General features: G+C 66.5%; 61 protein-coding genes and 13 pseudogenes (2 of these 74 only partly in view). 23 read left to right on the forward strand and 51 right to left on the reverse strand.

Features of this window, described 5'->3' with window-relative positions; all coding sequences use genetic code 11:
• Positions 1 to 79: pseudogene (locus tag GNX96_RS20925) on the forward strand (4-hydroxy-3-methylbut-2-enyl diphosphate reductase) (it extends 908 nt beyond the left edge of the window).
• Here the strand turns inward: GNX96_RS20925 and GNX96_RS20930 are convergent.
• From GNX96_RS20930 to GNX96_RS20940, 4 genes are all read right to left on the reverse strand, one after another.
• Entirely contained in the window at positions 63 to 1070 is a 1008-nt protein-coding gene (locus GNX96_RS20930; RefSeq protein ID WP_163569372.1) for a sugar phosphate isomerase/epimerase family protein, read from the reverse strand. The pseudogene GNX96_RS20925 and the gene GNX96_RS20930 sit on opposite strands and share 17 nt — an antisense overlap.
• A gap of 23 nt (positions 1071 to 1093) precedes the next feature.
• Positions 1094 to 1321: a hypothetical protein gene (locus GNX96_RS53760; RefSeq protein ID WP_279581004.1), complete on the reverse strand. Its 228-nt coding sequence runs from the start codon at positions 1319 to 1321 to the stop codon at positions 1094 to 1096.
• Entirely contained in the window at positions 1318 to 2280 is a 963-nt protein-coding gene (locus GNX96_RS20935; protein ID WP_279581005.1) for a Gfo/Idh/MocA family protein, read from the reverse strand. The genes GNX96_RS53760 and GNX96_RS20935 overlap by 4 nt, the downstream gene beginning before the upstream one ends.
• 132 nt (positions 2281 to 2412) lie before the next feature.
• Positions 2413 to 4278: a glycoside hydrolase family 127 protein gene (locus GNX96_RS20940; protein WP_163569373.1), complete on the reverse strand. Its 1866-nt coding sequence runs from the start codon at positions 4276 to 4278 to the stop codon at positions 2413 to 2415.
• 71 nt (positions 4279 to 4349) lie between these two features.
• Between GNX96_RS20940 and GNX96_RS53765 the strand changes: the two genes are divergently transcribed.
• Complete coding sequence (locus tag GNX96_RS53765; RefSeq protein WP_279581006.1) at positions 4350 to 4877, forward strand: LacI family DNA-binding transcriptional regulator; 528 nt, start codon at positions 4350 to 4352, stop codon at positions 4875 to 4877.
• Positions 4878 to 4897: 20 nt separating this feature from the next.
• The gene (locus GNX96_RS53770) at positions 4898 to 5401 is read left to right on the forward strand and encodes a substrate-binding domain-containing protein (protein WP_279581043.1); all 504 of its coding nucleotides are present in this window, start codon (positions 4898 to 4900) and stop codon (positions 5399 to 5401) included.
• Here GNX96_RS53770 and GNX96_RS53775 read toward each other — a convergent pair.
• Both GNX96_RS53775 and GNX96_RS20950 read right to left on the reverse strand, forming a co-directional pair.
• On the reverse strand, positions 5375 to 5587 hold the full coding sequence (locus GNX96_RS53775) for an SAM-dependent methyltransferase (protein WP_279581007.1): 213 nt from the start codon (positions 5585 to 5587) through the stop codon (positions 5375 to 5377). The two genes, GNX96_RS53770 and GNX96_RS53775, sit on opposite strands and share 27 nt — an antisense overlap.
• Positions 5491 to 6231 (reverse strand): SAM-dependent methyltransferase, encoded by a 741-nt coding sequence (locus tag GNX96_RS20950; RefSeq protein WP_279581008.1) that lies wholly within the window; start codon positions 6229 to 6231, stop codon positions 5491 to 5493. Before GNX96_RS20950 ends, GNX96_RS53775 begins: the two co-directional genes overlap by 97 nt.
• A 308-nt stretch (positions 6232 to 6539) precedes the next feature.
• On the opposite strand from GNX96_RS20950, the pseudogene GNX96_RS64330 reads away from it, so the two are divergent.
• The 8 genes and pseudogenes from GNX96_RS64330 to GNX96_RS20985 all read left to right on the forward strand — a co-directional run.
• Positions 6540 to 6611 (forward strand): annotated as a pseudogene (locus tag GNX96_RS64330) (hypothetical protein); the annotation flags it as partial.
• Between the two features lie 127 nt (positions 6612 to 6738).
• Complete coding sequence (locus GNX96_RS20955) at positions 6739 to 7362, forward strand: DUF5753 domain-containing protein (RefSeq protein WP_279581009.1); 624 nt, start codon at positions 6739 to 6741, stop codon at positions 7360 to 7362.
• A gap of 229 nt (positions 7363 to 7591) precedes the next feature.
• Positions 7592 to 7831: a DUF397 domain-containing protein gene (locus tag GNX96_RS20960; RefSeq protein WP_163569374.1), complete on the forward strand. Its 240-nt coding sequence runs from the start codon at positions 7592 to 7594 to the stop codon at positions 7829 to 7831.
• A gap of 494 nt (positions 7832 to 8325) precedes the next feature.
• Positions 8326 to 8628, forward strand: coding sequence for a hypothetical protein (locus GNX96_RS20965; RefSeq protein ID WP_163569375.1), 303 nt, complete (start codon positions 8326 to 8328; stop codon positions 8626 to 8628).
• Positions 8629 to 8736: 108 nt separating this feature from the next.
• Positions 8737 to 9081 carry a YciI family protein gene (locus GNX96_RS20970; protein WP_163569376.1) on the forward strand — a complete coding sequence of 115 codons (345 nt, stop codon included), beginning with the start codon at positions 8737 to 8739 and terminating at the stop codon, positions 9079 to 9081.
• Positions 9078 to 10321 (forward strand): annotated as a pseudogene (locus tag GNX96_RS20975) (RNA polymerase sigma factor). Before GNX96_RS20970 ends, GNX96_RS20975 begins: the two are co-directional and overlap by 4 nt.
• Positions 10318 to 10632, forward strand: coding sequence for a TfoX/Sxy family protein (locus GNX96_RS20980; RefSeq protein ID WP_163569377.1), 315 nt, complete (start codon positions 10318 to 10320; stop codon positions 10630 to 10632). The pseudogene GNX96_RS20975 and the gene GNX96_RS20980 overlap by 4 nt, the downstream one beginning before the upstream one ends.
• Before the next feature lie 203 nt (positions 10633 to 10835).
• On the forward strand, positions 10836 to 11840 hold the full coding sequence (locus GNX96_RS20985) for a hypothetical protein (RefSeq protein WP_163569378.1): 1005 nt from the start codon (positions 10836 to 10838) through the stop codon (positions 11838 to 11840).
• Here GNX96_RS20985 and GNX96_RS20990 read toward each other — a convergent pair.
• Genes GNX96_RS20990 through GNX96_RS21010 form a run of 5 tightly spaced genes read right to left on the reverse strand, consistent with a single transcriptional unit; the run spans position 11815 to position 14657 of the window.
• On the reverse strand, positions 11815 to 12804 hold the full coding sequence (locus GNX96_RS20990; protein ID WP_163569379.1) for a tetratricopeptide repeat protein: 990 nt from the start codon (positions 12802 to 12804) through the stop codon (positions 11815 to 11817). The genes GNX96_RS20985 and GNX96_RS20990 overlap by 26 nt on opposite strands.
• Positions 12753 to 13283, reverse strand: coding sequence for a hypothetical protein (locus GNX96_RS20995; protein ID WP_163569380.1), 531 nt, complete (start codon positions 13281 to 13283; stop codon positions 12753 to 12755). Before GNX96_RS20995 ends, GNX96_RS20990 begins: the two co-directional genes overlap by 52 nt.
• The gene (locus tag GNX96_RS21000; protein ID WP_163569381.1) at positions 13235 to 13693 is read right to left on the reverse strand and encodes a hypothetical protein; all 459 of its coding nucleotides are present in this window, start codon (positions 13691 to 13693) and stop codon (positions 13235 to 13237) included. Before GNX96_RS21000 ends, GNX96_RS20995 begins: the two co-directional genes overlap by 49 nt.
• The gene (locus GNX96_RS21005; protein ID WP_279581010.1) at positions 13582 to 14025 is read right to left on the reverse strand and encodes a BTAD domain-containing putative transcriptional regulator; all 444 of its coding nucleotides are present in this window, start codon (positions 14023 to 14025) and stop codon (positions 13582 to 13584) included. The genes GNX96_RS21000 and GNX96_RS21005 overlap by 112 nt, the downstream gene beginning before the upstream one ends.
• Positions 14025 to 14657: an AfsR/SARP family transcriptional regulator gene (locus GNX96_RS21010; protein ID WP_279581011.1), complete on the reverse strand. Its 633-nt coding sequence runs from the start codon at positions 14655 to 14657 to the stop codon at positions 14025 to 14027. Before GNX96_RS21010 ends, GNX96_RS21005 begins: the two co-directional genes overlap by 1 nt.
• 275 nt (positions 14658 to 14932) lie before the next feature.
• Here GNX96_RS21010 and GNX96_RS21015 point away from each other — a divergent pair, with 275 nt between their 5' ends.
• Positions 14933 to 15997, forward strand: a complete 1065-nt coding sequence (locus tag GNX96_RS21015; RefSeq protein WP_279581012.1) for a hypothetical protein — start codon at positions 14933 to 14935, stop codon at positions 15995 to 15997.
• Positions 15998 to 16034: 37 nt separating this feature from the next.
• Here the strand turns inward: GNX96_RS21015 and GNX96_RS21020 are convergent, their stop codons facing one another.
• The 4 genes and pseudogenes from GNX96_RS21020 to GNX96_RS21035 form a co-directional block, all read right to left on the reverse strand.
• Positions 16035 to 17288: an aminotransferase family protein gene (locus tag GNX96_RS21020; RefSeq protein WP_279581013.1), complete on the reverse strand. Its 1254-nt coding sequence runs from the start codon at positions 17286 to 17288 to the stop codon at positions 16035 to 16037.
• A 61-nt stretch (positions 17289 to 17349) separates the two neighbouring features.
• Complete coding sequence (dmpI, locus tag GNX96_RS21025; protein WP_163569384.1) at positions 17350 to 17532, reverse strand: 4-oxalocrotonate tautomerase DmpI; 183 nt, start codon at positions 17530 to 17532, stop codon at positions 17350 to 17352.
• A 91-nt stretch (positions 17533 to 17623) separates the two neighbouring features.
• Entirely contained in the window at positions 17624 to 18505 is an 882-nt protein-coding gene (locus GNX96_RS21030; RefSeq protein WP_163569385.1) for a LysR family transcriptional regulator, read from the reverse strand.
• 128 nt (positions 18506 to 18633) lie between these two features.
• A pseudogene (locus tag GNX96_RS21035) lies at positions 18634 to 19811 on the reverse strand (cytochrome P450).
• A 98-nt stretch (positions 19812 to 19909) separates the two neighbouring features.
• Here GNX96_RS21035 and GNX96_RS21040 point away from each other — a divergent pair.
• Complete coding sequence (locus GNX96_RS21040) at positions 19910 to 20572, forward strand: TetR/AcrR family transcriptional regulator (RefSeq protein WP_279581014.1); 663 nt, start codon at positions 19910 to 19912, stop codon at positions 20570 to 20572.
• Positions 20573 to 20708: 136 nt separating this feature from the next.
• On the opposite strand, the gene GNX96_RS21045 is transcribed toward GNX96_RS21040, so the two are convergent.
• Both GNX96_RS21045 and GNX96_RS21050 read right to left on the reverse strand, forming a co-directional pair.
• Positions 20709 to 21485 (reverse strand): NAD(+)/NADH kinase, encoded by a 777-nt coding sequence (locus GNX96_RS21045; RefSeq protein WP_279581015.1) that lies wholly within the window; start codon positions 21483 to 21485, stop codon positions 20709 to 20711.
• A gap of 46 nt (positions 21486 to 21531) precedes the next feature.
• Positions 21532 to 22488 (reverse strand): SPFH domain-containing protein, encoded by a 957-nt coding sequence (locus GNX96_RS21050; RefSeq protein WP_279581016.1) that lies wholly within the window; start codon positions 22486 to 22488, stop codon positions 21532 to 21534.
• An 85-nt stretch (positions 22489 to 22573) separates the two neighbouring features.
• Here GNX96_RS21050 and GNX96_RS53780 point away from each other — a divergent pair, with 85 nt between their 5' ends.
• Together GNX96_RS53780 and GNX96_RS53785 are read left to right on the forward strand one after the other, a co-directional pair.
• The gene (locus GNX96_RS53780; protein ID WP_279581017.1) at positions 22574 to 22927 is read left to right on the forward strand and encodes an NUDIX hydrolase; all 354 of its coding nucleotides are present in this window, start codon (positions 22574 to 22576) and stop codon (positions 22925 to 22927) included.
• Positions 22911 to 23243, forward strand: coding sequence for an NrtR DNA-binding winged helix domain-containing protein (locus GNX96_RS53785; protein ID WP_279581018.1), 333 nt, complete (start codon positions 22911 to 22913; stop codon positions 23241 to 23243). The genes GNX96_RS53780 and GNX96_RS53785 overlap by 17 nt, the downstream gene beginning before the upstream one ends.
• On the opposite strand, the gene GNX96_RS53790 is transcribed toward GNX96_RS53785, so the two are convergent.
• Positions 23240 to 23818, reverse strand: coding sequence for an MFS transporter (locus tag GNX96_RS53790; RefSeq protein ID WP_279581019.1), 579 nt, complete (start codon positions 23816 to 23818; stop codon positions 23240 to 23242). The genes GNX96_RS53785 and GNX96_RS53790 overlap by 4 nt on opposite strands.
• Positions 23815 to 24417: an MFS transporter gene (locus GNX96_RS53795; protein WP_279581020.1), complete on the reverse strand. Its 603-nt coding sequence runs from the start codon at positions 24415 to 24417 to the stop codon at positions 23815 to 23817. The genes GNX96_RS53790 and GNX96_RS53795 overlap by 4 nt, the downstream gene beginning before the upstream one ends.
• Positions 24418 to 24468: 51 nt before the next feature.
• On the opposite strand from GNX96_RS53795, the gene GNX96_RS21065 reads away from it, so the two are divergent.
• Positions 24469 to 24936 (forward strand): winged helix-turn-helix transcriptional regulator, encoded by a 468-nt coding sequence (locus tag GNX96_RS21065; RefSeq protein ID WP_163569387.1) that lies wholly within the window; start codon positions 24469 to 24471, stop codon positions 24934 to 24936.
• 23 nt (positions 24937 to 24959) lie between these two features.
• Here GNX96_RS21065 and GNX96_RS21070 read toward each other — a convergent pair whose 3' ends face one another.
• The 9 genes from GNX96_RS21070 to GNX96_RS21105 form a co-directional block, all read right to left on the reverse strand.
• Positions 24960 to 25397 (reverse strand): OsmC family peroxiredoxin, encoded by a 438-nt coding sequence (locus GNX96_RS21070; protein WP_163569388.1) that lies wholly within the window; start codon positions 25395 to 25397, stop codon positions 24960 to 24962.
• 44 nt (positions 25398 to 25441) lie between these two features.
• Positions 25442 to 25888, reverse strand: coding sequence for a MarR family winged helix-turn-helix transcriptional regulator (locus tag GNX96_RS21075; protein WP_279581021.1), 447 nt, complete (start codon positions 25886 to 25888; stop codon positions 25442 to 25444).
• 41 nt (positions 25889 to 25929) lie between these two features.
• A complete protein-coding gene (locus GNX96_RS53800) occupies positions 25930 to 26292 on the reverse strand; it encodes a nitric oxide synthase oxygenase (RefSeq protein ID WP_279581022.1) in 363 nt (120 codons plus the stop codon).
• Positions 26232 to 27200: a nitric oxide synthase oxygenase gene (locus GNX96_RS21080; protein ID WP_279581023.1), complete on the reverse strand. Its 969-nt coding sequence runs from the start codon at positions 27198 to 27200 to the stop codon at positions 26232 to 26234. The genes GNX96_RS53800 and GNX96_RS21080 overlap by 61 nt, the downstream gene beginning before the upstream one ends.
• Before the next feature lie 326 nt (positions 27201 to 27526).
• Positions 27527 to 28351, reverse strand: a complete 825-nt coding sequence (locus GNX96_RS21085; protein WP_163569389.1) for a discoidin domain-containing protein — start codon at positions 28349 to 28351, stop codon at positions 27527 to 27529.
• Entirely contained in the window at positions 28348 to 30018 is a 1671-nt protein-coding gene (locus GNX96_RS21090) for a DUF4091 domain-containing protein (RefSeq protein ID WP_163569390.1), read from the reverse strand. Before GNX96_RS21090 ends, GNX96_RS21085 begins: the two co-directional genes overlap by 4 nt.
• Positions 29964 to 30566: a glycoside hydrolase domain-containing protein gene (locus GNX96_RS21095; RefSeq protein WP_163569347.1), complete on the reverse strand. Its 603-nt coding sequence runs from the start codon at positions 30564 to 30566 to the stop codon at positions 29964 to 29966. The genes GNX96_RS21090 and GNX96_RS21095 overlap by 55 nt, the downstream gene beginning before the upstream one ends.
• Positions 30461 to 30766, reverse strand: a complete 306-nt coding sequence (locus GNX96_RS64335; RefSeq protein ID WP_390624094.1) for a twin-arginine translocation signal domain-containing protein — start codon at positions 30764 to 30766, stop codon at positions 30461 to 30463. The genes GNX96_RS21095 and GNX96_RS64335 overlap by 106 nt, the downstream gene beginning before the upstream one ends.
• 96 nt (positions 30767 to 30862) lie before the next feature.
• Complete coding sequence (locus GNX96_RS21105) at positions 30863 to 31720, reverse strand: LysR family transcriptional regulator (RefSeq protein WP_163569392.1); 858 nt, start codon at positions 31718 to 31720, stop codon at positions 30863 to 30865.
• 68 nt (positions 31721 to 31788) lie between these two features.
• Here GNX96_RS21105 and GNX96_RS21110 point away from each other — a divergent pair, with 68 nt between their 5' ends.
• Positions 31789 to 32724, forward strand: coding sequence for an EamA family transporter (locus GNX96_RS21110; protein ID WP_163569393.1), 936 nt, complete (start codon positions 31789 to 31791; stop codon positions 32722 to 32724).
• Here the strand turns inward: GNX96_RS21110 and GNX96_RS21115 are convergent.
• From GNX96_RS21115 to GNX96_RS67295, 5 genes and pseudogenes are all read right to left on the reverse strand, one after another.
• Complete coding sequence (locus GNX96_RS21115) at positions 32615 to 33163, reverse strand: discoidin domain-containing protein (protein WP_163569394.1); 549 nt, start codon at positions 33161 to 33163, stop codon at positions 32615 to 32617. The genes GNX96_RS21110 and GNX96_RS21115 overlap by 110 nt on opposite strands.
• Positions 33164 to 33208: 45 nt before the next feature.
• Positions 33209 to 33385, reverse strand: a pseudogene (locus GNX96_RS64340) (discoidin domain-containing protein); the annotation flags it as partial.
• A gap of 838 nt (positions 33386 to 34223) precedes the next feature.
• Positions 34224 to 35270 (reverse strand): annotated as a pseudogene (locus tag GNX96_RS64345) (glycoside hydrolase domain-containing protein); the annotation flags it as partial.
• Positions 35243 to 35980 (reverse strand): hypothetical protein, encoded by a 738-nt coding sequence (locus GNX96_RS21125; RefSeq protein WP_163569396.1) that lies wholly within the window; start codon positions 35978 to 35980, stop codon positions 35243 to 35245. The pseudogene GNX96_RS64345 and the gene GNX96_RS21125, both read right to left, overlap by 28 nt.
• A 52-nt stretch (positions 35981 to 36032) precedes the next feature.
• Positions 36033 to 37682, reverse strand: a pseudogene (locus GNX96_RS67295) (IS1634 family transposase).
• A gap of 189 nt (positions 37683 to 37871) precedes the next feature.
• On the opposite strand from GNX96_RS67295, the pseudogene GNX96_RS21135 reads away from it, so the two are divergent.
• From GNX96_RS21135 to GNX96_RS21145, 4 genes and pseudogenes are all read left to right on the forward strand, one after another.
• Positions 37872 to 40432 (forward strand): annotated as a pseudogene (locus GNX96_RS21135) (bifunctional FO biosynthesis protein CofGH).
• Positions 40433 to 40600: 168 nt separating this feature from the next.
• On the forward strand, positions 40601 to 41437 hold the full coding sequence (locus GNX96_RS21140; RefSeq protein ID WP_313885731.1) for an oxidoreductase: 837 nt from the start codon (positions 40601 to 40603) through the stop codon (positions 41435 to 41437).
• Positions 41438 to 41507: 70 nt separating this feature from the next.
• Positions 41508 to 41783, forward strand: a pseudogene (locus GNX96_RS53815) (amidase family protein); the annotation flags it as partial.
• A 100-nt stretch (positions 41784 to 41883) separates the two neighbouring features.
• Positions 41884 to 42903, forward strand: a complete 1020-nt coding sequence (locus GNX96_RS21145) for an amidase (protein WP_279581044.1) — start codon at positions 41884 to 41886, stop codon at positions 42901 to 42903.
• Here GNX96_RS21145 and GNX96_RS21150 read toward each other — a convergent pair.
• The 7 genes and pseudogenes from GNX96_RS21150 to GNX96_RS53820 all read right to left on the reverse strand — a co-directional run bounded on the left by GNX96_RS21150 (position 42900) and on the right by GNX96_RS53820 (position 47432).
• Positions 42900 to 43199 (reverse strand): hypothetical protein, encoded by a 300-nt coding sequence (locus GNX96_RS21150; RefSeq protein WP_163569397.1) that lies wholly within the window; start codon positions 43197 to 43199, stop codon positions 42900 to 42902. The two genes, GNX96_RS21145 and GNX96_RS21150, sit on opposite strands and share 4 nt — an antisense overlap.
• Before the next feature lie 108 nt (positions 43200 to 43307).
• Positions 43308 to 43904, reverse strand: a complete 597-nt coding sequence (locus GNX96_RS21155) for a helix-turn-helix transcriptional regulator (protein ID WP_163569398.1) — start codon at positions 43902 to 43904, stop codon at positions 43308 to 43310.
• Between the two features lie 36 nt (positions 43905 to 43940).
• Positions 43941 to 44678, reverse strand: a complete 738-nt coding sequence (locus GNX96_RS21160; protein WP_279581026.1) for a tetratricopeptide repeat protein — start codon at positions 44676 to 44678, stop codon at positions 43941 to 43943.
• Complete coding sequence (locus GNX96_RS21165; RefSeq protein WP_163569400.1) at positions 44621 to 45766, reverse strand: ATP-binding protein; 1146 nt, start codon at positions 45764 to 45766, stop codon at positions 44621 to 44623. Before GNX96_RS21165 ends, GNX96_RS21160 begins: the two co-directional genes overlap by 58 nt.
• 184 nt (positions 45767 to 45950) lie before the next feature.
• Complete coding sequence (locus GNX96_RS21170; protein ID WP_279581027.1) at positions 45951 to 46820, reverse strand: 2-dehydropantoate 2-reductase; 870 nt, start codon at positions 46818 to 46820, stop codon at positions 45951 to 45953.
• 46 nt (positions 46821 to 46866) lie between these two features.
• Positions 46867 to 46959 (reverse strand): annotated as a pseudogene (locus GNX96_RS64350) (2-dehydropantoate 2-reductase N-terminal domain-containing protein); the annotation flags it as partial.
• A 287-nt stretch (positions 46960 to 47246) separates the two neighbouring features.
• Positions 47247 to 47432: a hypothetical protein gene (locus GNX96_RS53820; RefSeq protein ID WP_279581028.1), complete on the reverse strand. Its 186-nt coding sequence runs from the start codon at positions 47430 to 47432 to the stop codon at positions 47247 to 47249.
• Here GNX96_RS53820 and GNX96_RS21175 point away from each other — a divergent pair.
• The gene (locus GNX96_RS21175; RefSeq protein WP_279581045.1) at positions 47379 to 47867 is read left to right on the forward strand and encodes a GntR family transcriptional regulator; all 489 of its coding nucleotides are present in this window, start codon (positions 47379 to 47381) and stop codon (positions 47865 to 47867) included. The two genes, GNX96_RS53820 and GNX96_RS21175, sit on opposite strands and share 54 nt — an antisense overlap.
• 18 nt (positions 47868 to 47885) lie before the next feature.
• Here GNX96_RS21175 and GNX96_RS53825 read toward each other — a convergent pair whose 3' ends face one another.
• The 3 genes from GNX96_RS53825 to GNX96_RS21185 form a co-directional block, all read right to left on the reverse strand.
• Positions 47886 to 48047 carry a hypothetical protein gene (locus GNX96_RS53825; protein WP_279581029.1) on the reverse strand — a complete coding sequence of 54 codons (162 nt, stop codon included), beginning with the start codon at positions 48045 to 48047 and terminating at the stop codon, positions 47886 to 47888.
• 13 nt (positions 48048 to 48060) lie between these two features.
• On the reverse strand, positions 48061 to 48714 hold the full coding sequence (locus tag GNX96_RS21180) for an MFS transporter (RefSeq protein ID WP_279581030.1): 654 nt from the start codon (positions 48712 to 48714) through the stop codon (positions 48061 to 48063).
• 170 nt (positions 48715 to 48884) lie between these two features.
• The gene (locus GNX96_RS21185; RefSeq protein WP_279581031.1) at positions 48885 to 49838 is read right to left on the reverse strand and encodes an MFS transporter; all 954 of its coding nucleotides are present in this window, start codon (positions 49836 to 49838) and stop codon (positions 48885 to 48887) included.
• Positions 49839 to 49958: 120 nt separating this feature from the next.
• On the opposite strand from GNX96_RS21185, the gene GNX96_RS53830 reads away from it, so the two are divergent.
• Positions 49959 to 50234, forward strand: a complete 276-nt coding sequence (locus tag GNX96_RS53830; protein ID WP_279581032.1) for a hypothetical protein — start codon at positions 49959 to 49961, stop codon at positions 50232 to 50234.
• A 132-nt stretch (positions 50235 to 50366) separates the two neighbouring features.
• Here the strand turns inward: GNX96_RS53830 and GNX96_RS53835 are convergent.
• From GNX96_RS53835 to GNX96_RS21200, 8 genes and pseudogenes are all read right to left on the reverse strand, one after another.
• A pseudogene (locus GNX96_RS53835) lies at positions 50367 to 50834 on the reverse strand (hypothetical protein); the annotation flags it as partial.
• A gap of 27 nt (positions 50835 to 50861) precedes the next feature.
• A complete protein-coding gene (locus tag GNX96_RS53840) occupies positions 50862 to 51350 on the reverse strand; it encodes a hypothetical protein (RefSeq protein ID WP_279581033.1) in 489 nt (162 codons plus the stop codon).
• The gene (locus GNX96_RS53845; RefSeq protein WP_279581034.1) at positions 51317 to 51670 is read right to left on the reverse strand and encodes a CoA-binding protein; all 354 of its coding nucleotides are present in this window, start codon (positions 51668 to 51670) and stop codon (positions 51317 to 51319) included. The genes GNX96_RS53840 and GNX96_RS53845 overlap by 34 nt, the downstream gene beginning before the upstream one ends.
• Positions 51582 to 52253, reverse strand: a complete 672-nt coding sequence (locus GNX96_RS53850; RefSeq protein WP_279581035.1) for an acetate--CoA ligase family protein — start codon at positions 52251 to 52253, stop codon at positions 51582 to 51584. The genes GNX96_RS53845 and GNX96_RS53850 overlap by 89 nt, the downstream gene beginning before the upstream one ends.
• A 20-nt stretch (positions 52254 to 52273) precedes the next feature.
• Positions 52274 to 52528: an acetate--CoA ligase family protein gene (locus GNX96_RS53855; protein WP_279581036.1), complete on the reverse strand. Its 255-nt coding sequence runs from the start codon at positions 52526 to 52528 to the stop codon at positions 52274 to 52276.
• Between the two features lie 69 nt (positions 52529 to 52597).
• Positions 52598 to 53826, reverse strand: a pseudogene (frc, locus tag GNX96_RS21195) (formyl-CoA transferase).
• Between the two features lie 28 nt (positions 53827 to 53854).
• On the reverse strand, positions 53855 to 54325 hold the full coding sequence (locus GNX96_RS53860; RefSeq protein WP_390624095.1) for a thiamine pyrophosphate-dependent enzyme: 471 nt from the start codon (positions 54323 to 54325) through the stop codon (positions 53855 to 53857).
• Between the two features lie 251 nt (positions 54326 to 54576).
• Positions 54577 to 54637 (reverse strand): annotated as a pseudogene (locus GNX96_RS21200) (thiamine pyrophosphate-binding protein); its annotated part runs 947 nt beyond the window's last position; the annotation flags it as partial.

Consider the following 54637-nt stretch of genomic DNA (forward strand, 5'->3'; position numbering starts at 1 on the left):
GACCACCGTCGAGGAACGCGAGACCACTCGCGAAACCGTCCACTTTGGACTCCCTCGCGGGGTCAGTCGCCCGAGCTGAAAGCACTGTCGAAGGAGGTCGCGGACGGCTCGATCTTGGTGAGTCTACGGACGAAAGCCAGTGCGTCCGGCGCACCCGCCAGCCGGTCCATGCCGGCGTCCTCCCACTCCACGCTGATCGGGCCGGTATAGCCGATCGAGTTGAGCATCCGGAAAACTGGCTCCCATGGCACGTCTCCATGCCCGGTGGACACGAAATCCCAGCCGCGCCGCGGATCGCCCCACGGCAGGTGCGAACCCAGCCGACCGTTGCGGCCATTCAACTGCTTGACCGACTCCTTGCAGTCCACATGGTAGATGCGATCCTTGAAATCCCACAGAAAACCGACCGGATCCAGGTCCTGCCAGACGAAATGACTGGGGTCGAAGTTCAGCCCGAAGGCTGGCCGGTGCCCGATCGCCTCCAACGTCCGTACGGTGGTCCAGTAGTCGTACGCGATTTCGCTGGGATGCACCTCGTGCGCGAATTTCACGCCGACCTCGTCGAAAACGTCCAGGATCGGATTCCACCGGTCCGCGAAGTCCTGGTATCCGCGCTCGATCATCTCCGGCGGCACCGGCGGGAACATCGCCACGGTGTGCCAGATCGACGAGCCGGTGAAGCCGATCACCGTGTCCACGCCGAACTTCGCGGCGGCCCGAGCGGTGTCCTTGATCTCGGCGGCGGCGCGCTGCCGCACGCCTTCGGGATCACCGTCGCCCCACAGCCGGGCCGGCAGGATGTTCTGGTGCCGCTCGTCGATCGGATGGTCGCACACCGCCTGCCCGATCAGATGGCAGGAGATCGCCCACACCTTCAGGCCGTGCTCCTGGAGCACGGCCTTTTTTCTTTCCACGTACGAATCGTCGGCGAGAGCCTGATCCACCTCGAAATGGTCACCCCAGGTGGCGATTTCCAGGCCGTCATAACCCCACTGCGCGGCGAGCCGGCAGATCTCGGCGAACGGCAGGTCGGCGAACTGCCCGGTGAACAGGGTGACGGGGCGCGGCATGAGCTCTCCTGTCGATGATTTTCTTACGTCAGCGGAATATCGACCCACAGCGATCGGCTCTCGGCACTGTCCTGGACCGCGGCGAGCACCCGCTGGATGCCCAGACCGTCCTCAAAGGACGGTGCCGGATCCGTACCGCTTTCCACCGCCAGCAGGAAATCCCGGATCTCGTGGGTGAAGGTGTGCTCGTAGCCGAGGCCGTGACCGGGCGGCCACCAGGCACCGATGTACGGGTGGTCCGGCTCGGTCACCAGGATCCGCCGGAAACCGGCCTCGGCGGCCGTCGGTCGGTGCCGTCATAGAAATGCAGCTCGTTCATGAACTCGAAGTCGAAGGCGAGACTGCCGGTCGACCCGTTCACCTCGATCCGCATCGCGTTCTTGCGTCCGGTCGCGAACCTGGTCGCCTCGAAACTCGCCAGCCCCCCGCCATCGAGCCGTCCGAAGAAAAGCGCCGCGTCATCCACCGTGACCGCACCCTTTTCGGTGCTACCGGTGCCAGACAGGCCAGTCGCCGCACTCGGCAACGGCCGCTCCTTCACGAAAGTCTCGGTGAGCGCGGAAACCCCGGTGAGCCGCTGCCCGGTGACGAACTGGGTCAAGTCGATGATGTGCGCGCCAATGTCGCCCAGCGCCCCGGACCCGGCCGATTCCTTCCGCAGCCGCCACACCAGCGGGAACTCCGGATCCACGATCCAGTCCTGCAGATACTGCGCCCGTACGTGCGCGATCCGGCCCAGTCGACCGGCCGCGATCATGTCCCGCGCCAACGCCAGCGCCGGCGTCCGCCGATAGTTGAACCCCACCATCGCCCGAACCCCACGCTCACGCGCGGCCCGAGCGGCGGCGACCATCTCCTCGGCCTCTTGAACGGTGTTCGCAAGTGGCTTCTCACACAACACGTGTTTCCCGGCCGCCAGCGCCGCGATCGCGATCTCCGCGTGAGTGTCCCCTGGCGTACAGATGTCCACGATGTCGACATCATCGCGGCCAAGGACCTCGCGCCAGTCCGTGCCCGCCTGCGCCCACCCCAGCTTGCCGGCCGCCGCCTCCGCCGCGTCCCGGGTCCGCCCGTACAACACCTTCATCTCGGGCACCACCGGAACGTCAAACGCCCGATGCACGGTGCGCCACGCCTGCGAATGCGCGGCCCCCATGAACGCATACCCGACCATCGCGACCCCGAGCGTCTTCTTCCCCGCCAAGCTCACTTGTCCTCTTCTGGTCGTCTTTCGCTGCGTTATAGCGGATTCCCGCTCTCATCGTTTCGCGCTGTACTGTACCGATCATGTCAAGGATTCCGCAGGGTCCGCGTCCAAAGTCCGCAACGCCCCGCACTTGCGTCACGTCACCGGAATCCAGACTCGCATGGCGCCCAGTTCCCTGTTGCCCCAAGCGAAATACGGCACCGCCAGGAGCGAGACCCGCTCCCCCAGCTGCGACCGCACCCCGTAGGGCCAGCCCGAAAAATCACCGCGCTCGCGCACCCATCCCGCGGCGGCGACCGTCACCACACCACCCAACACATCCGGCTGCCACTGCGTTTTCGTTGCCACATCGAGAACAACGTCGTCAAGTCGGACGCCTGGAGGCTGATCGACGGCTTCCAGGCAATAGACGATCGGCCCGCGTTCCAGCGCCGCGCATCCACGTACCGCATCCACCCGGGAGTCAGCCACCGTCGTACGCACCAAAAGCTGGAAATCAACGACCACGACATCGCCGGCGGTCCAGCCACGCGTGACCCGCAAATACCCGTCTACCGGCTCGATATCGAGAGGGACCCCGTTGACCACAATGGACGCTCGACGGCACCAGTGTGGCATCCGCAGGCTCAATGTCCACGGATCGTCGCTGGTGTGGGAAACCTCCACCGAAACCGTGCCCTCCCAGGGATAGCGCGTACGCACTCGCACCTGGGCAGGCCCTCCGCCGTACGAGCCGGTTGCGTACTGGTGGAGTTGCAGTCCGGACTGGTCCGAGGTGGCCGCGTAGTGGTCCACCGTGGACAGCAGCCGCATGATGTTCGGCGGGCAGCAGGCGCACTTGAACCACGGCTGACGGCCGGTGACCGGATGGTCATCCCGGACCTGCAGCGGGTTGACGTAGAAATAGCGTTTCCCATCCAGCGAAACACTGCCGGCGAATCCGTTGTAAAGAGTTCGCTCGATCAGGTCGCCGTAGCGAGATCGACCGGTCAGCAGCAGAAGTCGCCAACTCCACTGGATCGATGCGATGGCCGCGCAGGTCTCGCAGTAGGCCCGCTCCGGCGGCAGCTCATACGGATCGCCGAAGGACTCGTCGTCGTGGTGGGCGCCGACGCCGCCGGTGAGGTACGTACGGGTGGCGACCATATCCTCCCATTGCCGCTCCATCGCCTGCCCGAGCTCGCCGTCGCCAGTCTCGATGGCGATGTCGGTGACACCGGCATTGAGATAGAGCTGGCGTACGGCGTGGCCGGCCACGGTTTTGGCCGTACGCACCGGTTCATGGTCCTGGTAGTAGCTGGCCGGGAAGGACCTGTCGCCGATCAGCCCGTGCCCACGCCGGTCCACCAGGATCCTGGCCAGGTCGAGATATCGAGTCGTGCCGGTCTGCCGGTAGAGCTCAACCAGCGCGGTCTCGATTTCCGAGTGGCCGTCGATGCCTTCGCGGCCGTCCGGACCGAAAACCGTGTCGAGATGGTCGGCCAGCCGGCAGGCCACCGCCAGCAGTGCCATTCCGCCGCTGGATCGCGCGTCGGCCACCGCGGCCTGGATCAGGTGCCCCGCGCAATAAAGCTCGTGTCCGAAGTCGAGTTCGGCGAACCGCGCCTGCGGCTTGAAGACCTGGTAGTACGAGTTCAGGTATCCGTCTGGTTGCTGGGCTTGGGTGATCAGCTGGACGAGATGGCCAGCGTGCGTCTCAAGGCTGGGCCCGAACTCCCAGGCCGCCGCTTCCAGCCATTTGTGCACATCTGAGTCCTGGAACGGATATTTTCCGCGGTACGCCCCAGTCGTTCGGCCAGCGGCGAGCCGCAGGTTGGCCAGGTTGCCGGCCTGCTCCAGCTGGCGCAGCCCCGCCGGGATACCGACCTCGCGATTGGCGCGCTTTCGCCGCGACCAGAACCCCCCGAGGATCCGGGCCTCGGTCATCGGCCGTAACGTGGCACGGGCCGCCGGGCCGAGCAGCACCGGCCCTGTGCTGACAAAAAGATCGCTATCCGACATAAGCTCCCCTGTCGGGCGGTAAACTGGCGCGGCAAAGGTTTTCCGCAACGAACCTAGCAGGGAACGGACAGATGGCTGAGCGGCGGCGGCAGCAGGCCACCATCACCGAAGTGGCCGCCAAGGCGGGCGTTTCGGTGGGAACCGCCTCGAAAGCGGTGAACGGGCGTGGCCAGTTGCGGCCAGAGACCCGGGCCCGGGTGCTCGCCGCGGCGGCCGAACTCGGTTTCGAACCCAATGCACTGGCCCGCGGCCTGTTGTCCGGTCGCAGCTACACGGTGGGGCTGCTGACCAACGACAGTTTTGGCCGTTTCAGCATGCCGGTGATGCTGGGCGCCGAGGAGGCGCTCGGAGCCGGCCAGATGTCGGTTTTCCTGTGCGACAGCCGAGGCGACGCCGAACGCGAGCGGCACTACATCCGTACGCTGCAAGCCCGCCGAGTGGACGGCATCGTGGTCACTGGCCGGCGGATCGAGCCGCGACCGCCGATCGACACCGTGGTGCCGGTCGTCTATGCGATGGCGCCTTCCACCGACCCGCGGGACGTGTCGGTGACCTCCGACGAGGCCGGCGGCGCGCGCGGCTTGCCGTCCAGCACCTGATCGACTCCGGCCGGCGCCGGATCGGGCACGTCACCGGACCGGCCGGCCACCTCGCCGCGCGGCTGCGGGCGAGCGCCATTCAGGAGGCGCTTTCGGCCGCTGGACTGCCATCGGGACCCGATCTTGTCCACTTCGGACAGTGGACCGAGGAGCACGGCCGGCGGGCCGCCGAGCGGCTGGCCGGTACCCATCCGGACCTGGACGCCATCTGCTGCGGCAGCGACCAGATCGCCCGCGGGGTGACCGACCACCTGCGCGAATCCGGCCGTCAGGTGCCGGCCGACGTGGCGGTCTGCGGCTTCGACAACTGGGACGTGATGGTGTTCGCCAGCCGGCCGCCACTGACCAGCGTGGACCGCAACCTGCACGCGGTGGGACGCAGAGCCGCGCAGTGCCTACTGGAGACGATCGCCGGCCAGCCGATCACCGGTCCGCGGCAGCTCCCGTGCACCCTGGTCGTACGAGAGTCGTCCCTGCAGCCGCTGCTGCCAGATGTCCTAGGTCTTGCGGCCGACCGCTCCTAACAGGACTCGATCCACGTCGGTGGCTGGCTCCAGGCCCGGTCCTTCCGGCCACCACTGGCTCAGGTAGGTCAGGCCCGGTTCGACCAGCTTCAGCCCACCCAGCAGCGACATGATCTCTTCCCGGTCCCGGAACCGCAGCCGGGTGAAGAACGACCGCGCGGCCGTCTCGATCTGCCCCGCCCGCACTCCTTCGAGGCTGCTGTCGTGGGGTTGTACGGGTGCGTGACGATCACGTACGACCCCACCGGCAGCGCCGCGACGTACGTCTCCATCACGTGGCGAGCCACCGCGAGGTCCGAGATTCCCTGCAGGGTGAGGCACTGCAGCATGACAATCGGCCGGTCGAAGTCCAGGTTTCGGCTCACCACCGGGTCCGCCAACACCTTCTCCGCCATCGACAGATCGGCCTGGATGAAGTGGGTCCGGTCGTTCTCCTCGAGCAGCGCCCGCCCGTGGGCGACCACCACCGCGTCACGGTCGATGTAGACGACGCTCGCCTCCGGGTTCACCTCCTGGACCACCTCATGGACGTTCTCGGTGGTGGGCAACCCGGAACCGCAGTCCAGGAACTGGTCCATGCCGACATCGCGGGCGAGCCAGCGGCACGCCCGAAGCAGCCACTTTCGGTTCGCCATAGCGGCCTCGGCGATCTGCGGCGCGATCGCCGACACCCGGTGGAAGACCTGCCGGTCGATCTCGAAGTTGTCCTTGCCACCGAGGGCGTAGTCGTACACCCGGGCGTCGCTCGGGCGACTGGCGGCAGCGACCGGGGCGGCATGGTCGATGTCGTCCGGCTGCCGGATCCCTGACATGTCGGTGGCCTCGCTCACGGTTGGCTCGGCGACGACGCTGAGCACCTAGAGTAGGGGATCGGGCAGCAGACGCCCAGTGCGACCCGCAAATATCCCGGTCAGGGAGTTCTGTCAGTTTCCGCATTCCTATCCAGCCGGTCAAAGACGTGCAACGAGGGGCACTGAGCGTGTACCTTGCGTGACCAACGAGGCTTCCAGGACTAGGATCAGACTCCGCCAGGTCCCTGGCGAGTCCGCAACTAACGTTGGTGTCGATTGGCTCGGGGAGGTTCGAGGCAGTGGCGATCGCTGAGTCCTCTGATGGCGGTTCCACCGCCCAGCGGATGATGCTCGGCAGTCAGCTGCGCAAACTCCGCGAGAGCAAGAACATCTCCCGCGGCGACGCCGGCAAGAAGATCCGCGGCTCCGAGTCCAAGATCAGCCGGATGGAACTCGGCCGGGTCAGCCTCAAAAGAGATCGACGTCGAGGACCTGCTGACCCTCTACGACATCACCGACGAGAACGAGCGCGACGACGTTCTTCAGATGGTCCGCGACTCCAACCAGCCAGGCTGGTGGATCCGGTTCGGCGAGCTGGTGCCGAAGTGGTTTCACAACTATGTCGGCCTGGAAGAGTCCGCGTCCCGGATCCAGACCTTCGAGCTGCAGTTCGTCCCGGGTCTGCTGCAGACCGAGTCGTACGCCAAGGCCGTCATCGCTCGGGGCATCCCGGACTCCCCGCAGGAGGAGATCAACCGCCGGGTGACCGTACGGATGCAACGCCAGCGACTGCTGTCGCGGCCTCGCTCGCCCCGACTCTGGGCCGTCATCGACGAATCCGCGCTCTACCACCTGGTCGGCAACGAAGCGGTCATGCACGAGCAGCTGGAATACCTGCTCGAGGTGAGCCAGTCACCGACGATCGCCGTCCAGATCGTCCCGTTCAAGCGGGCCACCACCGGCGCCGAGGTGCCGTTCTCGCTGCTCCGGTTCGCCGAGCGCGAGCTACAGGACGTCGTCTACATCGAGTATCCGACCGGCGCGCTCTATCTGGACAAGCCCGCCGAGGTCGAGCTCTATGTCAAGGTCACCCACCGGCTCACGGCCGAGGCCGCCACGCCGGAGGAAAGCCGCGAAATTATCCAGGAAGCGCTCAAGAAGCACTACTGACCGTTTCCGGTCACAAGACTGCCCCACCATCGGTGTATCCGCCCCGATCGGGTTTCTAGCACCGTTTTTCCAGGTCACCTGCCCTCTGTCCCGGCAAGCTCCTCACTCAGAGTAGCTGCACGTGCATTGGCGCGTGCATTGACACGGGCGCCGTGCAAATGCACACTCAGATGCACGTGCAAATGCACGCTGTGTGGCATACACTCCTAAAGGCAAGGGGGGACCAGCAGTGAAAGAGATCAGCAACGGTGTTCCGGCCCAGGATCTGGGTGCGGTTGCTTGGCGCAAGAGCAAGTTCAGTGGCGCGCAGGGCAACTGCCTTGAGGTCGCGGGTCTGGACAGTGGACAGATCGCGGTTCGCAACTCGCGGGACCCGCACGGTCCGGCGCTCGTCTACACCGTGGACGAGATCGCCGCGTTCCTTGCCGGCGCCAAAGAGGGCGAATTCGACTACCTGCTCAACCGCTAGGCGTTCAGCACCACCAAAACCAGATTTGCCCAGTCACGGATGCCAACGACTGACACGGAGGCAGGGATGACGAGACAGGAGTCTTCGAGACTCCGGCCGTACGGCCCCATGGCGGTGTCGTGCGGTTCCTCGTCCAGCCTGCGGTCGTGGGGGGCTCCGGGCCCAGCTGGGTTTCGGACCGGTCTTTCCGGTCCGAAACCCAGTTCAGGCACCGAAATCCGGGACGATAGCTCCACCGATCTTGACCTGCTCCATCAGTTTCGTCGCACGACCCGCCAACGACTGTCGGGCCGCCGGGCGAGACCAACCGCCGCCGCGCCGGATCAGCGCGGCGGTTCGCACAGGCCCGGGGCCGATCCGCAGCTGATCATTCGAATCCTGCGGATCGGCCCTGCTCCATTCCGTGTTGCCCGGGATGGATCGGTGCCTCGGGGAGACGGGCTTCAACCGCAGGTAATGGGTTCGATCGATGCGATGACGGGAGCGCTGCCGGCATGAGCCTGAACATTGACTGCCCGCACGACGTATGGCAACCGTGGCGGATTGACGCGGTCGCGATCGTCGAAGGCCACGCCGATTTGCTGGGCGGGGTTTGCCAGCTGTGCGGCCAAACCCTGGTGTGCGTGGATGCCGGCAACGCGCCCCAGCGCTGGCACCCGGTGTCGCTGGTGGTGGCTCGTACGCGCCGCTACAACACCAATCCGAGCCGGGCCGACTCGGACAGCCGCTCGGTGCGCCGGGACGGTGCCATCTACGCCGAGGCAGTCGCCGCCGAAATGGCCGTCAGCTCGCTCTGAGAAGCCCTGTGGCTGGCGTCACAGTATGGTGGTGTCGGTCTCGGAGACGGCCGTTCGTGACTCCTGTGAACGGCCCGACCGGGCCCGCAGACGCCAGGAGCCATCGCCATGGAATATCTGATCCTGATCTATTCAGCCGAGCTGACCGCCGACGCCCAGGCGGCGGCCATCACCGCCGCTGGCCTGACGGACTATGAGGTCTACTCCAACGATCTGGTGGAAGCGGGCGTGATGCGGGGCGGCAAACGTCTGCAGGGCACGTCCACCGCGACCACGGTTTCGGTACGTGACGGGGAAACCCTGATCACCGACGGCCCGTACGCCGAAGCCCGGGAACAGCTCGGCGGCTTCTACGTGGTGGAATGCGCCGACCTTGACGAAGCGCTGAAATGGGCCAGCCGCTGCCCCGGCGCCGGGCACGGGACCATTGAGGTTCGTCCAGCCTACGGATGACAGATCTCGCCCAGGTTTTCCGAGACCATCACGGCCGCGTGCTGGCCCGGCTGATCAGCGTCCTCGGCGATTTCGACCTCGCCGAGGACTCGCTCAGCGACGCGTACGCGACGGCCGCCGCCAAGTGGCCCGCGAACGGTGTTCCCGCCAGCCCGGGCGGGTGGCTGGTGACCACCGCCCGCCGCCGCGCCATCGACCGGATCCGGCGGGATCGTACGTACGGCGAGAAAGTCCGGTTGCTGGCGGCTACCCCGGTGACCCCGGCCGGTGCGACGACGACGAGCCGGTCCCCGATGACCGGCTGCTGCTTTTCTTCGCCTGTTGCCATCCGGCGTTGGCCCGGACGGCTCAGGTGGCACTGACCCTGCGCTGCCTCGGCGGCCTTTCCACCGCCGAGGTGGCCCGGTTGTTCCTGGTCCCGGAGGCCACGGTCAGCCAGCGGATCGTGAGGGCAAAAGCCAAAATCCGGGACGCCGGCATCCCCTACCGGCTGCCGGCGGCAGAGGACCTGCCGGCCCGGCTGCCGGCCGTGCAAGCAGTCATCTACCTGCTTTTCACCGAAGGACACACCGCGACCACCGGTGACCGCCTGATCCGCGCTGAGCTGTGCGCCGAGGCGATCCGGCTGGCCAGGATCCTGCACCACCTGCTGCCCGCCGAGCCGGAAGTGCCCGCGCTGCTGGCGTTGTTGCTGCTCACCGATGCCCGGCGAGCGGCCCGTACGGACCGGGATGGCCGGCTGGTGACCTTGCCCGAACAGGACCGCGATCTCTGGGACCGGGCGCAGGTCGCTGAGGGCCGGGAACTGTTGGTCGGGGCGCTGCGCTCCGGGGCGGCCGGGCCGTACGGCCTGCAGGCGGCAATCGCCGCCGTACATGCCGACGCGCCGGCCGCGGAGGCGACCGACTGGAAGCAGATTTCCGGGCTTTACCAGCTGCTCGCGACGGCCACCGCCTCCCCGATGGTGCACCTCAACCACGCGATCGCGGTCGGCATGGCCGATGGACCGGCGGTGGGCCTGCGGCTGCTGGCGGATCTGGACGCAGCCGGCCGGTTGCCGCACAGCCACCTGACCGCGGTTGCCCGAGCCGATTTCCTGTCCAAAGTGGACCGCGCGGCCGAAGCGGCCGTCGCGTACGAAGAAGCTATTGCACAGGCCGAAAACACGGTCGAGCGCGACTTTCTGATCGATCGCCGGGATGCTCTCCTGCGATCCGCACCTGAGGGGAAAAATCCATGACCGCTGACGAGGTTTTCGATGACATCGTGGACGACGACCTGGCCGGCCGCGGGGTGAGCGCCGGCAAGATGTTCGGCGCCCGCGCCATCATGCTGGACGGCAAGGCCATCTGCTGTCTCAAGCGCGCCGAGTTCGGGGTCAAACTCGGCGCCGGCAGCGCGGCTCACGAGAAGGCGCTGGCGCTGCCCGAAGCGGTGCTTTTCGACCCGGCCGGCAAGGGCCGCCCGTTCAAGGACTGGGTCGCGCTGCCGGCCTCGCAGTCCGAGCACTGGCCCACTCTCGCCCAGGCGGCCGTCCAGGCCGCTCACTGAGTATCCAGAGAACATCCAGAATCCGGCGCCATCATGAGGCCGCGAGCAGTCCAGCTCGCGGACCGACATGGGGGTGTCCATGGGAAACAGAACTTCGTGGCGGATAGCCGCGGCGGCCGGCGCGGCCGCGATCGTGTGTGTAGTGGGAAGTACGCCGGTGCAGGCGAGCGTCCCACTGAGGTATTCGACCAGTTTCACCGCCAGTGGGTGGTTCAAAGAACTGCCCTCCTCGCGGCAGCCAGGACTTCGCCGGCGGCAATCTGGAGGCCATCGGGGTCCAAACGTCAGCGGATATCGGCAGCTGGCAGTACGCCTATCCCGCCGGCAACACGTGGTCCGGGCCATCACCAGTCGGCATTCTGCCGCCCTCTGACCCGCCGGCGTCACCGCAGCTGATCATCACTGCGAGCTGCGCGAGCCACTTGGTGGTCTACCGCGGCCAGGCCAGCGGTGGGCTTTTCTTCCTGAGCGGCTATTCCGTCACCCCGACTTTGGTGACGTCCACCAAAACCGTTGGGTCCCCCGCATTCGTGGAAAGCGACTACGGCGACGGCGGCGGCGCGCGCCTGGAAGTGGTGGCACCGCTGGCCACCGGCGGCCTGAGCCACTGGAGCACCAGCGCGGGCAGCCCGGGCAGTCCGTGGACCTTCGACGAACATTTCGCCGGCGAGGAGAAATACGACGCGGTCGCGATGATCGAGAGCAGCTGGGGACATCTCGAGGTGATCGCCAGGACCACCGGCGGCAACCTGCACGAGTGGTACGAGCAAGCCGGGGTCTGGTACGACGACGGGCTCATGGTCGCGGACGGTTCCACCATCAGCGACATCAGCGGGCCGCCCGGGCTCATCCAGAGCACCTACGGGGCGACCAGCATCGATCCGAAAACCATCGGCAATTTCGAGCTGGTCACCCCATTGGCCAGCGGCGGGGTAGCCGAATGGTGGCGGGACAACAACACTGCCGGCTTTCCCTGGCATATCAACCGGATCGCCGACCAGGGTGCTTGGAAGAGCCTTAATCCACCGGTATTTGTGCCGCATCACTACACCAACGCGGCCATTATCGAGGATAACCGGGGCTTCGCCGGCGGCATTTATTACGTCGTAGGCCAGACAACCGGCGAGGTCAATGGTTGGTCAGACGTGACCCTCACTCCGTTGCCGAACACCAAGCCGGGATTCAGCGGACTGTGGCCCGGCTACTGAGGGCGTCCAGGTGATCGCGGAGGTCGGCGGCCAACGGGGAGTTGAGGCTCTCGGCGATAACCAGGGCCTGCCGCCAGTGGTCCGCCGCCTCCGCGAACCGATCCGTGACGCGGTAAATGCGCGCGAGGCAGTCCAGGATGACCGCCTCGCCGTACCGGTCGCCGGCCGCCCGGCAGGTGACCAGCCCCTGGCGCGCGTACGTGAAAGCGAGATCGAAGCTCCGCAACGAAAGGTACGCCCGCGCGAGGTTGTCCAGCGCGACGCCTTCCAGCTGCCGGTCACCGGCCGCACGGCACATCCGCAACGCCTGCTCCTCGCACCGCACGCTTTCCTCGAAACGACCGGCATCGCGGTAAATCTGGCCGAGGTTGTTCAGCGCGATCGCCTCGCCCACACTGTCGCCACCCTGCCGGCTGATCTCGACCGCCTGCTGCTGATGACAGTCGACGCTTTCGGCCAGCCGGCCGACATGCCTATAGGTATTCCCAAGATTGGTGAGGACACCGGCCTCACCGCTGCGAAAAAAACCCGCCGCCCGCATCAAAACCCGCGCGGCGAGATAGTGCTCGATCGCCTCGTCGTAGCGGCGCAGGTCCTTTTTCGCCACCCCGAGCCCGACCAGGATCCGGGCCTGCGCGAGCTGGTCGCCGACCTCGCGCGTACAGGACAGCGCGATCTCGTGGCTGGCGATCCAGTCCGCCCACAGCCCGCGAGCCTCGAAGAAACCCCACAGATAACGGGAAATCCGCCACGCCTGGTCCGGAAAACCGTGCTCGGCGGCGGCCCGCACCATCGGCACCAGGTTCGGGCGCTCGGAGTCCAGCCACCTGAGCGCGTCGACCCGGTCAGCGAGCGGTCGTACGACCGTGCCCGGCGGCGGCTCGGCGGCCCGGTCCCGCCGAGCCGGGCGGATCAGCTCCTCGGCGTTGTTGGTGCTGTGAACGTAAAAACCGAACAGCCGCAACCGTGCGGCTCGCTGGTCTTGGACACTTTCCTCGGCCTGACACGGCGGGCGGCGAAAATCCCGAGCAGGTCGTGCAGCCGGTAGCGGCCCGGCTCCGGTTCGTCCACCAAATGCGCCTCGAGAATGTCCTGCAGCGCGCGATCGACGGCACTCACGTCCGTACCGGCGAGTGCGGCCATCGCGTGAATGCCCAGTCCCAGCCCGGGAAACAGCCCGAGCAGCCGGAACAACCGCTGACCGGCGGCGTCGAGCGACCGGTACGACAACGAAAACGTGGCGGCCACACTCAGATCGTCGGCCCGCAGCTCGGAAAGCCGGCTCTTCTCGTCGTCGAGCCGAGCCAGCAGGTGGGCCGCGGTCCACCCCTCGCGATGTCGCATCCGGGCTGCCGCGATCTGCACGGCCAACGGCAAGCAGCCGCACATCCGTACTACCGCCTCGGTGGCGGCCGGCTCGGCGCCGGCCCGGTCCGCGCCCACGATCGCCGCGAAAAGCGCGACCGCGTCACGGCCTGGCAACACATCAAGGGTGAGAAACTGTCCGCCGCCTCCAGCCCCACCAGCCGGCGGCGCGCGGTGATCAGCACGAACGACCCGGCCGCGCCCGGTAGCAGCGGTCGGACCTGGCCGGCGTCGGCCGCGTTGTCCAGCACCAAAACCGCGCGCCGGCGGGCCACCTCGGCGCGCCACAGCCCGGCCCGGTCGTCAAGATCGGCCGGAATGCGCTCGCCCGGAATGTCCAGCGCTCGCAACAGTTTGTCGAGTGCGGCGGTCGGGCTCATCGGCCGTGTGCCGGCGGTGTGAGCATGCAAATCCAGGTAAAGCTGGGCGTCCGGGAACCGGCCGGCGAGCCGCTGGGCGAGGTGGACGGCCAGGCTGGTCTTGCCCACTCCGCCCATCCCGTCGATCGCGCACACCGCCGATGCATCCGGAGGTGGCTCGGCGGCCAGCCGCAGGATCGTCTCGACCTCGGGGTCCCGGCCGATGAAATTCCTGGTGTCGCGCGGAAGAGTGCGTTGGACCCGGGTCGCGGTGGCGGCGCGACCGCGACCAGCGCCGGTACGGGCCGGGACAGCGTCGGGTCGCCGGCCAGGATCCGCTGCCGCAACTCGGTCAGCATCGGCCCGGGATCCAACCCGAGCTCGTCCGCGGAAATGGCCCGGGCCTGGTCGTACGCGGCGAGCGCGGCGGCCTGTCGGCCGTCCCGATAGCGCGCCAGCATCAGCTGCGCCCACGGCCGCTCGCGCAGCGGATGGTCCCGGGTGAGGGTTTTTCCATCTCCCCGGTCGCCTCGGCGTGCCGGCCCTGCGCCAGCAGAATGTCGATGCGGTCCTCGACCATCGCGAGGCGCAGCTCGCTGAGCCGGTCACGTTGCGCCGCGGCGAACGGTCCAGCCACATCCCCGAGCACCACGCCGTCGAAAAGGTCCAGCGCCGCCTGGAAAGTCGTGTTGGCGTCGGCGTACGCGCCGTCCTGCCAGAAGCGCCGGCCATCCTCCCGGAGCCGCTCGAATTCGGCCACATCCACTTGACCGGCAGGCACATTCAACCGATAACCGGAGCCGTACGACTGCAGGACGGTGCCAGGCGAGCGGCGGGTTCTGCCTGGTTCCAACACCCGGCGCAGGCCTGCCACATAGGTGTGGACGCCACCTTTGGGGCCGCCAGGGAGATCCTCGCCCCACACTGCGTCGATCAGCTGGGTGGTAAAAACGACCTGATTGAACCGTAGCGCCAGCACCGCGAAAAGTGCGCGCTGCCTCGGCGGCCCGAGGGCAATGTCCTTGCCGTTGACCAAGGCCCGCGGTGGTCCCAGCAGCCGGACCGACAGGGTGTCCGCTGCCCTATCGGTCATCGTCACCCGCCTTTTCGGTCCTGGCGTCCAGAGGCCGTCCAGAGCATCGTGACAGATTTCGCCGCTGGAGAACCACCGCTTATAAAGAGGACGGGAGATCATGACGCGACTACCAGGAAACCCAAGACGGCGATGGCGCGTACGCGCACTGTTGGCGGGGACGTGTGCGGCGGTGCTGGGCACGCTGTGCCTTTATCGCGGGCGTTGGGGCGCCACAGGCCTCGGCGAGCCAGCCGGAGGTCCATTCCGCTTTCTTCATCGACTCCAACGGCGCGGTGGCCAGCTTCGGCCAGGCCGCCGACCACAGCTGGAACACCGCAACGGAGATCACCGCCACGAATGTGGCGCCACCGGGCGGCGGGATCACCGCCGTCCGCAGTGCAAGCGGCACGGCGGTCGCCTACTTCGTCGGGAACAACGGCTCGATCTACCGGGTTTGCTCGCTCCTGTCGGGGCAGGCGACGCCGATCACGAATCCCGGCACCGCGGTCGCCGGCGGCCCGATCGCGGCGGTGCTCGCCGACGGGCAAATCCGGTTGATGACCGCCGCCAGTGACGTGAGTACGCCACGGATGGTGCTGGCTCCGGGAGATGGCAACGATCCCTGCAAGGTCGAGGCGACTACCTCATCCGCATCGATGGCCCTCCCGGCAACCCCACCCGTGACCCTGCCCGCCCCCAACCTCCCGGCGAAGGCAACGATCACTGCCGTTGGACTGTCAAATGGGGACTTCGGCGTCTTCTACGTCGATTTCAAACCACGCGGTGCACGCTTCCTGGACCCACCCCAATGGCAGCGGAGCGACGGACCTCGTCCTCACCGGCGACGGAACTCCCGCACCCCCGGCGGTGGTATCACGGTCACCCCGAACGCGAACGCCGACCCGACCCCCGGGTCACTGTCCCTGTTCTATACCGGCAAGGACGGCCGCGTTTTCCTCGCCCGGCCGGCTCCTTTCGGTCCCCTCATCGCTGAACCCAACCCGCAACCGTGGACGACGAGAACGCCGAGCGGGGCACCGCTGGCTGCCGCCGTCTCCCCCACCGGCAGCGCGGTGTCCTATGTGGCGATCGACGGTAAGGTCACCGCGCTGCCGGTCGACGCGACTGGAGCGTGGGACACCGTGACCGGTGCGGTCGCCGCGACCAACGCGGGTGCGAGCCCACCCGGCTCCGGTATCGGTCTCGTACCCAACGGTGACTGGGAAGAGGGGATCTGTGGGCCCGTCACGAATCGGCCGGGCCACCTCCCGATCCACCCGCCTGGCGGTCCCGGCACCATCGTGCCGGTCAGCACGGTCATCATGGTCGTGACGACCACGATCTACACCGCGGTCTGACCGGACATTCGTGAGGCGTACGGCGGTGTCGTACGCCTCACGAAAGGCTGTCGAGAGCGCCGTCGAAAGCCTGCCGAATGATCGTGAAATGGTCCTCGGTGGCGGTCAGTGGCGGCGAGACCGCGAGCGAAGTGTTGAGCGTACGCAGCAAAACCCCGCCTTCGTTACGTGCGTGCGTGGCGACCGCCGCGATCGCCGCCGGGTTCGCGGCCAACGCGTCCGGGTGCAGCTCGACGGCGGCCAGCAGGCCGGTGCCGCCCCGCACCTCAGCCACCGCCGGATGCTCGGCGAGCGACCGCAAAGCGTCGTGCAGCGGCCCTTCCAGCTCCTCGCCGCGCGGGATGAGATTGTCATTCTCCAGCACGTCAAGGTTGGCCAGCGCCGCCGCGCAACAGGTCGGGTGGCCGGCATAAGTGGCACCATGCCGCAAAACCCGGCCGCCCTCGTCCCAGAACGGCGCCGCCACCTCGGCGGAGGAAATCACCCCACCGAGCGGCAAATAGCCACTCGTCACGCCTTTCGCGAACGTGATCAGGTCGGGCACCACCCCGAAACGCTCGATGCCGAACCAGCGACCGAGTCGTCCGTACCCGCAGATCACCTCGTCCGCGACGAAAAGCACCCCGTATTCCTTGGCGATCTGGGCGGTCTGCTCCAGATATCCGGGCGCCGGCGGGATAACACCACCGGCACCGATCACCGGTTCGGCGAAGAAGGCGGCCACTTTCTCCGGCCCGATCCGCTCGATTTCCTTGCGCAGCGCGGCCGGATCGTCATGCGCCACTCGCTCGGACTCTCGTACGTACTCACCAAAGCCGTCCCGGTTCGCGGCGATGCCGGCAAGGCCGGTCCCGATGCCGTGGGTGCCGTGGTACGAGTTCGTCCGGCTGATCATGTGGGTACGCTCCGGCTGCCCCTTGGCGTGCCAGTAGCGGCGGGCGATCTTCGCGGCGGTGTCAATGGAATCGCCGCCGCCGGAGGTGAGGAACACCTTCGCGGCCGGCATCGGCGCGTACGACGCGACCCGGGCCGCGAGGTCCCGGGCCGGCGCGTTGGTCATGTTCCCGAAGATGCCGTACGCCTCGAGTTTGCCCAACTGCGCGACGATCGCGGCGGCGATCTCCGGCCGGCCGTGGCCGATGTTGGAATACCAGAGCGAGGCGGTGGCATCGAGGTAGCGCCGGCCCGCAGTGTCGTAAACCCACACGTCCTCGCCGCGTTCCAGCACGAACTCGGCGCCGCGCACGGCGTGCATGTCGGCGAACGGATGCCACAGGCTGGTGTCGGTCACAGCGGTCCTCCCGGGTGTAGAGCCTCACTCTCGCACCCGGGAGATTCCACCGCCCAACCGCCTACTTGTCGGCGGTCAGCTTGCCGGCGCGGCCCCAGCTGTCCGTGGGCACCTCGTGGAACCACACGTCCACGGCTTCGGCCGGGACCTGGTACGCGTCAACGAAAGCGTCGGTGATGCGCTTGATCAGGTCCCGCTTCTGCTCGACCGTCTTGGGGCCTTGCTGAATAGTGACGACAGGCACGATGTTTCTCCTTGTTTTCGGCCAGTTCCTGACCTCTGCATTCCAGCGCGAAAACCAGCCGGGACCAAGAAGCAAGGCACGCTCGCAGCGATCACCGATCGAGATCGCCCACCGTCGCGCAGGCCGTCAACAGCCGGTCGAGATGGCGGGTCGGTGCCTGCCCACGGACCACCAGCGCGGTCATCAATGCCAGGCCCGGGGCCGCGAGCGGCCGGAAAGCCACCAGGTCAGCCCGCAGTTGCCGGGCGTGCGAGGCATAAACGACGGTCCACAGTGGCGTACCAGCGCCGATCATCGCCAGTGTGTCCGACAAGGACCCGGCGGGTTTTCCTGGTACGGGTTCAAAACCAGCCGAGTGACACGCTTGCACCACCAGGTCGACCAAGGCCGGATGGTTGCGCCGGGCGGTCAACCGCAGCGGGAGGCCCGCGAGGTCGGCCAGCGCGACCTCGTCGGCGGCCGCCAGCGGATGGGTCGCCGGGATCGCCACCAGCAGTTGGTCCCGCCACACCGGGATCGCCCGCAGCTGTGGATTTTCGCTCGTACCACGGACAAACGCGGCATCCAACTCGCCGCTCACGACCTGCTCCAGCCGCTGCGCGGTCGGCGCCGAGACGAGCTCGACCCGGACGCCGGCGAGCGCCGCCAGGACGTGATCGAGGTGCGCGCCAAGGCCGGTGCTGGTCCCCAACCGCAGAATCGTCGCCTCGGCGGACGCGAAGCCGGCCACCGCCAGCCGGGCCCGCTCCACGGCGGCCAACACCGCCAACGCCTCCGGCAGGAAGTGCTCACCGGCGGCCGTCAGTCGTACGTGCCGAGGCGACCGATCGAACAGGTCCACCGCGAGCTCCCGCTCCAGCCTTCGCAGCTGCTGGCTGACCGCCGACTGGACGATGTGCAGCCGCTCGGCGGCCCGACCGAAGTGCCGTTCCTCGGCCACCATCACGAAATACCGCAATTGACGCAGCTCCACGACCCCGATCCTGCCGTATAGGTTTGCCAGAGGTCATCGTCGAGGTGCGCGACGAGCGGGTTCACCGCGACGGCGTCCACGGCCGAGGGCGGCTGATCCCCCTGGTGTTGCTGGAGCGGTCCGGCGTTTTACCAGGCCACCGGCAGTGAGCTGACGCCGTACACGAACGAGTAGGCGCGCAACGGGACCTCATCGATCGGCACCGCGAGCCGCAGTCCCGGGAAGCGCCGGAACAGCGCGGGAAAGGCCGTACGCATCTCCATCCGGGCCAACGGAGCGCCCAGGCAGTGGTGCACGCCGTGCCCGAACGCCACGTGCCGGGCGGCCTTGCGGGTGATGTCGAAGGTGTCCATGTCCTCGCCGAGTGCCGCGTCGCGATTGGCCGACGGCAGGGACACCACGACGATGTCGCCGGCGGCGAGGCGCTGGCCGCTCAGAGTGGTGTCCGTCGTGACACCGCGCGGAATGCCGGAGTGCACGATCGTCAAGTAGCGCAGCAGCTCTTCGATCGCAGGCTCGACCGCGTCATCGCGATCGCGTACGAGCGCCAGCTGGTCCGGGGGTTCTGCAGCAGCAGCAAAGTGCCGAGGCCGAGCATGTTCGCGGTCGTCTCATGGCCGGCGATCAGCAGCAGGTCGCCGATGCCGGCGAGCTCCTTGTCGGTGACGTCGTCACCGTGCTCTCGTACGAGCATGCCGAGCAGGTCGTCGCCTGGATTCAGTCGCTGGCGGCGGACGAACTCCGCCATGTAAGCGCGCGCTGCGGTGATCGCGGCGACCCGCTCCTCCATGGGCAGCGACATGTCCAGCCGCGCGTTGCTGTGCCGCTGGAACTCGACTCGGTCCTCGTACGGGACGCCGAGCAGCTCGCTGATCACCAGCGACGGCACCGGCAAAGCGAAGGCCGACACCAGGTCGGCCGGCGCACCCGTACGCTCCATCGCGTCCAGATGGTCAGTGACGATCTCGGTCACCCGCGGCTCCAGTCGCTGCATCCGCCGCATGGTGAACTCGGCTGTCAGGAGCCGGCGCAGCCGGGTGTGCTCCGGCGGGTCGTACGCAAGCAGCATGCCGTCCGACTCTGTCTGCAGGCCGGGTCCGGGCATCGGACGGTTGGCGTTGCTGAACCGGGTCGCGTCGCCGAGGACCTCGCGTACGTCCTCATAGCGGGTGACCAGCCAGGCCTGCGTCCCCCACGGCATCGTTATCCGGGTCACCGGCTGCTCACGGCGGAACTCGGCCAGGATCGCGTCCGGATCAAAACGGTCACGACGCATGTGAACGGGCATGAGCGGAGTCTGGGTCATCGGAAGGTCCCTCTCCCACGTTAATCGAGATTTGCTATCACTTCGTCGTCTACACTAACACAACCGATAGTCAACTATCAGTCTGCTAGGATGGCTCAGTGCACGACCAAGTGATGCCGCCCGCCGACTCCCCGCCACGCGGCCGGGCGCCGCGCGCCGACGCGGCTCGCAACGCCGAGCGGATCCTGGAGTCGGCTCGGCTGGCTTTCGCGCAGGACGGGCCGCAGGTGCGGCTGGAGGAGATCGCGAAACGGGCCGGCGTCGGAGTCGCCACCCTCTACCGGCACTACCCGCGCAAGGAAGACCTGATCACCGCGATTTTCAACTGGCAGTACGAGGAAAAGGTGGGGCCGGTCGTACGCCGAGCCCGCACCGACGACGATCCGTGGCGCGCGCTGGTCATGCTTTTGGAGGCCGGCCTGGAAATGGCCGAGCAGGAGGCGAATATTTTCGCCGCCGCCAAGGAAACCGGCTCACTGCTGGCCGGCCTCGCCTCGGAGTTCTTCGGCACGATCGCGACCGTCGTGCAGCGCGGACAGGAGGCCGGTCTGGTCCGCGCCGACCTCGACGCCGACGACCTGCCGCGGCTGGTTTTCATGCTGGTCAGCACTATTCGGCTGACCCCGGAGCCCAGCGGCGGCTGGCGCCGTTATCTGGCCCTCATGTTGGACGCCCTCCGGCCGGCCGCCGCCACCGACCTGCCGCCCGCCCCCAAACTCTGGTTTTCCCCTTACCACCCACCTGCGGACGGCTGCTCTTAGCGGTTCGTTGGGTCAGGCCACCAGGCGCAGGGTCTGGCTGGCCACCTGGACGCTGACGGTCTGTCCCCAGGACAGGTGCAGCGCGTCGGTTTCCAGGCCATCGCGCCGAAAACCACCAGCTCGTCGGACTCGACAGTCACTTCCAGAGCAGTTCCGGCAAGCACGCCTTCGACGAGATCGACGCCGGTCGAGGGCGACGGCCATGCCTCGCGTACGAACCAGGACAGTGCCGGAGCCAGCGGCCCGGGCAACGCCAGCTGGCTGTGCCGCTCCAGCCCAGCCACGCCGAGCGGCACCAGCCGGTCGCACCCGTACCGGTGCCGACCAGAATTCCGGACGACGCCTGCCGTTGCGCGCCATCGGACGTACGAACGGTGTAGCGCGCGGTCTGGTGGCTGGACTGTCCAATGTAGATCTCATTGAGCGCGATCAGCCGCTGGGTGTCGTCGGCCACCGCGGTCACCATCGTACGAGCCTCGACATGGCTGGCGAGCTTCCCAGCGGCCGCCAGGTCGAGCAGCTTTCCAGCGGCCTCAGGACAATGTTGGACCAGCACACCCGGATTGCGGGCGCGGTCGGCATTAATGCCGATCACCGGTTGGCCGTCCAGGTATTTCGCCGCGTTCGCGACCAACCCGTCCTGGCCGACAATGACCACGATGTCCTCGGGTGCGAACAGGAAACGGGGCAGATCGGCGCGCTCCACCGACCCACGCCGCCAGTCCGCCGGGATCGCCGCCGACACAGCCGCGATCGCTCGCTGCTGCTGGGAATGTCGTTCCTGCACCGCGGCGAGGTCACGCCCTCGGGTGGACAGGAAAAAGGCGGCCTGCCCGCGAGTGCCGTGCCGGGCCAACACATCGTCGAACTCGGTCCGGCGGTGCACCAACACGACCCTGGGCGCGAGGCTCATGACTGCTGAGCCAGCTTCGCGAGCAGGCCGGACAAAAGTTCCGGAGTCACCACCAGGCTGCCAATTTCCGGCAAGTTCCCGGCCAGCTCTTTTGCCGCCAACGCCAGCAAAGTGCCCTGCGACAGATCTCTGTACGCGGCGAGGTGAGCAGTTTTTCGGCGGCCGCCTCAGCGTCGCCCAGCACCCGCTTCGCGTCGGCCCGCGCGGTGGCCAGCGCCACCTCGCGCTCGGCCTGCGCCGCGGTCTCGATCCGGTTCGCCGCGGCCGCTTCTTCGGCTTGCCTACGGGCATTCGTGCCGCGTTGGCCGACCAGCTCCTGCTCCCGACGGGCCAGCTCGATCTGGCTGTCCAGCTCGTTCTGCGCGATCGCCCGCTCGCGCTCGACGGCGACCGCCCGGCGCTCGTACGTGGCACGATCCGCTTCCTGCTGAACCAGCTCTCTCGCCGGCGTCTGCAGCGCACGCTCCACCTCGGACTCGGGCCGGATCGCCACCACCCGTACGCCGATCACGTCCAAACCAATCTCCGCCAGCCGCGCGTTTGTGGCCAGCCCCAGGGTTATCCCGTCCCGTACGGTGGCCGGCCCGTCCACGAGGGCGTCCGCCAACGTCGTACGTACGAGCAGCTCGACGGCATACTGCTGCGCGGTTTCAGTCAGCAGCCCGGCAATCTGCTCCAGCGGAGCCGACCGCCAGCCGCCGAAATCAGGATCGATGCTGAAATCCAGCCGGCCGTCCGCCTTCCCCGGGTCCACGATTCGGTAGGTGACGGTCGCCTGCACGCTGACGTCCTGAAAATCGGCCGTACGAGCGTGGAAAAGCAACGGCAGCTGGCGATCATCCACCGGCACCTCGCTCAACACCGCGGACAGCGACAGCGGCCGGAACCAGAAGGACGCGCCCGTACCGGCGTGCAGGACCTTTCCGTTGCGCAGGTGGCGTATGTGCAAGGTCGGTGTGCCGCGCAGGTGCCGCAGCCCGGGAAGTCTGGTGATGTCAGCCATGATTCGCTCCTTATCGTCATCTCGACGATAAGACCGTCGACCGCTTCTCGTCAATGTGACGACAACGACTGGTAGGGTCGATCGCATGACTATGGCGGTGGCGGTCGATCTGGTGGTGCTCACCGTGCGCGAGAACGAGCTGTGCGCGCTCGTCATCCGGCGCGGCATCGCGCCCTATCGCGGGCGATGGGCGCTGCCTGGCGGTTTCGTGCTTCCCGACGAGGACCTGCCAGACGCGGCTGTCCGCGAGCTTTCCGAGGAAACCCGGACCGCCAACGTCCATCTTGAGCAACTCGGCACGTACGGGCGACCCGGCCGCGATCCACGGATGCGCGTCATCACCGTCGCCTACCTCGCACTGGCCGCCCGACCTCCCGGCGCCCACCGCCGGCAGCGACGCCGCCGAAGCGCGCTGGTCCACTGTGGACGATCTCGTTAGCACTCCCCGCCGATTGGCCTTCGACCACCACGAAATCCTCACCGACGGCATCGAACGAGCCCGCGCGAAACTGGAATACAGCCCGCTCGCGACCGCGTTCTGCGCACCCGAATTCACCGTCGCGGAGCTCCGGCTGGTCTACGAGACGGTGTGGGGCGTGCGACTGGACCCCCGCAACTTCCACCGCAAGGTCGCCGGCGCCGAAGGATTCCTGTTGCCCACCGGAACAACCACCACCCGCCACGGCGGCCGCCCGGCTCAACTCTTTCGCCGCGGGCCTGCCACCATCCTGTCCCCACCCATGCTCCGCAACTAACGCGAGGGTAGCCAAACGACTAATGCTGCCGCACTGAAAGCGGCGCCCAGAATGCATACGCCACCCCAGCCCGCGAGCGAGTACACAGTGGTGGAAGCGATCGCACCCAGCCCGCTGCCGATCGAATAGAAAACCATGTAGCCGCCCACCACTCGGCTGCCAGCATCGGGACGCAGCCCGAAAATCAGACTTTGGTTGGTCACGTGCACGGCCTGGACTGCGAGGTCGAGCAGGAGCGCACCGACCGCGAGCGCCCACAGAGACTGCCGAGTGAGCGCGATGGGCAGCCAACAAAGGACAAGCAGCACCAACGCTCCCCCGGTGGTCCACCGTGCATAGCCCCTATCGTTGAGCCGCCCGGCCGGACCCGCGGCCACCGCACCGGCCACGCCGGCCAGCCCGAACGCACCAATCGCACTGTGGGACAAGGACATCTCGCTGAGCGGTAGGGCCACCGCACTCCACAGCGTGTTGAAAGCCGCGAAAATCAGCAGAGCCAGCGTCGCACGCGTACGAAAGACCCGCTCCCGCAGGAAAAGTGTCACCATGGATCCGAGCAGCTGGCGATAGCTCACCTCGGCCAGCGGCCGGTGGCTCGGCGGCAGCACAGATACAGCGCAACCATCACCGCGACCGTCAGGGCCGCGGACAACAAATAGACGGACCGCCAGCCGGCGAGGTCGGCTACCGCGCCGGAAACAACTCGGGCCAGCAGGATCCCGATGACCACACCACTGGTCACACTGCCCACCACCCGGCCGCGCCGGGCCGGCTCGGCCAGCGATGCCGCGTACGCGACCAGGGTCTGCACCACGACGGCCAGCAGTCCGACCGCCGCGAGAGCCGCCAACAACACTCCGCCCGCGCCGGCCGTCCCCACGATGACCAGCGCCGCCGCGAGCAGGACCAACTGAACGACCGCGAGTCGGCGCGCGTCGACCAGATCTCCCAGCGGTACGACCAAAAAGAGCCCCACGCCGTAGCCGATCTGGGTGATCGTCACGACCAGGCCGAGCACGGCCCGCCCCATCCCGAAGTCCCGGCCCATGGTGACCAGGAGCGGCTGGGCGAAATAGACGTTCGCGACCGCCACGCCACCGGCCACCGCCAACAGCGAGGTCACGGAACGGGACAGCACAGTCTGGCCATCAACAGTCTGGTTGCAAGTTGCCACCACTAGACCATAGACAAGAGTGGTAGCATGTTGCAACTAGTGGAGGTGAGGATGGTCCAGCGCACCAGGTTCGACGACAGCGAGTGCCCGGTCGCCCGGTCCGTGGACGCGATCGGCGACTGGTGGTCGTTGTTGATCGTCCGGGACGCCTTCGACGACTGCCGCCGGTTCGGTGATTTCCAGCGCAGCCTGGGCGTCGCCAAGAACATCCTCACCGCTCGACTGCGAACGTTGGTCGCGCAAGGCATTCTGGAAACCGCGCCGGCCGCGGACGGCAGCGCCTACCGCGAATATGTCCTGACCGGAAAAGGTCGAGCGCTGTTTCCGGTCATCGTGGCACTTCGCCAGTGGGGCGAGCAGCATTTCTTCGAACCCGGTGAACCGCATTCGGAGTTGATCGACCGGCGTCGCGGGCAACCCCTGCGGGCGCTGGAAATTCGCGCCACGGACGGGCACATCGTCGGTCCGGATGACACTTTTGTCGAAAAAGCACCATCGCCAGGTGACTCGACGGGGTGACCCCGCCGAGTCCCGCGGCGGACTCAGCTCTCCAGAGCAGCGTCCAGGGTGATCGTCGTACCGCTGAGGGCCTTGCTGACTGGGCAGGTCTTCTCGGCGGTCTCGGCGAGCTCAGCGAACTTGTCAGCCGTGACGCCGTCGACCTTGGCCCGCAAGGTGATCGCGATCCCGCTGATTTTGAAGCCGCCGCCGGCTTCCGGGCCAAGCGTGACCTCGGCACTGACGTCGATCGACTGTGCGGTCAGGTCGTTCGCGCCCAGAACTCCGGAAAGATTCATCGCGAGGCACGATGAGTGGGCCGCCGCGATCAGCTCCTCCGGACTGGTCTGCCCGTCCGGGTTGCCGGCCCGAGTGGGGAAGGAAACCTCGAACTGGCCGGCGTTGGACGAATCGAGCGTGACGATTCCCTTACCATCCTGCAATCCACCTTCCCAGTGGGTGGTGGCGTCGCGACTGGGCATGTCGTCCTCCTGCTTTTTTCGCGCCGTCTGACGGCGACTTTTGGCTACCTTGCTCGGGTCGAGTCGGTCAAGGCTCGAAGTGTCTCGATCAGGTCGTGAGCCGCCCGCTCGTCCAGGCCAACCGCACACTGGATGTGCGGTGGGATCGCCCGCGCTTTGAGCCGCAACGCGTCACCGTCAGCGGTCAACGCCACCGTCACACTGCGCTCATCGCCGGCGGCCCGCTGTCGGGTGATCAGCCCCTGCTGCTCAAGCCTCTTCAGCAGCGGCGACACCGTCCCGTAATCCAGCTGCAACGCCGCGCCGATCTCCTTGACCGGCACCGGGCTGCGCTCCCACAGCACCAACAGCGCCAAATACTGCGGATACGTCAGCCCCATCTGCGCCAACAACGGCCGATAGACATCCGTCACCGCCCGCGACGCGGCGTACAACGCGAAGCACAGCTGGCCATCCAGCGCCAGCGCCTCATCACCCTCTGATCTCGACACCCCAGAACCATAGCCCACGATTACATCGCGCGCAATCTATCTCAGTCCGGGGGCATGACGCAGAGGAAGGACTGTTCGACGCCCGCGTCGCCCGGGGCCGGGTCCTGGTCAGCCGCGACCGGGCGGAAGAACTGCGGCCCGGACGACTCGTGAAAGTCGTAGTAGCGGTGAAACGTACTGGTGAGGCCGCCGGAAATCGGTGGTACGAGCCAGCTCCAGTCGGCCGGACACTCCCGACCCGCGCGTTCCTCTCGCGCCACGTGACGCGCGAACAGCTGGGCCTCGGTGTGGTGGTCACTCACGCGTACGCCGGCTGCCGCGAAGGAATGGTGCACCGCGCGGGTCAGTTCGATGGCCGCGCGGTCCGCCCAGAGGGTGTCGGGGCGGCTGGTGTCCAGCCGCATGGCCTCGGCGATGATCGGCAGCTGGTCATAGCGCGCGCGGTCGGCGAGGTCGCGCGCGCGCCGATCTCGGTGCCGACAAACCATCCGCTGAAGGGTGCGGTCGGATAGACGATTCCGCCGGCGTACAAGGCCATGTCGCTCACGACCGGCAGCCCAAACCACCGCAGGCCCAGTTCACCGAACCACGGATAGTCCGGGTGCGAGAGCTCCACCTCGGGGACCACCGCGGGCGGCAACGATCGCACCCGCGAACAGCCGTGCGGATCACGCATAACCAGCGGGAGAACGTCGAACCGCCCGCGCTGGCGGGGCGGTGACCAGCCAGCGTGTACGGCCGCCGCGGTGAGGCCGCGATTTTTGGCGTCTCCCAACGTTCCTGGACCTTTGAGCCGATAGCCGGCGTAGCACAGAAGCTGCGGGCTGATGATCTCCACGCCTGGCTCCGCGGCTTCGCGCGGCGCGAACACCGTGATCATCGGCCTGATGTGACCACCGTTGTAGCTGGCCTCCAGGTGCTCGCAGCAATGCTGGAAGACCTCGTCCACCGTCTGGACCGCACGCAGGTCACGGACTCGCAGGCTGCTCCAGTAAAGCCGGCCGACGCAACGAGCACTGTTGCGCCACGCCACCCGCGCTCCCCAGGTCAGTTCGTCAGCGGTATGGACATATCCTCCTGTTTCGGCGATCTGTCGGCGTACGCCCCGCAGCCGCTCACCCAACACTGCCTCAGTTTTGTTCTGTTCCAGGTGAAACGCCTGAAGGAATTCCTCGGCCACCGAATAAAGCGACGGCTCATCCAGCCCCCTCCGCAGCGCGGATGGATAGGTCGTCGCCCCGACCGGCAGCTCGGAACCATCGCGCGATGCCAGCTCGGTCACGTCCCCGGACCGCGGCAATCGACGGCTCATGACGGCCTTCCCCCACTCGAGGACATGAAAAGGCCCACGAGACGCTGCCAGTGGGACATGCCTCGTGGTCACCGGACGCTATCGGCCGGCGCGGTCAGCAGGATATTCGCGCGACCGGAAAACAGACGGCCGGAGAATGTCATGAAAGAAGACCCATCGCGTGTCCGATTCGGGGTGTCGACATGGCTTTTCGCCGAGAGTGGGGTTTTGTCCCACACTCGACAGGTGCGGCGCCATGCCCGACGTGAACTCGACTACCGCCCTCGCGACGATGCGGGATCGTACGCGGCCACCCTGCGATACCAGGAAGATGTTTGCGAAGGCGGCTACCCCGCGTGGACTTCGATCTCGGAGAGTTGAGCCCGGTAGCTCCCGAACCCATCGGCACTCAGCTTGGTGGCCAGGACTCGGACATACCTCGTTGTCACTGGCGCGAAGGCGAAGACCTGCGGCATCGCATCCGGCGCCGGATAGCCGGTTTTGGATACCAAAGTCGACCAGGAAGCTCCGTCCGTGGACTGCTGAACAGCGAAATCAACGGGGAAGCAACTTCCCGTCGCCGGCCCGTCGGTACGCGCGTAAAGCGTCACGTCCTTGATTTGGCTCAATGCCCCGAGATCAACCGAGACCCACTCTGTCTGTGTCGCGGCGGTGGCGCCGCCCGACGACCAACCCATCGGGCTTGCGAGCGCTGACAACCACGAACCGTCGGTCGCGCAGGCAGCTCCCCAACCCTCGGACGGCGACTCGTACGAACTGGATGACGTCACTGGCCGTCCGGCGGCGAGGTTTCCACCGTACGCAGCGATTTCGGCGAGCTGGAAATGGTACGCGCCGAACTGGTCGGCGGTCAGTTTTGTGGCGGTGACGCGTACATAGCGAGCCTGTGTGGTACCAAAAGCGAAAGCCTGATTCACCGCCGCCGGCTTGGGGTATCCCGTTTTGGTCGCGACTGTCGTCCAAGTGCTGCCGTCGGTGGACAGTGAGATGGTGAAATCACTCGGGAAACCGGAGCCGGCATTCGTACCGTCCGAGCGCGGGTAGAGGTCGACGCGGCCCACTGGATACGACCGTCCAAAGTCGACGGTCACGGTCTGAGCGGTGCCTGGGTCGGTGGAACCCGCGCTGGACCAGCCAAGCCCTCCGGTCACCCGACGCGGTCTGCCCGTTCACCGCCGCGGTCGGCGCCCACCCGTCGGCGGTGTAAGTGCTGGTGACCGTCACCGCCTTGCCTTCGGCGTAGTTCACCTCCGGATTGACCGAGAATCCGGAGAACCGCGCGCTCGCTCCACCCGTGACCAGAGCAACATTTCCGATCACAAAGGCGGAGTCGTTGACCGTGAGGATCGGGGTGGCAGCCGGTCCCGCACACACCGTCAGGGTGGATCCGAGCGCGACCACTTTCAGCCGGGTCGGGCTGGCGGTGGTGAAGCCTGGCACCTGCGCTTTGCCCAGGGTGTCCCCCGAACGGTAGACGAAAACCTCGCCGTTTCGTCGCAGGGCGACCATATATCCGGTGTCCATATCGGACCCGTTCGCGCTGCGCACCACCAACCCGGCCCAGTTGGTGTCGCCGCCGCTGCTGTTCACTCCGGTGATCTGTACGTCCACGGTCGCGGCGAAGTCGCCGTATGCGCGCGCTTTCAGGCGGACGTGTAACCCCAGTTCGCCGAGGAATCGGTCTGGTTGTAACCACCGCCGGACACCGACCAGGCGCCCTGGACGTGCACCCAGTTTCGCTCGTCCGCGAAACCGTCGGTGAGCGGAAAGCGGCTGTCCCCCCGGCCGGCGAGGTCAACGCGTCCAGCAGATGCCGGTGCGCGGCAACAACATCTTCACCGTTACGTGTGTAGGTGGTGGAGTCGGTGATCAGGGTATTGGCCACCGCGTGAGCTGTGACTGGTTTCGTACGCGCCAACGCCGTCAGCAGCTCGAAGTCCTCAATGCCGTCCAGTTGCGCCTCACTGCGGACGCTGTCGTAAACGTCCAGCGCGGGTTTGTTGGGGCGTACCAACCAGGCGTCGCCATTTTGGTGGCCGTCGAAGGTGTCAGCGGCGGTCCAGCCAGCCGCCACCGAACCGTTCACCCAGTAGTTCCAGCCCCAGTGCAGATAGCCGGACGCGCCGATTTTCCACAGCAACCAGGGGATCAACCGCGTCTTGTCCAGGTGATATCGGATGAAGCGGTTCATGTAGTTGCCCTGCGGGATAATGCAGGTGTAGAGCCAGAGTTCCTTCCCGGGCGTCTGGCGGAATTTCTGGTAGGTGGCGACGCTGTTCTGGTAGACCTCGGTGGTCGGCGTGACGGTGGTGAGGATCTTGTCCAGATCGGGCATGTTCGTGTTGTGCGCCTCGTTCGTCCGCGGGTGCGGAAAATACTGCGCATATTTGGCGTAGAGCCAGGTCGCCGCGGAGACCTGCGCCGTCGAACTGGGCTCGTCGAGCGCGCTGAAATAGAAGATGTCGGTCCACCCCTTGGTGTCGAGGTGGGCTTTCAGAGCGGGAAACACCTTGTCCAGATAGGCATTGGCAACCGCGGAATTCGGAGTTACCAGGACTTTCTGGGTGCTGCCACCGACATTCTGCAGGATCTCCACCTGCGGACCGGCGCCCTCCAGCAGCGTGGGCGTGTAGATGTACGAGAGTGCGCCAGCATCGACGAACAACTGAACGAACCGATCGAAACTCTGCCAGCCGAACGTGTAGTTGCCAGCACTGTCGATCGTGGTGTTCGGAATGAGCAGCGCCTGGAAATCGGCGTAGATCACGTTGTTCCGGTGCAGGGCGTTTTTTTCGCGAAGTTCCCCATGACCGTCCACCAACGGTCGTCGAACATCGTGCACCCGTACTGCAACGGCACCGCCTGGATCGTGCCGGTGTAGTCCCAGCCAGCCGAGGTGAACCAGTTGTTCATCTTCAACGTGCTCTGGTTCGCGGCCGGGATGGCCACGTCATAGACCTGCACCGAAATCGGCACTGGAACGTCCCCACCACTGGTGGAAACCGTTACGGTGCCGGCGTACCGGCCAGCCGCCTGACCGGCGGGCACTCGTACGCCAACGTGGTACGGCTGCGTGGTGTTCGCCGCGACGGAGATCGCGGCATTATCCATCAGCGCGTCGTAGAAAATCGAAGCGCCGCCGGGCGCAGCCTGCATGTCGCCGTCCACCGTGTCCACGTTCGGGTGCGGATATTCGCGTCGGATCTGGACTTGGGTGGCCGGCAGCACCGCGCCGCCGGGGCCGGTCAGATCGGTGACGGTCAGCTGGACACCGGACACCGCGCTGGCCGGCCGCACCATGATCTGGGCGGCCTCGTGCTCGCCTTTCGCCGCGGCCAGTGAGACGGCCTGAATCGAGCCAGCCACCGAAGTGGAAAAAAAACCCGGTCGGACCCGCCCTGCGCCCAGACGGCTACCCCCCCGGCCGCGCCGAACGCGACCTGTGGCCACGCCAGCGGCGCGGCGCCGACAGCCGCGACGGCGGCAGCACCGCGCAACAGGCTCCGGCGGCTCAGCGGCTGACCGGCGATGGAAGGAAAACTCGGCTCGGTTGGCATGCCCGACATAGTGAACAGCGTGACAGACCACCACAAGGCCAAACAGCCGTTTAGACCTCTACCGGTCTCAATTGCGTTGCGATCGACCTTCGTCGTTGGAAAGATTCATACTTTCGATGCATAAAGATCAGTTAATAATTCGACCACGGATCGAGTGGCCGGGTGTGGGTCGTCGCGCCACCACGCCAGCCGTACGGCAATCGGTGCGGCGTCTTTCAAAAGCCGAAAGACAATGCCTTTACGCGGATATTGCGTGACGGTGCTTTCCGGGGTGATGCCGACAAAACGACCGGTCCCGATCGAGATGAGCCAGTCGTCGATATCAGTGGTGTATTCCACCGCCGGGCGCGTCTGGGGTGGCCACATCTCGGGCGTGGTCGTGCCGGTCCGCCGATCGACCAACAACACCCGCTCGCTGACCTCGGCCAACCGGATCGCCCGCCGCCTGGCCCAAGGATCGTCCGCGGCCACCACACAGAATCGCCTTTCGAGGCCGACGATAACGCTCTCAAAACGCCGTTCGTCCGGTTCGTTGCGCAGCACCGCGAGATCGCAGGCGCCCTCGACCAATCCAGCGGTCGGCGAGTTCGTACGCACCAGCTGCAGCTCGACGGTCGGCGAAACAGTGGCCCACCGACGTTGGAAAGTCTGCGTGTGCCGGCCCATCGCCGACCACGCATAGCCGATCCGCAACCTGGTGTGCCCGCTGGTCGCGTCGCTGACCAGCGCCTCGGCCTCGGCCAGCAGCCGCCGGGCGTGGCCGAGCACCCGGGTGCCGGTCGCGGTCAGCGTCACTTCCCTGGACGTACGCCGAAGCAGCCGGACGCCGAGCGCGGATTCCAGCGCTGCCACCGTCCGGGACACCGCGGCCTGCGAAACCCCCAACTCGACGGCGGCATCGGTGAAGGTGCCGGTGTCGACGATGGCGACCAGGCACCGCAACTGCCGCAGCTCCACATGCATAACCAAAGCGTATCAATCGTCCAGACTATGCATTTTGCGAAAGTGCGACGCTGACGCATGGTGGACGTATGAAGGACAACCGTCTGACCGGTACCGCGCTGATGATCGGCAGCGCGCTGTCCAACCAGACCGGCGCGGCCATCGGCTCACTCGCCTTTCCGGTCATTGGTCCGATCGGGGTGGTGGCGGTACGGCAATGGGTCGCGGCCGTCGTCCTGCTGACCATCGGCCGGCCGAAGTTTCGGTCGTACACCTGGGCACAATGGTGGCCGATTCTGTTGCTGGCCGTCGTTTTCGGGACGATGAACCTCTCCCTCTACACGGCGATCGGCCGGATCGGCCTCGGGCTTGCCGTGACACTGGAGTTTCTCGGCCCACTCACCGTCGCATTGGCCTCGTCACGCCGTGCGCTCGATATCGGGTGCGCGGCGATGGCCGCCGCCGGCGTTCTCTGGCTGACTCGTCCGCAACCGTCCGCCGACTATTTCGGCATCGGACTCGCGCTGCTCGCGGCCGGCTGCTGGGCCTCGTACATTCTGCTCAACCGAACGATCGGCCGCCGGTTGGACGGAGCGCAAGGGTCGGCGACAGCGGCCGGCATTTCCGGGCTGGTGTTCGTCCCGATCGGGATCGTCGTCCTGCTGCACCACCGGCCGTCGGTGGCGACCATCGCTTTCGCCGCCACCGGTGGCATTCTGTCCTCGGCCATCCCGTTTCTCGCTGACCTGCTGGCCCTGCGGCTGGTCCCCACCCAGTTCTTCGGACTGTTCATGAGCGTTAACCCCGTATTCGCCGCGATCATCGGCCTCGTCATCCTGCGCCAGCACCTGGGCTGGACCGAATGGCTGGCGATCCTCGCGATCATCGCGGCGAATGCGGTGAACGGGCTGGGAGCTACGCTGCGTGGACCTGGATTTCGGAAATCTGGGCCCGGTAACTGCCGTGATCATCCGCGGACAGCTGACTCACCTGCACCCGTACGTACCGAGTCGTCACAGGTGTGAAGCCGAAAATCTGTGGTTGGCCGTCCGGAGTCGGATAGCCGGCCTTTGATGCCAAGGTGGTGAAAGTGGAGAAGCTGGGATCTGACGAGCATCGAATCTCGAAGTTCACCGGGAAACACTGGCCAGTCAGGCCGCCGTCGGTACGGCCGTAGAGCGTCACGTCCTTGATCGGGACCTGGGCTTGCAGATCGACGGTGAGGTATTCGGTGTGGTGCGGGTCTGTGGAGCCGCCGGACGACCATCCCATCGGGGTGCCGAGCGCGGACAACCACGAGCCGTCGGTCGCCGCGGCGGCGCCCCAGCCCTCCGCCGGCGACTCGTACGAACTGCTGGCCGTCACCGGCCGGCCGAGCGCGAGATTTTCGCCGTACATGGCGATCTGCGAGAGCTGGAAATAGTACGCCCCGAACTGGTCAGCGGTGAGTTTTGTCGCGTTCACCGAGATAGCGCGGATCTGCCTGGTGGGGAAGGTGAATGTCTGTACGGCCGCACCAGGTTTGGGATAGTTGACCTCGTTCAGGATGGTCGTCCAGGTGACGTTGTCCGGCGACACCGCGATGCTGAAATCGGTCGGAAACCCCAGGCCGGCGTTCGCGCCGTCCGTCCGCGGGGTGAGGTCGATCCGGTTGACCGGATAGGCCCGCCCGCAGTCGACGACGATCGCCTCGCTCTTGCTCGGATCGGTGGAACCGGCACTGGACCAGCCCCAACGCGCCGCTGGTCGAACCGGCCTGGCCGTTCACGACAGCGGTCGGCGACCACCCGTCGGCGCTGTGCGAGGTGGAAACGTTGACCGCCTTGCCCTCGGCGTAGTTCACCTCCGGGTTAACGGCGAAATTGGCGAACCGGGCGCTGGCTCCGCCAGTCACCAGAGCGAGGTTTCCAGCTGTGAAACCAGTGTTGTTGATGGTCAGGAACGGAATCGCCGCGGGACCCCCGCAAATCGTCAGGGTGGAGCCCAGCGCCACCACCTTCAGCCGGCTCGCGCTCGCGGTGGTGAACCCGGGCATCTGCGCATGACCCAACGGATCCCCCGACCGATAGACGAATACATCGCCGTTTCGGCGCATGGCGATCAGATATCCACTGTCCATATCGGACGCGTTGGCACTGCGGATGACCATGCCCGCCCAGTTGGTGTCGCCGCCGTTGCTGTTCACGCCGGTGATCAGCACGTCAACGGACGCCACGAAATCGCGATAGCCGCGGCCCTTCAACGCGGCGGTGTATCCCCAGTTCGCCGACGAGTCGGTCTGGTTGTAGCCGCCGCCGGACACGGACCAACTGCCCTGGGAATGAGTCCAGTTGCGCTCGTCGGCGAATCCGTCGACGACCGGGAAACGGCTGTCGCCGTCGGGCGAGACCAAGGCATCCAGCAGGTGCCGGTGCGCGGCCACCACGTCCTCGCCGCTACGGGTGTAGTTCTGGGTGTCGGAAATCAGCGTGTTCGCCACCGCGTACGCGGTCGCCGGTTTGGTACGCGCGAGGGCGGTCAGCAGCTCGTAGTCCTCGATCCCGTCCAGCTGCGCTTCGCTGCGAATGCTGTCATAGACGTCCAACGCGCCCTTGTTCGGGCGTACCAACCACTTGTCGCCGGTCTGCTCGCCGTCGAACGTGTTCGAAGCGGTGAACGCGGTTCCCGCCTGATTCGAGTCGACCCAGTAGTTCCAGCCCCAATGCAGATAGCCGGTCGCCCCGATTTTCCAGAGCATCCAGGGAATCAGCCGCGTCTTGTCCAGGTGGAACCGCATGAAACGGTTCATATACCGGCCCTGCGGCCAAATGCAGTTGTAGAGCCAGAGTTCCTTGCCGGAAAGGCGAAGTTTCTGGTACGGCCCGACCAGGTCATGGTAGAGCGAATAGAGCGGCGCGGTCGTGGTGATCAGCTGTTCGTTGGCTGGCAACCACGCGGAGTGCGCCTCCGCCGTGTGTGGGTTCGGAAAATATTGCGCGTATTTGCCGTAGAGCCAGGCTGCCGCGTCGGTCTGAATATGCGAACGCGGTTCGTCCAATGCGCTGAAGTAGAAGATATCGGTCCAGCCCTTGGCATCCAGGTGCGCTCTCAAAGCCGGCAGCACCTTGTCCAGGTACGCGTTGGCCGTCGCGCTTCCCGGCGCCACCAACACCTTCTGGGTGGATCCGTTGACGTTCTGCAGGATCTCCACGTTGACGGCGACATCGTCCACGCCCGGATTTGGCTTGGTGTTATACCACTCCAGAAGCGTCGGCGTGTAGATGTGCTTGAGCGCACCCGCGTCGACGAACAACTGGATGAAACGGTCGAAGGTCTGCCAACCGAAGGTGTAGTTGCCGGCACCATCGATGGTCGTGTTCGGGATCAGCAGCGCCTGGAAGTCCGCGTAGATCACGTTGTTCCGGTGCAGCGCGTGGTTTTTCGCGAAGTTCGCCATCACTGTCCACCACCGCGCGTCGTACATGCTGCATCCGTACTGCAGCGGTACGGATTGCTGGGTTCCGGTGTAGTCCCAGCCCGCCGAGGTGAACCAGTTGTTCATTTTCAACGTGCCCTGCGTAGGTGCCGGCATGGAGACGTTGTAGACCTGGACACTGATGGGTACCGAGACACTGCCACCGCTGGAGGAAACCGTGACCGTGCCCGTGTGATCCCGGCAGTTTGGTCGGCCGGCACTCGTACGCCGACGTGGTACGGCTGGGTCGTGTTCGCGGCGACCGTGATCGGCGCGTTGTCGAGCAGGGCGTCGTAATAGACGTTCGTACCGGACGGCCCGACCTCGTTGTCAGTCGGAGTGCCGATCGGATCCTGCCCCATCGCGTCGACATTGCCGTGCGGATACTGCCGGCGAAGCTGGATCTGGCTGGCCGCGATGGTGGCGCCGCCAGGCCCGGTCAGCGCGGTCGTCGAAAGCGACACCCCGGACAGGGCGGACGACGATCGCACCATCACCTGCGCGGCCTCGTGCTCGCCTTTGGCCGCTCCCAAGGAAATCGTGGCCGTCACCTCGGGCACCGAGGTCGGAAAGAGCCGGTCGGCGGCGCCGCGTACCCACACCGAGGGAGCCGCCGCGGCCGCGGCCGGGCGAACGGTCTCGGCCGAGAGTGCCGCCTGCGGATTAATGATCTCTGCTGCGCCGACCGCCGCTACGGTTTGCTGCGGCGGCCCGCAGCACCGAACGACGATCGACCGGGTGACCAGTAACAGCGGGAAAAACCGGCTCGTCAGGCATGGCCGACATAGTGAGCAGCCAAGCCGGCGCGCACAAGAGGCACCGGCCATCCGGCGAGTTTGCGGTCACAACTGGCGCGAACTCACCTTTCAAGAGCAGCTATCAACCTTTCGGTTCATATGACAAAAGTCCGAAAAGGTCAAAAAGCCGCTGCTGGTGAGGATCGCGGTCGGTGAGCACCCGGCGGGTCCGTGGCCGGCCGCCGGTGGACGGATAGCGCAACATTGTCTCCTGAATTCCGGACAGGTGCTCCAGCAGTTCCCGCACCGAAAGGTCCAGCCCGGCCCGGTCGGCCTCCCGCCGCATCAGATGGGTCACCGTGGCCGCAATGACACAAACGAGCCCATAAACGGCTATTCGATGATCTGTCCAATACCACCGCGAGCCGCCGGCCGCCGGCCCGGCGACATACGGTTCGTTCGCTCAGTTGCCGGAAAGTCGAGTCCAGGTGATAACGCGCCCGGTAGGCGGTGACAACATCGGCCACCGACCAATCGTCGTGATCAGTGACCAGAAGTTGCTTACCGAAAACCTCCTGGGCCAGCCGGGCGCGAGCGCCCTCGTCCACCCGCCATTCCAACCGCATTCCCGAAGGTGGCGTGCCGGTGAGCCGGGTCGAGAGCACCCGGTCGATCCGGGACGCCCGGGTGATCCGGGCGACCTCGCTCAGCACCTCGTCGCGGGACTGCCGGTACGTGCCGGCGGCCAGCCCGGCCGCCAACCCGTCCAGTTGCCGGGTGGCCGTACTCAGTGTGCCTGCGCGAGCCCGCGGGCCTGCGCCGCGTGCAGAGTCGCCGAGTGGGTGAGAATCACCCGCCTGCCGACGCCGAAAACCGTGGCTCGGGTGTCCAACGCGGTCAGCCCGGGAAATCGATGCGGGTCCACCGTGCGGCGAGCGGTCGCTGGCCGGGACAGCAGCTCGGGATGGTCTCCCGGCGGCAGCGCGCCGACGAAATGCGGGCCGGACGCGAGGTTCAGTTGGGAATGCTGGCCGGTGTCGAAAACCAGCGTCACATCGTCGGCACCCGTCAGCCGGTGGTGCCTCGCACCGAGTTGCTCAGCTAGTACGCCAAAAGACGCCACCACCGGGACATCGCGCCGGTACGCCCGGGACACCAGCGGAATAGCACCGTCGCCGGTGACCACCAATCCGAGTCCGGCCAGCGTGGCATCCGACCGACCGGCCGCCAGCGGGTCGACGGAGGCCACAAAGGTCGCGAAACTCGGGACATCCACGGCCAGAGCTGGTCCGGCACCGGAGATTTCCCTTACCGTCGCACATAGCCCGGCCTCGATCTGCTCCAACTGCCCAACGGTCAGCCGGTCCAACCGCTGCCAGAGCCGCACACTGTCCCAGGTGGACGCTGGCAGCCGCGGCCGGACGAATCGGGGCGCGGCGGTCGAAGCCCACCACTGCCCCCATTCCACCCCCGGGCCGGTGATCCGGTGCAGAACGGCGACCGCGACGTACGTGCCGATCGGCACCTTCGCGGACCGGGTGCCGGCGATCCGGTCGACCAACTCGGCCACCTTCAGCCGCTCCAGGGTGGCCCAGACCGCGGCCACCTCACCGAAGGCCAGGTGCCGCGACCGCGCCGGCACGCCACCCTCGCCGGCCAGCGCGGCCGCGATGTCCTCGGCGCTGCCCAGATAGCGCTGCGAGACGATCCGCGGCTGGCCGTTCACTCGCGCGGACTCAGCCAGGTAGTAGTACGTCCGGCCGTTCTGCCGCTTGCCAATCACCGACGCCATTCTTTAGGTAATACAACCCGGCGGCCGGAAAGGCAACCCGGATCAAGGCGGCGACCAGCCAGAACAGCAGGTGCCCGTACGGGCATCCCAGCCTGGTACGAATCCGAACTGGAGAAGGCCGGCGGGCCGGTCCTAGCGTTCGACGCATGGACTCCGCTTCAGCTTCGGCTCCCCCCGACGGCGTCGGCAATGCGCCGCGCCCTCGCCCGCGCTCGCGACGCGAAGGCGTTGGACGTGGACGAGGCGACCGTGCTGCTGCAGGCCCGCGGCACCGATCTGGAAACCCTTTCCGAGCACGCCTCGCGGGTACGGGACGCGGGCTTGGCCGCGGCCGGCCGGCCGGGCATCATCACGTACAGCCAAAGTGTTTTCATCCCACTCACCAAACTGTGCCGGGACCGCTGCGGCTACTGCACTTTCGTCACCGTCCCGCACCAGCTGCGCAAGAACGGCGAACAACCTTATCTGACCCCCGACGAAGTTCTCGACATCGCTCGAAAAGGCGCGGAAATGGGCTGCAAGGAAGCCCTTTTCACGCTCGGCGACCGGCCGGAAGACCGCTGGGATGTGGCCCGCGAATGGCTCGACGCACATGGCTATGACGACACGCTTTCGTACGTACGAGCGATGTCCATCCGCGTGCTGGAGGAAACCGGCCTGCTGCCGCACCTGAACCCGGGTGTCCTGCACTGGCAGGATTTCCAGCGTCTCAAGCCGGTCGCCGCGTCGATGGGCATGATGCTGGAAACCACCGCCACCCGGCTGTTCACCGAAAAAGGCGGCCCGCACTACGGCTCGCCGGACAAGGATCCGGCCGTACGCTTGCAGGTTCTCGAGGACGCCGGGCGTACGTCCGTGCCGTTCACCACCGGCATCCTGATCGGCATCGGGGAAACGTACGCGGAGCGCGCCGACTCGCTTTTCGCAATCCGTAAGGTGTCAAGGACATACGGCAACATCCAGGAAATCATCGTGCAGAACTTCCGGGCCAAGCCCAGCACCAAAATGCGGGCCACCCCGGACGCCAACCTGGAGGAACTGGCCGCGACCATCGCGGTGTCGCGGCTCGTTCTCGGCCCCAGCATGCGCATTCAGGCGCCGCCGAACCTGATCGGCGGCGAGTACGAGCTGATGATCAACGCCGGCATCGACGACTGGGGTGGGTCTCGCCGGTCACGCCGGACCACGTCAACCCGGAGCGGGCCTGGCCGCAGATCGACGAGCTTTCCAGCCGTACCAAGGCCGCCGGCTTCCAGCTCCGCGAGCGACTGCCGGTTTACCCGGAATACGTGAAAATCGGCGAGCCTTGGTTGGATCCGCGACTCAACGCGCACATCGCGGCGCTCGCCGAGCCGGAGACCGGCCTGGCTCGCGAAGACGCGATGCCCAAGGGAATTCCGTGGCAGGAGCCCGACGGTGGCTGGCAGGAGTCGGGTCGTACGGACCTGCACGTCGAGGTCGACACGACTGGGCGTACGGGTGACCGGCGCAGCGACTTCGACTCCGTTTACGGCGACTGGAACGAGATCAAGGGCCGGATCAAGAGCGCGCCGGCCCGGTCCGACTCGGACGTGCTGGCCGCGCTCAGGCACGCCGAAAAAGACCCGGCGGGCATCACCGACGACGAGGCTTTGGCGCTGCTTAACTCGGACGGCGCCGATCTCGACGCGCTGACCAACCTGGCTGACGGGTTAAGACGCGACACGGTTGGCGACGACGTGACTTTTGTGGTCACTCGCAACATCAACTTCACCAACGTCTGCTACACCGGCTGCCGGTTCTGCGCTTTTGCCCAGCGCAAAACCGATGCCGACGCGTACACACTGTCGCTGTCACAGGTCGGCGACCGGGTCGACCAGGCATGGGAAGCCGGCGCAACGGAAATCTGCATGCAGGGCGGCATTCACCCGGACCTACCCGGCACCGCGTACTTTGACTTGGCCGCCGAGGTAAAACGCCGTCAGCCGGACATCCACCTGCACTCCTTCAGCCCGATGGAGGTCGTCAACGGCGCCAGTCGTACGAACCTGTCCATCCAGGACTGGCTGAGCCGCGCGCACGACGCGGGTGTCGACTCACTTCCGGGTACGGCCGCGGAAATTCTCGACGACGACGTGCGATGGGTGCTGACCAAGGGAAAGTTGCCGACCTCCAGCGGGATCGAGGTCGTCACCACCGCCCACAAGCTCGGCATCCCGACCACGTCAACGATGATGTACGGGCATGTCGACACTGCCCAGCACTGGGTGGCACACCTCAAGCTGTTGGCCGAGTTGCAGCGCCAGGGCCTGGAAAAGAACGGCCGGCGCGGCTTCAGCGAGTTCGTGCTGCTGCCGTTCATCCACCAGAGCTCGCCCATTTACCTGGCCGGCCTGGCCCGCGCCGGCAACACCGCGAGGGACAACCGAGCCGTCCACGCGATGGCGCGGCTGCTGCTGCACGGCATGATCGACAACATCCAGTGCTCGTGGGTGAAACTCGGCCCGGACGCCTGCCGCGCGGTTTTGCGGGGCGGGGTCAACGATCTCGGCGGCACGCTGATGGAGGAAACCATCAGCCGGATGGCCGGCGCGTCAAACGGCTCGTACAAAACGATCAGCGAGCTGGAAGACCTGGTCGAGCCGATCGGCCGGCCGCTGGTGCAGCGGACCACGTCGTACGGCCGGCCGTCCGTCGAGCGCATCGCGGCGGGCCGGGCCAGTGACGGGGTGGCCAGCGCCGTCCGCCAGCCGCTGCCGATCGTCGGCTAGCGAAGCTTGACTTGGAGCGCGCTCCAAGTCGTACGTTCAAGATATGACCACATCGCAGCACCAGATCGGCTCCGGTTTCGGAGCACGCAGCACCGCCGTCGAGGTCCTCAAGGGCATTGACCTGAGCGGCAAACTCGCGGTCGTGACCGGCGGATACTCGGGCCTGGGATGGGAGACGACGCGCGCGCGCTCGCCGGCGCGGGCGCACACGTCGTCGTACCAGCCAGGCGGCCCGAGGTCGCCCAGGAGGCCTTGAAGGACATCGAGAACGTCGAGACCGAGGCGCTCGACCTGGGTGACCTGACCAGCGTTCGCACCTTCGCCGAGCGGTTCCTGGCCTCCGGCCGCGCCATCGACATGATCATCAACAACGCCGGGATTATGGCCCCGCCCGAGACCCGCCTCGGGCCTGGCTGGGAGTCCACTTTCGCCACCAACCACCTCGGCCACTTCGCGCTGATCAACCGGCTGTGGCCGGCGATCGCCGCTGGCCACGGCCGAGTCGTCTCCGTCTCGTCAGCCGGCCACCGCCGCTCCCCGATCCGCTGGGACGACCTGAATTTCGAGAGTGGCTATGACAAGTGGGCCGCGTACGGGCAGGCCAAGACCGCCAACGTGCTGTTCGCCGTGCACCTGGACACGCTCGCCAAGGACGCCGGCGTACGCGCCTTCGCGCTGCATCCGGGCGGCATCATGACGCCGCTGCAACGGCACATGGACCCTGCCGAGATGGTCGCGATTGGCTGGGTCGACGAAAACGGCAACCCCACCATCCCGAACGTCAAGACGCCCGAGGAGGGCGCCGCGACCCAGGTGTGGGCGGCGACCTCGCCGCAGCTGGCCGGCATGGGCGGCGTCTACTGCGAGAACTGCGACATCGCCGAACGCGCGGTCACCACGGAGAACTTCACCGGTGGCGTCCTTGACTGGGCCACCGACCCAGCGCAGGCCGCCCGGCTCTGGACTCTGTCCGCGGACCTCACCGGCGTCAACGCCTTCGCCTGACCCCTGACCCCTGACTTTGGCCTGTGCTAGAAACGGCGGCATGACCTCGCTCGCGGACGACACCCGTTGGATGGACGCCACCGACCAGGCCGAGCTGGTCCGCTCCGGTCAGGTGAAACCGAGCGAGCTGGTGGAAGCCGCGATCGAGCGGATCGAGGCGCTCAACCCGGCCCTCAACGCGGTCGTGGTCCACTGGTTCGACGAGGCCCGGTCGACCGCCGACGACCTGCCCGCCGGCCCGTTCCGCGGGGTGCCGTTCCTGCTCAAGGACCTGTTCGCCGCGTACGCCGGCCAGCCACTGAGCAATGGCAACAGGGCTTTGAAAGAAGCCGCCATCCGGTCCACTGTGGACACCACGCTGGTGTCCCGGTTTCGGGCCGCAGGCCTGGCCACCCTGGGCCGGACCCAACAGCAGCGAGTTCGGCAGCCTGCCGACCACCGAGCCGCTGGCCTGGGGGCCGACCCGCAATCCGTGGAACACCGACCGCTCGGCCGGCGGCTCCAGCGGCGGGTCGGCCGCCGCGGTGGCCGCCGGCATGGTGCCGATCGCGCATGCCAGCGACGGCGGCGGCTCGATCCGGATTCCGTCCTCTTCCTGCGGTCTGGTGGGCCTGAAGCCGTCACAGGGCCGCATCACGATGGGCCCGAACCGGGACGAGAGCAACCTTGGCGTCGACCTCGGCGTCAGCCGTACGGTCCGGGACACCGCCGGCCTGCTGGACGCCGTCCGCGGCCCGGGTGTCGGCGACACGGTCATCGCCGCGCCACCGATCCGCCCGTACGCGCAGGAGGTGGGCGCCGATCCGGGCTCACTGCGCATCGGCGTGGTCACCCAGCATCCGCTCGCCCAAGCCGAGAACCTGACCGCCGCGAAGAACGCCGGAGCGTTGCTGGAATCCCTCGGCCACCACGTCGAGGACAGCTTCCCGTCCGCACTTATAGACCCGAAGTTTCGCGAGTTCTTCGCGGTCATGTGGGGCACCAATATGGCCGTCAACCTCGCTCGTGCGGCCGAAACGCTCGGCCGCGAGCTCACCGAGGACGAGGTCGAGCCGCTCAACTGGGCCCTTGCCGCCAGTGCCCGTCAGCACAGCGCGGTCGACTACGCGCAGGGGCTGGCGATGAACGGCCTGTTCCGCCGGGCGGTGTATCAGTGGTGGGCGGACGGCTTCGACCTGCTGGTCACCCCAACCATGGCCGCGCCGCCGCCCCCGATCGGCACTTTCGCCCACGACCCGGCCAACCCGATCGCCCCGCTGATGACCGCCGGGAAGTACGTGCCCTTCACCCCGCCCTTCAACACCACCGGCCAGCCAGCGATCAGCCTGCCGCTGCATTGGACGCCCGACGGCCTCCCGATCGGCGTCCAGTTCGTCGCCGCGTACGGCCGCGAAGACCTGCTCTTGCGGGTCGCGTCGCAACTGGAACAAGCCGCTCCCTGGGCTTCTCGCCGGCCTCCGCTTTAAAGGCGTACAGCGAGACGCAGGATCTTCGCTCGTACGGCATCGGCTGCGGCCGTACGGGCCGGGCCGTCGCCACCAGCGGTGACCCAGGACGCAAAGAGACAGCGGTGGTCCAACGACTTCGTATAGAGCTCGAGAGCCCGGGCCGGCGCGGTGTCGACCACCGAGTCCGCCCAACTCTCGTAGAACTCGCCGCCCGGATCCTCCCACCAAGCGAGCTGATATCCGTACCGCTTGAAGAGAAACTCGGCTTCCTGCCAGCGTCGCGCGCCAATCAGCTCGGCGAACTCCTGGCTCATCCGAGCGACACACGGTAGCCAGAGCACATCGGAATCAACTCCATTTTCGTTGCCACAGAAAGAACATCGGGACGATGTGTGGACAACGATGGCAGTGTGGACCGACGCTCACATGGGGAGTGGTTCCCTATCTTTAGTCGTACGCCGCCGCAGCTCTCGCCGGGACCGTGCCCCGGTCTTGCGCAGCACAGCGGAAACGTGATGGCCCACCGTTCTGATCGAGAGATGGAGCCCGGCCGCGATCTCAGCGTCGGTGTGGCCAGCCACGATCCACGTCCGCACTTCCTGTTCGCGGGCGGTGAGACCGTCCGGCGTGGCCGCCGTGCTGACCCGCGGGCCACGGGGGATCGACCGCACCCCCAGTTCCCGCAGCTTGCGCGCGGCTCGCAGCCGGCCGGGCCGGGCACCCAACTCGGTGAAGCGATCGAGCGCGTCCCGCACGACGACGGCATCGTCCGAGTCGCACCAGGCGTCGGCCGCCTCGTACGGACAGCCGAGCTCCGTCCAAGCCCGGCCCGCCCCGACCGGGTCGGCGTCGACCTGCAGCCGGTACGGCTCAGCGGCGGCGGCCGGCACCGCGTCGATCAGTTGGTGCCGCCACATCCACAGCCCGAGCTCGCCGATCGACCACGCGTTTCGAGCGTTCCACCGCCAGCTCGTACGCCTGCCGCAGACCCGAGGCGCCGTCGTCTCGTACGCCGGCAAGCCAGCGCGCCTCCGCCCGCGCCGCCATCACCGGCGTCAGCCGCTGCAGCGATCCGCTGATGTCCGCGATCCGTTTTGCCTCGTCCAGCGGTTCCCACACCTGCGGATCGCGCGCCGGGCCCGGAGTCGGCCCTGGATGCTCCAGGCGACGATCCCGGTGATCGCGCGCGGCTCGACCAGCCGGGCCAACGCCTCGGTGACCCATCTCGCCGCCTCCGACCAGCGGCCCTGTTCGAACAGGCAGCGGGCATACCAGGAGTGCGCGTAGCTGGCGTGTCCGTCCAGGTCACGAGCCACGTAGAAGTCGAGCGCCTCAGGTATGGCCGCCATGCTTGCGTCGTACAGCCTCGCCTCGCCGGCCGCCGAGATGAGGTTCGCGTAGGCGCGACCGAGCTCTCCGTCCAGCCCGGCCTCCTTGGCCACCTGCACGGCACGCCACAGGTGCGCGCAGCTGGGGTCCTGTCCGGTGATCGTCAACCCGCTGCCCAATGCCTGCAAAGCACAGGTCAGGCTTGCCTGGTCGCCGACCTCGGACGCGAGGTCGACCGCCTGCCGGGACAGCGCGATGCCGGCCGTCAGGTCCCGCGCCAGCATCCGGTTGGTGCCCAGATGGGCCAGCGCGGCGGCCAGGTCCGGTGACGGTCCGAGCGGCTCCAGGATCTCGACAGCGGCCAGCGCGAGCCGGTGGGACTCGGCGTCCGCAGGCGTCACCCGGCTCAGCCACCACAACGCCTCGCCACGCAGCAACGGCTCCTGCAGCGGGCACAGTTCCACCGCCCGCTGCGCAGTCGCCAACGCCTGTTCGTCACGGCCGACCAGGTACGCCTCCTGGGAGGCCGCCAACCACAGCCGCGCCAGCTCGGTCTGGGAAGCCAGGCCAGCTCCGTCCGCTGCCGCCTGGTGATAGTGCTCGGCGGCCTCGCGGTGCGCGCCCAGCCCAGCGCGACCGCCCGCTCGGCCGCCGCCCGCTGGCTGGTGAAGGCCAGCTCCAGCTCGTGCGCGTGCCGGGCGTGGTACGCGATCGTGGCCGGAGCTATGTCGCCCTGCGCGACCATTCGGCGTACGACGTCCGCGTGCAGGTCCTGGCGCTGTCCGGGCGTCAGCGCCTGCTCGACAGCGAGCCGTACCAGCTCGTGCCGGAACTCCACGACCGCGCCGTCCACCCGCAGCAGCCCGGCCACCACCGGTTCGTCGAGCCGCGACCAGTCCGCGCCGAGCAACTCCGCGCCGACTCGCCCGGCGATCACCGACAGCAGCTCTACGACACCGCGTGCGGAAGGTGACAGGCGGGCCACCCGGGCCGCCACGGCATCGCGTGTCGATGCCGCCACCCGACCGTCCGGCGCGAGCAGCAACTGGCTCACCAGGAAGGCATTTCCGTTGGTCAGTCGGTACGCCTCGGCCGCGTCGATTTCGGTCTCGGAGACCATTTCCGCGACGCCGGCCCTGGTCAGCGGCGGGACCGTGACGCGGGTGACGCCGGCCGCGCTGGCCAGGTCACCGAGCACCCTGCGCAGCGGATGGTCACCGTCCACCTCGTCACGGTAGGTCACCACCAACAACCCCGCGGACGTGTCGATGCGCCGGCCGATGAACCGCAGGACGTCAGCGCTCGCGTCGTCGATCCAGTGGGCATCTTCGACCACCAGCGGAGTCGGCGTACGACGTACCCACGCGAGCAGCCGCTCCCGCATGTCGTCGACGTCGAAATCCTGCTCCGCCGGCCAGATCTGCCGTGCGATGTCCTGGAACGGCCCGAGCGGACGCGGCGTCGAGAGTGGCTCACAGAAGCCCCAAACCGCCTGTTCGGAGCCGAAGAACTCCCGTACGAGCGAGGTCTTCCCGACCCCCCCCCGCCTCACCGGCGACCGCGACGAGCGAACCAGCGCCACGCCGAGCGGCCGCGCTCACCGCGCCCAGCCGCTCGACGAGCACGTCACGCTCAACCAGAGTCACACCCGAGAGCGTAGGCCGCACACTCCCGGCCCGCCTCAGCCGAATGTAACGAAAGGGCGGACCGTTTCGTTACATTCGGCGGCAAAGCGGCTATCCGGCCGCGGCCATCGGGGGCGGGACCACTTTGCGGGCGAGCAGGGTGATCGCCGCGTTGACGTTACGCAGGGTGGGCGCGGCTACCCCGGTCAGCTCGGCGATTTCCACGACAGCGCTGATAATCGCGTCGGTTTCCAACACCTTCCCGGCTTCCAGGTCCTGCAGCATCGAAGTCTTGTGATGCCCGACCTTTTCCGCACCGGCCAGCCGCCGATCGATCGACACCTGCGGATTGCTGCCAGCGGCCCTCGCGACGGCGACGGTTTCGGCCATCATCCGGGCTACCAGATCGCGGGTGTGCTCGTGAGCGCAAATCTCGGCCATGGTCGCCCGGGTGAGCGCACTGAGCGGGTTGAAAGCGACGTTTCCCATCAGTTTGACCCAAATATCGTCCCGCAGATTCGGTTCGACCGGACATTTGAGCCCGCCGGCCACCATCGCGTCACTGAATTCCAGGCAGCGGGTGGAAATGCTGCCATCCGGCTCGCCAATCGAGAACCGGGTGCCCTCCAGATGCCGGATCACCCCCGGCGCCTGGATTTCGGTCGAGCAGTAGACCACGCAACCAATCGCCCGCCAGGTCGGCAAAACGGCGCTGGTCGCACCGCCAGGATCAACTGCCTCGATGCGATGCTTTTCCAGCGGATGCCCCTTGAGCCCGTGGAAATACCACCACGGGATCCCGTTCTGGGCGGCCACCACGGCCGTCCGCGGGCCTAGCAGCGGCGCGAGCAGCTTGCCGGCGCCGGCGTACGAGTGCGCCTTGAGGCCGAGGAACACGTAGTCGACCGGTCCGACGTCGGCCGGGTTGGCGGTCGCGTACGGGTGTGCGTGGAAGTCGCCGCGCGGGCTTTTGACGTACACACCGTGGTCCTGAAGAGCGACCAGTGTGCGGCCCGCGGGCGATCAGGTGGACTTCGACGCCAGCTCGGTGCAAGGCGGCGCCAACGTACGCGCCAATCGCACCGGCGCCAAGGACTGCGACTTTCATGTCATACCCCATTCGGTATGGCGGCCAAAGTAAGATTGCATACGATCTACAGAATGCCGTCAAGGGTTAGCGGGTAAAATGTTCCTTACTCGGCAGGACTCCCCGCCCGCCAATGTCTTTTGCATACCAAAACCTGTATCCTCGGAGAGCTTGGCTTTTGCCCAGAGCACTGAGGAAGAGAAGGTTCCGATGACGCAACCCGCCGCCGGCATTCCGGGCTCCAAGGGACGCCCGCCGGGCCGCCCCCGTCTGCTGGGCGAGGGGGCCACCCGCCGGGTCGAGCGGCCGGCGCCGCTGCGTCAGGCCGTGTACGACGCGCTGATCGAGCTCATCGTGAACCAGACCCTCAAACCCGGCCAGCACCTCGTCGAGCTGGAACTCGCGGAGTATTTGGGGTCAGCCGCCAGCCCGTACGAGAAGCCCTGCAGCGACTGCAGACCGAGGGCTGGGTCGACCTCCGGCCGGCGCAGGGCGCCTTCGTGCACACCCCCACCGACGAGGAGGCCGACCAGTTGTTGGGCGTACGCGTCGTGTTGGAGACGCATTCCGCCCAGCTGGCCGCCGGCCGGGCCACCGCCGAGGACGTGCAGCGCCTGTGGGAGCTGCAGCAGATCGGCATCGAGGCGCTGGCATCGGCGGACACCGAGGGCCTGGTGGTCGCCAACGCCAACCTGCACACCTGCATCACGAACCTGTCCGGGAACAAGGTGCTGGCCGAGATGATCGCGATGGTGGACCGCCGGGTCCGCTGGTATTACACCCCGATCGCTCGCCCTCGCGGCAAGGATGCCTGGACCGAACACGCCGACCTGATCAAGGCCATCGCGGCCGGCAACGCCGAGCTGGCCAGCAAAACCATGCACCAGCACGCCGAGCGGACCCGGCAGGCCTACCACGAGCAGCGGGCGGCCGCTCAGTAAATCAGGACACCTCCTGGGCTACCGGTTGCGGTCGTACGAGTTTTTTCGGCCTGGCTGGCGCAACATGAAGGCCAGCCCGGCAGCCATCAGACCAATCGAGCCAGCCAGCACGAACGCTCCCGAATAACCCCAGGACGCCACCACCAGGGCACCCACACCGGAGCCGAACAGGCCGCTCACCACTTTCCCGCTGTTAGACCATGCCGTAATTGCTGGCATTGTTGTTCTCCCCGAAATAGTCGGCCGTCATGGCCGCGAAGAGCGGAAAGATGGCGCCGCCACCAAAGCCCGAGATCATCGAGCAGAGCAGGAAGAGCGCCAGGTTCTGCATGAGCCCGGTCGCCAACACGCCGAACTGCGCCAGCCCCAGCACGATGCACACCAACACCAGGGTCTGCCGCCGGCCGTACTTGTCGGAAATCCAACCGATAACACCGCGGCCGGTGCCGTTGACGATTGATTTCAGCGCCGCGCAGTAGCCGCGATGGCGGCCGCGAAGCCCATTTCCTTGCCAAACGGCACCTGGAAGGCGATGCCGAAAATGTTGATTCCGGAGGTCATCAACAAGCACAGCCACATCATCGGCAGCACCGCGGCCTGGAAGAACACCCAGACGCCCAGCAGCCAGAAGATGTGGACCGAAGACCAGCCGTGTGCTTCGTGCAGAGTTTCCTCGGCCGCCCCGAAAGCGTATTCGCCAGACGCTGATGCCGAGCATGCCGATCCAGGGCAACAAAACCATCAACCAACGCGGCCGGCCCATAATATCGTGAGGTGTCTCACCCATGCGATACACCCGGCCGTTCTGATCTTTAACCTCAGTGAAACCATTCGTTGTTACGCTCATGCTTGTCTCTTTCCAGCAATTGCTGTGCACCGCCGGTTGCCGCCCGGCGGAGCTGGTGACCGGGCCGGGAGAACCCGGTCACCGTCGGGCGATGAGTCGACGCCAAGGACGGACAGTGCCGTCCTTGGCGAGGGGCGGGTGAAACATTTCTTTGGTACGGGTAAGAAGACTCAGCCCGTTGCGCTGCCGGAACGGGGTGCGGTCATCGCGTCGACCGCCGGGCCGGCCGGGGATGAGGGGTTGCTCCCTGACGTATGTCCTGGTTGTCGAAGGAAAAGCGTGAGGACCGCGGCCAGGATCGCGATACCACCAGCCAACAGATAGGCGCCGGTGTAGCCCCAGACCACGATGATCCCGGCGGCGATTCCACCGCCGCCGATCCCGCCGAAAAGCTTCGCACTGTAAACTAGGCCATAGTTTGTGGCGTTGTTGTTCTCGCCAAAGTAATCTGGCACCAGAGCGGCGAAAAGGGGATAGAAAGCGCCGCCGCCAAAGCCAGTGACAAAAGCGAAGAACATGAACAGCCACAGGTTGTGAATGTTGCCGGACCACAGCACGCCGAACTGTGCGGCGGCCGCCACCAGCAGCACCAGGGTGAGGGTTTGCTTGCGGCCAAGCCGGTCGGACAGCCAGCCGACCAGGGCCCGACCGGTGCCGTTGACGACCGACAGGATGCCGGCCGCGGACGCCACCACGAAGGGACCGAAGCCGCTGACCTTGGCGAACGGCACCTCGAAGTTGATCCCGAAAAGCGAGACGCCACCAATGATGACCAGGCACAACCACATCAACGGCAGCATGCCCGTACGAATCGCCTGCATGGGCGAGAACTGTTTGACCGCGGGCGGGTTTTTGGCAAGCCTGGTGTTCGCCTTGCGATCGTTCGCCCAGCGCACCGGGTCGATCTCGCTCGGCCACCAGTTCTTCGGGGGATCCATGAAGAAGACGCCGCAGAGCAGGACCGCCACCAGCATGTAGGCGCCGACCAGGTTGAGCACGATGGAGAAGTTTCCCGGTGTGAAGAAATAGCTGAAAATGTAAATGAGGGGCACCGCACCGTACGCGAATCCGCCGTTGACGAATCCGGTCCGAGCACCGCGCTTTTCCGGGAACCACTTGCCCACATGTTGATGCAGGTGGCGTAGACGAGTCCGGCGCCGGTGCCGCCGAGCACCGAATAGCCGACAAACGCCACCACCAGGTTGCCGCTGTTGGCGATGGTGAAATAGCCGACGCCACTGAGAATGGCGCCCACGACCATCGCTGCGCGTGCCGAAATGATGTTCTTCTCCCGCAGCCGGCCGGCCGGGAACGCCACCGCCGCTTGGAAAACCGCCCACAGGCTGGCGATCCAGAAGACCTCGCCAATGGACCAGCCGTACGACTTCTCCAGGGTCGTGGTCGCCGCACCCCAGCCGTACTCGAAAACACTCACCGCCATCATGGCGATCCAGGGAAGCCACACCATCCAGTTACGGGAACGCCCCATGATGTCTCTCGGGGTTTCGCCAACCCGATAGACACGCCCGTTCTGGTCGGTGACCTCCTGGAAAGTTGCTGCCGCACTGCTCACTTGAGCCTCTTTCTGCTAAACGGATGGACCTTGTGCAGTCCCTCCCTTCCTGAGGCCTGTGCCGCGCGGTTGGCGAAGCTCACGACGCGGGTCCCAGTAGTCCGGCGGCGCGTGCCCAACGGTACTTGGCACCGAGGACGGCCACCGGCTTTTCGGTGGTGTACGGATAAGCCACTACCCCGTGCTGGTACAGGTAGTCGCTGGCCTCTTCGACCTCGATGTCGCCGGAAAGCGACGCGACCACCGGCTTGTGGATGCCCTTGGCGCGGAACTCCTCGACCACCGCGACGACCAGCTTCGCGAACACCATGGGCGGCGTCACGATGGTGTGCCAGTAACCGAGAATGAGCGAGTGAACACGCTCGTCCGACAGCCCGAGGGCGATGGTGTTGCGGTACGTCGACGGCGGCTCACCACCAGTGATGTCCACTGGGTTTCCGGCGGCGCCGAACGGTGGGATGAACTTCCGGAATGCCTGATCCAGGTCCTCCGGAATCTCCATCAAAGACAGCCCGTTGTCGACGCAGGCGTCGGACAGCAGGACGCCCGACCCGCCCGCCCGCGCCGGTGATGATCACGACGTTTTTTTTTCGCCGGCCGGGGTGGGAAGCAGCGGGATGCCGCGGGCGTATTCGAGCATGTCGTTCAACCCCGGTGCCCGGATAACCCCACTCTGACGCAGAATGTCGTCGTAAACCTTGTCATCGCCGGCCAGCGCACCAGTGTGCGAGCTCGCCGCTTTGGCACCCTGCGCCGTACGCCCGGCTTTCAGAACAACGATGGGCTTCTTCGTCGAGACCCGTTTCGCGGTCTCGGCGAAAGACCGGCCGTCCTTGAGGTCCTCCAGGTGCATCGCGATGAGACCGGTGTTGTCGTCGCTTTCAAAAAACGTGAGGAGATCATCCTCATCGATGTCGGCCTTGTTGCCCACCCCCACGATCGCCGAGACACCCATTTTCGCGGACCGGCTGAAGCCCAGGATCGCCATCCCGATGCCGCCGCTCTGGGAGGTGAGCGCCACCTGCCCCTTCACGTCGTACGGCGTGCAGAAGGTCGCGCGCACAGGTTTTCCGGCGTATAGTAATAGCCGTAGATGTTCGGTCCGAGGATGCGAACGCCGTGCTTGCGCGCGATGGCCAAGACCTCGTCCTGCAGCTCCTGGTTTCCGGTCTCACCGAAACCCGACGGAATCAGGATCGCGCCCGCGACCCCCTTCGCACCGACCTCTTCGAGAGCCGCGGCCACAAATTTCGCTGGAATGGCGAAAACCGCGACATCCACGTCGCCGGGTACGTCAGCGATGCTCTTGAACGCCTTGCGATCCAGGATTTCGCTGGCTTTCGGGTTGATCGGGTAGATCTCGCCCCGATAGCCGCCGTTCACCAGGTTTTTTCATCACCGAGTTGCCGATTTTGCCTTCTTCGGCGGAAGCTCCGATGACCGCGACCGCGGCCGGCTTCATGATGCGGTTCATCGAGGCCAGGATCTCCTCCTGGCTGAACCGCTCCGGCACGACCGCGGCAGCGGGATCGATGAGAATGCGTACGTCCACGGCCGTCGCACCGCTGGCGGTCACCAGCACCGGGTTCAGGTCCACTTCGGACAGCTGCGGGAAATCCGTCACCAGCTGCGAAACCCGCTGGATGATCGTGGACAGGGCGGCCCGGTCGGCCGGCTCCGCACCACGTACACCTTTGAGGATTTGCGCGGCCTTGATGCCGTCGATCATCGACAGCGCCTCGTCCTGCGAGGTCGGCGCCAGCCGAAAGGTCACGTCCTTGAGCACCTCGACCAGCACACCGCCGAGCCCGAAAGCCACGATCTTGCCGAAGGTCGTGTCAGTGGTAGCACCGATAATGACCTCCTGGCCGGAAGTCAACTGCTGCTGCACCTGGACGCCGAGGATCTCGGCATCCGCGTTGTACGCCTTGGCGTTCGCCACAATCGTACGAAATCCAGCGGCCACTTCCTCGGCGGTGGACTGCCCTACCAGTACGCCACCTGCCTCGGTTTTTTGTGCAGGATGTCCGGTGACACGATCTTGAGGACGACGGGGAACCCGATTTTCTCGGCGTAAGCCACCGCCTCGATCTCGGAGGTCGCCAACGCCTCGGCCGGCGTGGGAATACCGTACGCGTCGCAGACTTTCTTGCCTTCCAGGGCGGTCAGCGAGTCCCGGCCCTGCCCGGCGGCTTCGTCAAGCACCGCCTGAACGGCGGCGCGGTCAAAATTTTCAGCCATAGCTGGAGTTCTCCTTCTTACCGGGCAGACCGTGAGTCAGCGACCCACCCGGTCCGATGTAAAGACAGGTCAGATGACGCCGGCGGCGCGCAGCTCTTTCAGCCTGTCGCCGCTGTAACCGAGCTCGCTCAGCACTTCTTCGTTGTGCTCGCCCAGCAACGGCGACCGCTGGACGTCGACCGGCGAGTCCGAGAGCTTCAGCGGACTGCCGACCGTCTTGAAGGTGCCACGTTCGGGGTGCTCGACCTCAACAACCGTGCCGAGTTCGGCGAGAGTCGTGTCATCGATCAACTCCTGGGTGGACAGGATGGGCCACAAGGAATGTCGTGCGCGTTCAGCTTCTCCAGGATTTCCCACTTGGTGTGCTTTTCGGTCCACTCCTCGACCAGCGCGAAGACCTTGTCCAGCTTGGAAAGCCGGGCCTCCGGCGTCGCCCACTGCGGGTCCTGCACCAGGTCGGGCCGGCCGATCAGCTCGGCCAGTGGCTTCCATCCGGGAGGCTGGATAATCACGTAGATGTAGTCGTTTGGACCGCCGGGCGCACACCGTACCGCCCAACCGGGCTGTCCTCCACCGGACGCGTTTCCGGACCGAGGCACCTCAACGCCGGTGTTCGGAGTCGGATATTCGTTCAGTGGGCCCAAAGCGATCCGTTGCTGGTCACGCAGCTTCACCCGGCACAGGTTCAGCACGGCGTCCTGCATGGCGACCTGTACGCGCTGGCCGCGGCCGGTGTTCGTACGCTGATAAAGCGCGGCCAGAATCGCGGCCACCAGATGAATCCCGGTGCCGGAGTCACCGATCTGCGCACCGGTCGCGGTCGGCGGGCCGTCGGCGAAGCCAGTGGTCGCCATCGCGCCACCCATCGCCTGCGCGATGACCTCGTACGCCTTGAACTTCGCGAACTTGCCGCCACCGAATCCCTTGATGGAGGCGTAGATCAGCCGCGGGTTGAGCTCCTGCAGCCGCTCCCAGGTGAACCCGAAGCGGTCGACCACACCCGGACCGAAGTTCTCCACCAGAATGTCCGAGGTCTTCACCAGGTCGGCGAAGATCTCCTTGCCTTCCGCGGTTTTCATGTTCACCGTGATGCTGCGCTTGTTGCAGTTCAGCATCGTGAAATAGAGGCTGTCCACGCCGGGCTTGTCGCGCAACTGCTGGCGGGTGATGTCACCGCGGCCAGGCGTCTCCAGCTTCACCACGTCCGCACCCAGCCACCCGAGCAGCTGCGTCGACGACGGTCCGGACTGGACATGTGTCATATCGAGGACTCGTACGCCCTCCAGAGCCTTGCTCATGAGCCGGCCTCCGCTCGAAAGCTAACGATTACTTGTACATTGTTTGGTTCATGGTTCCCGGCGCGTACGCGTCCGGATCGACCCAGACATTGATGAGCGACGGCTTGCCAGATTCGCGCGCCCGCTGCAAAGCCGGCGCGATGTCCTTCGGGTCACGCACTTCCTCGCCATAACCGCCCAACATCTGCGCGAACTTGTCGTAGTGCACATCGCCGAGCGTGTTGCCGATCCGCTCCCGAGCGAGTCCGTACTTCTGCGCCTGGCCATAGCGAATCTGGTTCATCGACGAGTTGTTGCCAACAATGCCGACGAAAGGCAGGTTGTAGCGGACCAGCGTCTCGAAGTCCCAGCCGGTCAGGCTGAAGGCGCCGTCACCGAACAGCGCGACCACTTCCTTGTCCGGGCGGGCGTGTTTTGCCGCGAGGACAAAGGGAATGCCGACCCCCAGGGTCCCGAGCGGGCCCGGGTCCATCCAGTGGCCGGGCGACTTGGGTTGCACAACCTGGCCGGAGAAGGTGACGATGTCGCCGCCGTCACCGATGTAGATCGAGTCCTCGGTGAGGAAGTTGTTGATCTCGCTGACCAGCCGGTACGGGTGGATGGGGCTGGCATCGGAGAGCAACTGCGGGAGCCGCTTCTGCTTGGCCTGGTCTTCGACACCGGCCAGTTCTTCCAGCCACTGCTTGCGTCCGGTCGCGCCATTGTCCTCGCGCGGCCGCTGGCGGCCTGCGCGACCGACGCGAGGACGACACCGACATCACCCACGATGCCGAGGTCGATGTCCCGGTTCTTGCCGACCGTACGGTAATCC

This window comes from Fodinicola feengrottensis (assembly GCF_010993775.1).
In the GTDB taxonomy this organism is placed as follows: Bacteria; Actinomycetota; Actinomycetes; order Mycobacteriales; family HKI-0501; genus Fodinicola; species Fodinicola feengrottensis.

What these genes read in the sequence shown, in the direction of transcription:
- GNX96_RS53800 (WP_279581022.1), bottom strand. Translation starts at nt 26,292, where the DNA reads ATGCGGCTGGACACCAGCCGCCCCGACACCCTCTGGGCGGACCGCGCG.
- GNX96_RS20930 (WP_163569372.1), bottom strand. Translation starts at nt 1,070, where the DNA reads ATGCCGCGCCCCGTCACCCTGTTCACCGGGCAGTTCGCCGACCTGCCG.
- GNX96_RS20980 (WP_163569377.1), top strand. Translation starts at nt 10,318, where the DNA reads ATGACCGCTGACGAGGTTTTCGATGACATCGTGGACGACGACCTGGCC.
- GNX96_RS21005 (WP_279581010.1), bottom strand. Translation starts at nt 14,025, where the DNA reads ATGCTGGCGCGCTATCGGGACGGCCGACAGGCCGCCGCGCTCGCCGCG.
- GNX96_RS20940 (WP_163569373.1), bottom strand. Translation starts at nt 4,278, where the DNA reads ATGTCGGATAGCGATCTTTTTGTCAGCACAGGGCCGGTGCTGCTCGGC.
- GNX96_RS21150 (WP_163569397.1), bottom strand. Translation starts at nt 43,199, where the DNA reads ATGAGCCAGGAGTTCGCCGAGCTGATTGGCGCGCGACGCTGGCAGGAA.
- GNX96_RS21070 (WP_163569388.1), bottom strand. Translation starts at nt 25,397, where the DNA reads ATGCCCAGTCGCGACGCCACCACCCACTGGGAAGGTGGATTGCAGGAT.
- GNX96_RS53855 (WP_279581036.1), bottom strand. Translation starts at nt 52,528, where the DNA reads ATGGCTGAAAATTTTGACCGCGCCGCCGTTCAGGCGGTGCTTGACGAA.
- GNX96_RS21065 (WP_163569387.1), top strand. Translation starts at nt 24,469, where the DNA reads ATGGTCCAGCGCACCAGGTTCGACGACAGCGAGTGCCCGGTCGCCCGG.
- GNX96_RS21110 (WP_163569393.1), top strand. Translation starts at nt 31,789, where the DNA reads ATGAAGGACAACCGTCTGACCGGTACCGCGCTGATGATCGGCAGCGCG.
- GNX96_RS21080 (WP_279581023.1), bottom strand. Translation starts at nt 27,200, where the DNA reads ATGAGCCGTCGATTGCCGCGGTCCGGGGACGTGACCGAGCTGGCATCG.
- GNX96_RS20955 (WP_279581009.1), top strand. Translation starts at nt 6,739, where the DNA reads ATGGTCCGCGACTCCAACCAGCCAGGCTGGTGGATCCGGTTCGGCGAG.
- GNX96_RS21140 (WP_313885731.1), top strand. Translation starts at nt 40,601, where the DNA reads ATGGGAGACGACGCGCGCGCGCTCGCCGGCGCGGGCGCACACGTCGTC.
- GNX96_RS53765 (WP_279581006.1), top strand. Translation starts at nt 4,350, where the DNA reads ATGGCTGAGCGGCGGCGGCAGCAGGCCACCATCACCGAAGTGGCCGCC.
- GNX96_RS21180 (WP_279581030.1), bottom strand. Translation starts at nt 48,714, where the DNA reads ATGAGCGTAACAACGAATGGTTTCACTGAGGTTAAAGATCAGAACGGC.
- GNX96_RS21105 (WP_163569392.1), bottom strand. Translation starts at nt 31,720, where the DNA reads ATGCATGTGGAGCTGCGGCAGTTGCGGTGCCTGGTCGCCATCGTCGAC.
- GNX96_RS21125 (WP_163569396.1), bottom strand. Translation starts at nt 35,980, where the DNA reads ATGGCCGGTGCCTCTTGTGCGCGCCGGCTTGGCTGCTCACTATGTCGG.
- GNX96_RS21045 (WP_279581015.1), bottom strand. Translation starts at nt 21,485, where the DNA reads ATGAGCCTCGCGCCCAGGGTCGTGTTGGTGCACCGCCGGACCGAGTTC.
- GNX96_RS53780 (WP_279581017.1), top strand. Translation starts at nt 22,574, where the DNA reads ATGACTATGGCGGTGGCGGTCGATCTGGTGGTGCTCACCGTGCGCGAG.
- GNX96_RS64335 (WP_390624094.1), bottom strand. Translation starts at nt 30,766, where the DNA reads ATGTCGGGCATGCCAACCGAGCCGAGTTTTCCTTCCATCGCCGGTCAG.
- GNX96_RS21010 (WP_279581011.1), bottom strand. Translation starts at nt 14,657, where the DNA reads ATGACCGATAGGGCAGCGGACACCCTGTCGGTCCGGCTGCTGGGACCA.
- GNX96_RS20970 (WP_163569376.1), top strand. Translation starts at nt 8,737, where the DNA reads ATGGAATATCTGATCCTGATCTATTCAGCCGAGCTGACCGCCGACGCC.
- GNX96_RS20965 (WP_163569375.1), top strand. Translation starts at nt 8,326, where the DNA reads ATGAGCCTGAACATTGACTGCCCGCACGACGTATGGCAACCGTGGCGG.
- GNX96_RS21050 (WP_279581016.1), bottom strand. Translation starts at nt 22,488, where the DNA reads ATGGCTGACATCACCAGACTTCCCGGGCTGCGGCACCTGCGCGGCACA.
- GNX96_RS53830 (WP_279581032.1), top strand. Translation starts at nt 49,959, where the DNA reads ATGGCGCCCACGACCATCGCTGCGCGTGCCGAAATGATGTTCTTCTCC.